Raw genomic sequence first — 52,194 nt, forward strand, 5'->3', positions numbered from 1 at the left:
CGGCCTGATCGGCGATTTCCGCGCGCCCGACATCATGAGGTTCGGGATCACGCCGCTCTACATTGGCGAGAGCGAGATCATGCGGGCAGCCGAGATCATCGAGGAGGTGATCGCGGGTGAGGTGTGGCGCCGGCCGGAGTATCAGGTCGTGAATGCGGTGACGTGAGGAGGAAATGTCTCCCCATGACACGGGAGAGACGCGAGAACGCTCTCCACGGGAGGGCCGACATCACAGCAGCCATGACCTCTGACGTCATTGCTTTGCCGCAGGAAGCCTTTCACGGTGAGACACCAACGAATTGGGAGAAGATCTGATGACGCCGCTCGAGAAAGTTAAAGCGATGAAGATGCCGTTCGCCGAGCTCAAAGGCGTCGAATTCGTCGAGGCCGAACAAGATCGGGTGGTGGCGCGGATGACGGTGCGGCCGGACCTCTGCACGCTGTATCACACCATCCACGGCGGCGCGGTGATGGCGTTCGCCGATTCGGTCGGGGCTGCCGCGACCGTCATCAACCTGCCGGAGGGCGCCAAGGGCACGACCACGCTGGAGAGCAAGACCAACTTCATCGGAGGCGCCAAGGAGGGCACCATCGTCATCGCCACCGCCACGCCTGTTCACCGGGGTCGCCGGACCCAGGTCTGGACCACCCGGTTGGAGACTGAGGACGGCAAGCTGGTTGCCTTGGTGACCCAGACACAGCTGGTCCTGTAAGATTACGGGGGCTTGATTTTGTTAACGAATTGGTCGCTCCCCGCGCTCGAAACTTGAGGCAGGTTCCCGCCTTGAAAAATTTGGTGCGACGCACAATATTGGGCGCCTAGGGATTCGAACGCCTCCTCGAGGGACACCAAGAGGAGTTTTGACGTGGTACTTGAAGACACCGCCCAGGCAACATCCGTTCCCGGCTATGTGCGGACCTTGAGCCAGCAGGAAGAGTTGCCGCTGTTGCGCGATCACCTGCTGCGGCTCGATGCCGAGAGCCGGCATGACCGTTTCAACGGTTTTCTCGACGACAGCTTCATCGAGCGTTACGCCGCCCGCTGCGCCGAGGACGGCACTGTGATCGTCGCCTACATCGTCGACGGCGTGGTCCGCGGCGCGGCCGAGCTGCATCCGCCGGAGGGGGATTCGCTGCCCGAAGTCGCCTTCAGCGTGGAAGCCTCAGCCCGCCGCCAGAATGTCGGCACCGTGCTGTTCAGCCGCCTGATCGCGGAAGCGCGCTGGAAGGGCTACAAGAGCCTACGCGTCACGACGGGTGCGGAGAACCATGCCATGCGGGCGCTCGCCAAGAAGTTCGGTGCGCATCTGCAGTTCCGCCATGGCGAGTCGACCGGCACGATCGATCTGACCAAGGCTCCCGAGGACGAGCTTGCCGATCTCGCCGCCGCGCCGTTCAAGGCCGGCCGCGCGCTTCTCAGCTTCAACTCGACCTGCTGGAAGCTGATCTCCAGCATGTACGGCAATCGTGCAGCGTGAGACTAAAGGCCTGAATCAAAAAGCGGACCGGCTCAGGCCGGTCCGCTTCTTTAATGAAGCGATGGGAATGAGCGCTTAGGTGCCGGTGCGCTTGTCGTTGCCGAAGCGGCGAACGACACGGCGTTCGACCACAACCGAGCGCTGCGCACCCTGTTCGCCGGCAATCACCCGCGTGGCGGTGATGCGACCGTTGGTGCGGGCCTGTTTCCTGACCTCGGCCTGAACGATCTCGATGGGCATCCCCATCAGAGCGGCAGCGATCTCCGCCTGTTGCTCCTGGTCGTCGGTGATGCCGACAGCGGCGAAGATCGCCTCATCCAGGGTCGGCGGGTCATGGCGGACGCGCCGCGTGCCGTACTTGGTATTCCAGTCTGCGCTCATAAGGGCCTCGTTTCGATGCCGGGATACCTAGTGCGATCAATGTTGCATTGCAATATGAAATCAATGTGGCATCTCAGCTATGCAACGGTTTGGCGTCATGGCGGTGACGAGACACCGGCATCGACCTCGATCCGCTGTTGGGGCCAACGTTTCAACGCGGCGAGTCCTGCCTGGGTCAGTCGATAGATTCCCCGGTCGGCTCGCTCGAACCAGCCATACACATTGTTAAGCAAGATCTTGCCGGCGTCGGGACAGCGCTCGCGCAAATCGCGCACGCGCCGCGGGCCTGCCGCGAGTTCTGACGCACAGGTCAGCGCCTGCTGCCGGTAGGCCGTCATGATCGGCGCGCGGGTGCTGCCGCCGAGCACGGGATCGCCCTGGCGGCGCTGATGTTCGGCAACGAGGCGCGAGCGGGTCTTCGGGTCGCGGCGCGGAGCTGCCGTCGGCGGCTTCACCAGCACCTCGACCTGGCCCTTGTCGGTTACCCCAAGCATACCGAAACCGAGGCGACGACAGAGATTGCGGTAACGCGCATCACTCTCGCGTCCCTTGCCGCGGATCGACATCTTTGCGGCGATCCAGATCTCGTCGCCCGCCGGCGCGCGATCGACCGCCTGCAGGATCAGTTCGAGATTGAACGCGAGCTTCAGCTCGCCAATCACCACCACTGGCGGATTGCCGGCGCTGAGGCCGACAAGATCGCAGCCGCGAATCTCGCCCTTCACGTCGAAGCCGAGGCCTTCGAGGAATCGTTTGACGGGGAGGTAGAGCGCGGTTTCCAAGGGAGTTTCCGATCGGAGAATCAGTTGCCGTCAGTCTAGCCCGGATCAGACTCCGGGCTGACCGGCATTTGCCTGGACGCCGTCAGGCCAGCTATATCCCCGCGTGGCGAACAGGGCGCTTGCAACTATGACGATCAGGAATGGGCTCTATCACATCCGGATCGCGTTTCTGGATAGTGTCCAGGGCGGCAATCAGGGTGTCATGGTGCTGCACGACGGCACCATGCGCGGTGGGGATTCGTTTTTCTTCGCCTATGGCAGCTACACGTCCGCCGACGGCAAATGGAAGGGCGAGCTGACCAACGAGGAGCATTCGCCCTCGTTCGACGAGCGCCCGGTGTGGGGCCGCAAGGTCGTGACCATCGGCTTCAGCGGCACCTATACCGACGAGACCGCTTACGGTGAGGGCATGGCGCTTGCCGGCAAGCAGAGCATCCGCTTCAAGGGCAATCTGCGGCTGCTGGTGCCGGATTGATCAGACCCGTCCGCTCACCGGAATGAGCGCGCCGGTGACGCCGCCTGCGGCGTCGCTGACGAGGAACAGGATCACCTCGGCGAGCTCCTGCGGCGTCACCCATTTGGTGAAATCCGCTTTCGGCATGTCGGCGCGGTTGGCCTTGGTGTCGATGGTCGACGGCAGCACCGCGTTGACGGTCACCTTGCCTTTCCATTCACTGGCCAGCGCCTCGGTCAGGCGATGCACGCCTGCCTTCGATGCCGCATAAGGCCCCATGCCGGCGCCGGCCTGAAGCGCGCCCATGGCGCCGATATTGACGATGCGGCCGGCGTTCGAGGCGGCAAGATGCGGCAGCGCCGCGCGCGAGGTGTTGAGCGCGGTCAGCAGGTTCAGCGCATGCATGCGTTGCCAGGTCGTGATGTCGCCATCGCCGACGGTCTCATAGGCAAAGCCGCCGGCGATGTTGACCAATGCGTCAAGTCGGCCGAAATGCCTGGCGGCAGCCTCGACGGCCGTCTTCGCCTGCGCCGCGTCGGACAGGTCCACGCCGCCGATCTCGATGCGTTCAGGCGTCGCCGGCATTTGCGAGGCCGCGTAATCGATGCCGGCGATCCGCGCGCCGCGCGATACCGCGATGTCGGCGACCACCTTGCCGAGCGCGCCGCGCGCACCGGTCACGATCAGAACCTTGCCTTGCATCATCGATCTCCCGGCGCGGGCGCCTCATGATTGAAGATAGCGCGCCTTCAGCGCGGTGCGCTCTGCTGTGCCGAGCTTGAGGCCCTCGCGCAAGTAGGTTTCGACATCACCATAGTCGCGACGGACGGCTTCGAATGCGGCATCGAGATAGGAGGCGTTGACCGAGCCGATCGCGTCGAGGACATCGGCCGGCAGATCGGAGACGCTCGAGACGTCGCGCCTGTAGTGACGGTTGGTCAGCAGATAATCCTCGGAAATGACGTCATCGGGCACGCCGAGCGCATGCAGGATCAGGGCGCTGGCAAAGCCGGTACGGTCCTTGCCGGCGGTGCAGTGGATCACGAGCGGGGCACGGTCTTCCAGCAGATGGCCGAACAGCGTGCGGAAGCTGTGCGTGTTGTGGCGGACATAGTTGCGATAGGACTCGCGCATGAGTTCGAGCGCGACCGGTCCGGTCAGCGCGCCCCTGGCGAGCTCGGCGCGCAGGGAAGCCACGACCGTCGGCTCGATCGGCAACGAATGCACGGTGATCTCGTTCACGACGCAGACGCCGGCCGTGCGCTCCTCGACGCCTCGGAAGTCGAACGCGCTTCTGACGCCGAGTGCGCGGACGATCTCGATGTCTTCTGCGGTGAGCTGGCCGAGATGGTTGGAGCGGAAGATGTGGCGCCAGCGCGTGGTGCGGCCGTCGCTTGTCGCGTAGCCGCCGAGGTCGCGAAAATTGCTGGCGCCTTGCAAGGCGAGGTGACGGGAAGGGGAGTGTGACATGGGCCCGGCCTGAATGATTGGGATCAGCTTTTGTTTTTATCCCGGCTGCGGATCATTGCAGACGACCTGTCCGATGCGGAATCAAAAAGGGTCGAAACATCGTTGTTTCGACCCTTCTTAGACTTCCGCCGGGCGTTTGTAGCACGCGACGGTCCTGGACCAGACCGGCATTAGCGTTCCCATTTGGGCTTTGCTTCGTCGACCGCGTCCTGGTGATACCAGCTATCGCTGCAGATCGACGCGTTCTCGGGAAGCGAAGCGTGATCGGCGGGAAGGCGGGTCTCGCTGTAGCGGCGCCCCGCGAGAGCCGCGCGGCCCCCGACAGGGAATTGGTAGATCGTCGCAGATCCGTGACTCAGACCATTGTTCATCATTGCGATTGCTCCTTGGTCGAAGCGCCTTGGCCTCCATGGTGCGCCCGACTCCTTCTGATGTGGTTACTGGAATCCCCATATCGGCCCCGCACTCCGAAAAGCAAAGTGCTGAAAAGGAGATCAGTTTCCGCCTAATTCTTGAGCAGATGGCTGTCTGCCCCCCCTAAGGCACCGTGTCGATGACCAACGTCTGTGCCATTGCAAAGGTTGCTGGGCATGTCCCGCCGCTTTGCGAAAGTTGCCGGACGTTGACGCATGTTTCATCGGCAACCTCCGGCAGGAGCCTGCCTGCTCCAGAATCGGGCGATTTCCGCGGGAATATTGCAGTGCAGCTTCACGCGAAGGTGCGCTCCTATGCCGCATGCGGCGGACCGCTTAGGCCGCTGTGGAAAACCCTACGCGCTGCGGCCTTTTGGCACGCAAAATGCTTATGGAGAGCCGGCCGATGATGGCCGGGTACAAACGTGCGGGGGGCTCTCAACCCCACCTTTCGCATCATCTACAGAGAGGCTCAATGACCAAGTACAAGCTCGAGTACATCTGGCTCGACGGATATACGCCGACTCCGAACTTGCGCGGCAAAACCCAGATCAAGGAATTTTCGTCGTTCCCGACGCTCGAGCAGCTTCCGCTCTGGGGTTTCGATGGCTCGTCCACCCAGCAGGCGGAAGGCCACAGCTCCGATTGCGTGCTGAAGCCGGTTGCCGTGTTCCCGGATGGCGCCCGTACCAACGGCGTGCTCGTGATGTGCGAAGTCATGATGCCCGACGGCAAGACCCCGCACCCCTCCAACAAGCGCGCCACCATCCTCGACGATGCCGGCGCCTGGTTCGGCTTCGAGCAGGAATATTTCTTCTATAAGAACGGCCGTCCGCTCGGCTTCCCCGAGTCCGGCTATCCGGCGCCGCAGGGCCCGTACTACACCGGCGTCGGCTATTCGAACGTCGGCGACGTCGCCCGCAAGATCGTCGAAGAGCATCTCGACCTCTGCCTTGCTGCCGGTATCAACCATGAAGGCATCAACGCGGAAGTCGCGAAGGGCCAGTGGGAATTCCAGATCTTCGGCAAGGGCTCCAAGAAAGCCGCCGACGAAATGTGGATGGCCCGCTATCTGATGCTGCGCCTGACCGAGAAGTACGGCATCGACATCGAGTTCCACTGCAAGCCGCTCGGTGACACCGACTGGAACGGCTCCGGCATGCACGCCAACTTCTCCACCGAGTACATGCGTACCGTCGGCGGCAAGGAGTATTTCGAGGCGCTGATGGCCGCCTTCGACAAGAACCTGATGGACCACATCGCCGTCTACGGCCCGGACAATGACAAGCGTCTGACCGGCAAGCACGAGACCGCGCCCTGGAACAAGTTCAGCTACGGCGTGGCTGATCGTGGTGCGTCGATCCGCGTTCCGCACTCCTTCGTCAACAATGGCTACAAGGGCTATCTGGAAGACCGCCGTCCGAACTCGCAGGGCGACCCATACCAGATCGCTTCGCAGATCCTGAAGACGATCGCGTCCGTGCCTGCCGACAAGAAGGCCGTCGCCTAAGGTCTCTCCGCCCGGACCGGAACACAGGCCCGGGTGGCTTTCAATCCGCCGGAGCTGGAAAGGCTCCGGCGGATTTTTGCTGTCCGATGAAACCGTTGTTGTCGGTCTGGCCGCTATGTCGGCGCGAAGCCTGTCCATCGCAGCCCAAACCGGGATAGAGTGCCTGCAAGATGCGCGCGAGCCGGGGGCACGGCTGGTGTTTGAAGGCTTCTACAAGGTGCGATTTCAGCTCGGCGACAGCGTCGGCCGGAGCGTGATGCATGCCGGCAATGGCAAGATGCTCGGCGGAAATTCGGCGTTCGCCCATATCGGCACCTATGAAAAGACCGCAGACGGCGTCGACATCGTCATCAAGACGGTCCGCCACAACCCCGATCCGAACTACCGCGCGATGGCCGGCACCGATGATGCGACGCTGATCGCGAAGGGTTTTGCTGACGGCGATCTCTACCGCTTCAAGGGCGAGTTGAAGGAGCTGCCCGGCGTGCCTTTCCAGTCGCTGATGACGCCGATCGCGGAGGAAGAGGTGCCGATCGCCGGCGGCGTCGGGGAAGGCAGCATCACCGACGGGCTTTACTCGGTCCACCTGCGCATGCTGGACGGCCTCGACGGCGGGCTGACCGGGGTCATGCTGCTCAACCGCGGCCGGATCCTTGGCGGCGACGCCTCCTTCTATTATCTCGGCAGCTACACCGCCGCGAACGGCCGCTGGAAGGGCCAGATCCTCAACCAGGAGCACACGCCCGCCAGGGACGATCCGGTGTTTGGCGGCCACGAGGTCGGTATCGGCTTCTCCGGCGCCTATGATGGCGAGGGCGCGGTGCTGGAAGCAACGGCCCTTGCGGGCAAGCGCAGCCTGCGCCTGACCGCCGTGCTCAAGCTGATGCAGCGCGCCTGATCGCTGCAGGGATATCGCCATGGAAAAGTTCGAAGGCTCTCGGCGCTCGGCCTGATGGGCGCGATGCGCAGCCTGTCCTCCGCATTCGAGATCGCCAGCGGCATTGCGGTCGACGCGGACGTCGCGCCGAGTCTGGCGCTGCTCGAGCGCCTGTCAGGGCTCGAGCCCTGAACCGGAACCTGCCGGGGCAGTCACCGTTGACATCGCAGCAATCAGGAGGCGCAAGCATGATCCGCAAACTCGCGTCAGGCGAATACCGGCTCTATTCGCGCAAGGTGAATCCCAAGACGGGCAAGCGCCGCAATCTCGGCACGTTCAAAAGCCGGGCGGCGGCCGAGAAGCACGAGCGCGACGTGCAGTATTTCAAGCGTCACTGACGCCGGCGTCGAGCCAGGTCATCGCGATCCAAACCGTTGTTTGGCGGCTTCGCTGACCGGCGTGTACAGTCCCACGAGCGTTCCTTCGGGATCACGAAGCTGAGCCGCGAGGTTTCCCCAAGGCATCAGCTTTGGCGCGTGCACCACCTCCACCTGATCTCTCAATCTCGCAAACTCGCTCTCCACGTCATCGACTTGGAATTCAATGATTGCGGTTCGATTGGCCGCAGGCTCCGCGCTGCCCGCCTGAAACAGCGCGACCGTCTCGACGCTACCGAAGGCGAGTGTTGCCGAAGGGGTGACTATTTCGGCGAACACAGGCGCCAGCCACTCCGCCGTTTTGCCGGTCACGTTCTCGTAAAAGCCGACAAGCGCCTTGATGTCAGCAGCAATCAGACGGGTCGAAGCAAGTTTCACGCGATCTCCCGGGGTTCCGTATGGCTATGCGAGGACCGCCTCGTAACTCCGCGCTGCTGACAGCGCCCTGTCAGCAGTCAGCATCGATGTAGCACGCACAGATTTCGTCGGCACGAGCGGCTCTGGCGCGGCAGCCTCAATCCTCCCAGACCAACTCTCCGCAAGATCGGCACTCGTACACGCGAATGAAGCGCGTCGTTTCAATGTTCCAGATCTTGTCAGCCAGGTCGAGCGGATGGCGGCATTTGGGGCAGCGATCCGTCACGGGCGGGGGCGATGCGGACGAGAGGGGTGAAGACATGGGTGCGGCTCTTTTCCCAGAGACGCGTAAGCTTCGCCGTCGTTCCAAAAAATTGGAATCTGCGACGCAAGACGGGGCAGCTCATGCCGAGCACATGCGCGCGGTCTGAGTCGTGACGCGAGCCACGAGGCAGCGCCATTGTTAGGAACGATCAGGGCTGCAGGACGGTTACGCGAATCTCTCAACCAAGGAGTACGCTCATGAAATCAGCCCTCGCTGTGGCAACAATGCTGGCCTTCCTCGGCTCGCCCGCGCTCGCGCAAACCACTGCTCCCGCCAACAGCTCGCAGATGGATGCAGCATCGAGCAAGAACGATCAGCGCAGCCCGGCGGATGCCGCGCAGAACAACAGTCAAACGCAGGATGCCGATGCAATTCAGAAAATCCGCCAGGATCTGCAGAAGGCCGGCTTCACTGATGTGAAGGTGGTTGCCCGGTCGTTCGTCGTGCAGGCCAAATCGAGCGACGGCAACCCGGTGCTCATGACAATCGGTCCGCACGGGATGTCGGTGTTTGAAGCCATGAGTGGACCAGGGAATTCAGGGACAGTCGGCATGGGGTCTGCTCCGGCGGGCACACCCGGATCCAATCCGTCTGCTTCGCCGAGCCAGAATAGCGGCTCCGCCAACACGCAGCAGGGCGGATCTCAACAGTAGCGAGGGCGGCCGGTGAGAGGGGAGCCGGGCTGCGTGCCGATCGTGCAGTCCGGCATTCCCAAAGCGCGGCTTCGCGTTCGCGTGGCTCATCGAGGAACGTCTCCACCTGTTCAAGACCATGATCGCGGCTCCGCCGGATCTGGGTGCGACGGGTTGAAGCGCGCATCACCTGAATGGTGGTTTCAAGAGCGCAGTTCGCAACGCAGCATGTCTGATGATCTGCCCAGGGTCTTTCGATCCCGCCAGCTTAGAATCGGCCGTTCGAAGTAATGGTAAAGCCCGGCGGCCAGGATCAGGCAAATGCTCGCATAGAGAACGGCTGACATGAGCGTCGCCACGGAGGCGTGCGGCTGCAGTCGCCAGAGCGAATGGATCACGATGATCACGGGAAGATTGATCAGATACAGCGAGTAGGACCATTTCGATAAGGCGGTCACGCTCGCCGTCCCGTATGGGAGCTGAATTCGACCGACGCCGGCGATGATGAGCAGGGCCACCGACAGCTGCAAGAGGTTGAACAGCACTGTTCTGGCGAAGAAGCTGTGATCCAGCTCCGCTTGGGGCTTCGCCAGAATGACGATCGAGAACCCAAGGACGAGCAGGCCCGCCATGAGAAGTGCCGGCTTGTGTGACGGCCTGATCCACTTGATCGCGATATAGGCGAACACGCCGGTCATGATGGCATCGAGCCTGAAGATCGCGACCTTCCTGATTCCAGTCTCCATCGTCGGCTCGAACAGGATGACGGCGCCGATCCGTGTCGCGAGAGAGATCAGGAAGACGAAGGCGCCCGCCGCGATGAAGGTTCTGATCGAGCGACCGTGCAGCTTGCCGAATGCCATCACGATCAGCGGGAAGAACAGATAGAACAGCTCCTCGATGGCGAGGCTCCAGGACTCCGGAAAGAATGCCGGAATGGGATGCGCGAAGTTTTGGAGGAACGCGAAGTAAGGAGCCAGCGGCGGCAGTCCCGAACGCTGGTAGATGAGGATGTTGAGGCCGAGGAACAGGTAGTAGCTCGGCAAGGTCCGTATCCAGCGGCGGACCCAAAAGGTCGGAAGCAGGCTGTGCCAGGACGCGCCCGACATGACCTGCTCGAACAGGATGCCGCCGACCAGGAATCCGGAGAGGACGAAGAAGATCTCGACGCCGAGCGTTGCCGTGACATTGGCAAAGACGCTCTCTTCGGGCTGCGCGAAGAACCAGCTTCCATGCGAGGCCAGCACGAGGCTGACCGCCAGCGCGCGCAAGAGATCGAGCCATTCATCGCGGCTGCCGGGTGGAACCGATCTATTCTCTTTCACGCGCGAACCTGCCAGAGACGCAAAACGCCCGGCATTCTCGGCCGCGACTGGTTACGATTGTCCTACGATGCAGGCGAGGCCGACCCGGTCACGGCTCGGGGCAGGCGGCTCCCGTCTTCACCCAGGCTTCCACCAGCGCGCCGGCCTGTTCTTGCGTCCCCGGTACGGGTGAGCGGCCGAAGCCAGGCTTCCACGCCCAGCCGACCAGCGTGTCCTTGCCGATGTGGTCGATCAGATCCTCCACCTTGCGGCCGCCGTTGCGGGCGGGGTCCCTGATCTGCTCACAGATCTCGCCGATCGTCTTGCCTTCCCAGGCCATCTCGCGGGGAGCGAGGTGCCATTCGGGATGGCCGGGAATGCGGCCGGGCTCGAAATTGGCCTTCTGGTGGCAGGTGTTGCAACGCATCGACGCCGAGCCATGGCCGTCGGCGCCGCGTGTCACCGGCGGCTGGTGGAGGCGGGGCGTGTCGCCCTGGTGCGGGCTGTCGCCGGCCGGATGGCAGTTGGTGCAGCGCGGATGCGTCAGCACCTTCCCGAGTTCGGTGAAGATCGCGGCCGAGCGCTGTTCGGTATCCGTGATGCCGGCAAAGCTTTCGGGCGAGGCGAGGGCGTGACTTGTGGTGTCCGACGCGGCGTAGCCTGCGCAGAAGCTGCTCGTCAGGGCGGCAACCACGACGGCGATCTTGACCCGTGCGTTGATCATTCCCGGCGGTCTCATTTGGTGGCGACGAGATAGCGGCCTGCATCGGCAAGGATCACATCGCGCACCGCCTCGTGATATTTGATGTAGCCGGTGCAGCGGCACAGATGCCCGTCGAGCGCATCCGCAATGGTCTGCTCCAGCGCTTCGCGGACGACAGGCGCGCGCGAAAGACGTTCGAGCAGCACCTGGCCCTCGCCAAGGAAGCCGGCGGTGCAATAGCCGCACTGGAAGGCGAAGTGATCGATGAAGGCCTGCTGCAGGGCCGAGAGCTGGCCGTCTTTGGCGTGGCCCTCGACGGTACGGATCGACTTGCCGTCGAAATTCACGGCCGGCGCGATGCAGGTCGGGCTTGTGTAGCTCGAGCCGTCCGGCTCGTCGACGATGATGGCGCAGCTCAGGCATTGCGCAGCGCCGCAGCCGAACTTGGTGCCGGTCATGCCGAGCATCTCGCGCAGGAAATCGTTCATCGAGAGATCGTCGCGGACGTCGATCGGGCCGTGTTTGTGGCCGTTGATGGTAAGGCTGAGGGTGGTCACGCCAACACTCCCTTCAAAAGGCTCGCAGTCACCGGCAGCGCGCGGAAACGATGACCCGTGGCGTCATGGATCGCGTTGATCAGCGCCGGCACGATCGGGATCATCACGACCTCCGCCATGCCCTTGGGGGCTTCGTCCGGGGTGAGCGGCTTCAGCATCTCGATCTCGAGATCGCGCAGCGGCAGGTCGGAGCCGCGTGCGACGAGATAGCGGCCGAGATTCCATTCGCCATTGCCAGGGCCGCCCTCGAAGGGCGGCAGCGATTCGAGTAACGCGTAGCCGACGCCCATGGCGAACCCGCCATGGGACTGGCCCATCACCACTTCAGGGACCAGGGCCGTGCCGCATTCGAATACGCTGTAGGCCTTGGCGATGCGGATCGTGCCCGTTGCGCGTTCGATCTCGACGCGGACCAGCGTGCCGCACATCGAGGTGTAGGCGGTGCCGATGCGGTTGTTGTCGGTCGGCGGAAATTTGACGCTCGAGCGGTTGATGCGTTCGAACTTGCCGTTGCCGCGGCGGATCGCGAGCGCGTCGATCTCGGCGCGGTATTGCTCGCCGAACAGGGGAAAGCGCGCGCGCGACCAGGCCCAGCGCGAAAAACTATGCGCGACCGCGCCGGTGACGAAGCCGCGCGCATGTGCGGTTGCGGCCAGTCTCGCCAGCGGCAGCGGCTCGTGGCCGGTCATGGTGAGCGCGCCGTTCTGCCAGCTCGCATGCGCCGATTGATTGGCGCGCGGGTCGGTCTTCGGAATGCGCCACAGCTCCAGCGCGGCGGGCCACAGCCCGAAGCGGAAGATCACGCGGGCAGCCTCGGATGACGAGTGCGTGCCGACATGGGCGCCGATCGAGGCCGAGGTGGCCGAGGAGATCGCCGGGACCCAGCGCGGATTGCGCTCCGCGGCATCCTGCGTCTTCTGGTCCATCGTGTAGGGGTCGCCTGACGTGACGAGGCCGAGCACGTCGTAGCTGTCGACGCGCGCGACCGAGACCTCGTCGGCGATGGCGCCGAGATGGCCCGCGACGCGGTTCGCGAGCGCCGTGCCGATGCCGTTGCCCATCTCGACATGGTCGCAGAAGATCGCGATTCTGCCGTCGGCGCCGAGCTCGACGCGCCCGAGCGAGCAATCTGCGCCTGAGCCGTAATCCTTGGTGACGCAGGCAACACCGGTCCCGACCAGCCGGTCGCCCGTGGTTTGCCTGAACTCGGCGCGCTGTTGCCAGATCGGGTGCTTCTCTAGCCTGTCGAGAATCTCAGGCGTGCGCACCGAGACGATGTAGGGATTGCCGGTCATGGTCCGGCCGTTCTGCTTCAGGGCATTGCGGCGGCGGAATTCGATAGGGTCGAGCTTGAGCTCGGAGGCCGCTTCATCGATCAGCGCTTCGAGCGCCGTCATGGTCTGCAGCGTGCCGTAGCCGCGCATCGAGCCGGCCGTGACGCCGCGCGAATGCAGCGCGGTCGTGGTGACGTCCACCTTGGGAATGTCGTAGATGCCGATTGCGCCTGTGGCGGCGACCACTGCAACGTTGGCGGAGAAGTTCTGCAGTCCGCCGCCATCCAGCACGTGATCGGCGGCGAAAGCCTTGATCAGGCCGGTTGTCCGGTCGACGCCGATGCGCGAACGCATTTTGATCGGGTGGCGTTTGATGCCGCCCTGGAATTGCTGGTAGCGGTCATGTGCGAGCCGCACCGGCTTGCCCGGGAAGCAGATCGCGGCGAGCGCGACATAGAGGATGAACGGCGTGTGGTCGCGGCCACCAAAGCCGCCGCCGACATGGGCGAACTGCGCGTTGATATGCGCGGGCTTGTAGGGCGCGTGCGCCTTGGCCAGCAGATGCGCAAGCGATTCCGCGGCTTCGTATGGCGACTGCACGCCGAGCACCAGCTCGAGATTGCCGCCCTCGCCTGCGTACCAGGCGAGGCCGCATTCCGGCTCCAGGAACATCGGATCGACCGATTGCGTCTCGAACTCTCGGTCGAGCACGAGCAGCGAGGCGTTGTCCGCTGCGAGCTCGGCGCGGATCTGATCGCCGAGCTTGGCCGCCTTGACGTAGTCCGCCGGCATCTCCCTCGCGAGCGGCGTCCACACCGGCAGCGCGGTGTTCTGCACCTTCTTCGGTGAGACCCAGCCGGCCTGGATCGGCGAATAGACGTCAGGCTTGTCGGGCGAGGGCCCTGCAACGCGGGTGAAGCGGTAGGAGCCGTAATCGGGCGCGATCACCGGTCCTGTTTCTTCGCCTGACTTGACGAAGGCGCCATCGCGCAGCACGAGGCGGGCCTGGTCGAAGGCGTCGAACCTTTCGAAGATCAGCAGCGCGACGGGCTGGCCCAGATAAAGCGGCGTCTTGCCGGGCGGGCAGAACAGATCGCCGGCATAGAACTCCGGCACCTCGGTGCCGATGCGGTCGAGATCCGCCGCCGTGACGACGACGGACGGCTTCAGCGCGCCGCCGAGGCGAGCGAGGTCCATGCCGGTATAGACGTGCGTGGCGTCATTGGCGCGCACCAGGATCGCGTGCGAGGTGGTTTGCGGCCAGCCCGGCATGTCGTTGGCCCGGAAGTCGGAGGCGTAGAGCTTTGCGCCCGTGACCTTTGCGATGCCATCGACGCGGCCGGCGCCCTTGGTTGCCGGATTGAAATTGCCGCGTCCGGGAAGCGTCTCGTGGGCCGCAAACGGCGCGCTTGCCGCCGCCGCGAGATGCGACATGCTGACCGAGATGCCGCCCGCCGATACCCACTTCACGAACTCGCGTCGCGAAGGCCGCATGATCTCATCCCTGTACGAGGTCTTCAGTGGCACGATGCTCACGGCATCGCAACCATAGGTGCGACCGACGCCGGCCCGCACCTATCATGATTCGTCACGCACGCATAGAAACGGGCAGGACGTTACTATCCGATGAACACGTCGCACGCTGCGCGTGCCCGGATTGAGAAGTCGCGTTTTTCCTGCTGATTTGCAGTCGAATCGAATAAGACGGTTCGCAACTCAACTGGAGCGCGAACGCATGCGGCAGGATCGGAACGACGGCTCAGCTGACGACACCGCACCGCTGCTGTCGCGACGGCAATTGATCGGCGCGGCCGGGGCCCTGTCGCTGATCGCAGGAACGGTCAGGGCCCAGCATGCAATGCACGAGCATGGGGTCGTATCCCACATCGCGGACATGTCGCCGACCATGGGCATGGTGCCGGAAGCGGAGGTTCCGGCGACGGATCAGGTGTTAGTGGAGCCCGAGGTCCGCAGGTCGGTGGGTGGCGTGCTGAGCACGACTCTGCGCTGCGCCTACGCCTATCGCCAGCTCGGCGGCGTCAGGCTCTATGTCAGGTCCTATGAGGGCGGCAGTCCCGGACCGACCTTGCGCATGAAGCCCGGCGAGACGCTGCGGATCAAGCTGATCAACGATCTGCCGCCGAACCGCGACGGCTTGCCTGCCGATATCAGCCATCCGCACCAGTTCAACAACACCAATTTCCATTTCCACGGCGCGCATGCGAGCCCGAGCGGGATCGCCGACAACGTCATGCGCTCGATGGCGCCGGGCCACAGCTACAACATCGAGATCGCGCTGCCGGCGGACCACACCAGCGGCACCTATTGGTATCATCCGCACCACCACGGCAGCGCCGACATCCAGATGTCGAGCGGCATGGTCGGCGCCCTCATCGTCGAGGGCGATTTCGCCGGCGTGCCTGAGATCACCTCCGCACGCGAGCGGCTGATGGTGCTGACCCAGGTCGTCTTTGACGCCAACGGCATGGTGGAGGACTTCGAGACGCTGTTCCCGGAGACGGCGACGCGCTTCCTCGCCATCAACGGCCAGCGCCGGCCCGTGATCGAGATGCGCCCCGGCGAGGTGCAGCGCTGGCGCATCCTCAATGCGGCCTATCAGGACGACATGCTGCTCGATCTCGAGAAGCACGATCTCCATGCGATCGCCTATGACGGCATCCAGCTGGGCGCGGTACAGCCTTTAAAGCAGCTCCTCATCGCGCCCGGCCAGCGCGCGGATATTCTGGTGAAGGCCGGCGCCCCAGGCACCTATGCCTTCAACGCGGCGCCCTATGACCAGGGCCATCCGTCACCGGTCGGGCCGCTGGCGCGGATCGTGGTGTCGGGCGCACCGACGGAGATGAAGCTGCCGGCTGCGCTGCCGGCGCCACCGCTTGCGGGCATCAAGGACAGCGAGATCACCAATCGCCGCAAGGTGGTGCTGTCTGCGACCGCGCCGGAAGCCGATGCCGCCGGCCACTGGCAGGAGTTCAGCTTCTTCATCGACGGCAAGAAGTTCGATCCCGGCAGGATCGATCATCGGGTCAAGTTGGGCGCGGTGGAGGAATGGACCATCGTCAACACGCATGAGCATGACGACCACGTCTTCCATATCCACACCAACCCGTTTCAGGTGGTCTCGGTCAACGGCAAGGCACTGGCGACGCCGGAATGGCGGGATTCCGTCATCGTGGAGCGCAAGGGCGGCGAGGTCGTGTTCCGTTCGCGCTTCCTCGATTTCACCGGCGTCTTCATGCTCCACTGCCACATGATGAACCACGAAGAGATGGGCATGATGCAGACGGTCGAGGTCTACAAGGCCTAAGCCACGGGCCGGATTGCAGGAATTTGGTGCTTTCGACGGCGAATCCGTACCCCGCCGGGCTTCCCCTGGGGGCCTGCATGGCCTATGACGCTGCAACGCAAAATTCCCCCCAAATGAGCCCATGATCCGCCTCGACAACGTCAGCAAGCAAGCCGGCCACCAGATCCTGTTCATCGAAGCTTCCGCCGCCCTCAACAAAGGTGAGAAGATCGGCCTCGTCGGCCCCAATGGCGCCGGGAAGACCACGCTGTTTCGGATGATCGCCGGTGAGGAACTGCCAGATGAGGGGCAGGTCTCGACCGACCGCGGCATCACCATCGGGTACTTCAACCAGGACGTCGGCGAGATGTCCGGCCGCAGTGCCGTGGCCGAGGTGATGAATGGCGCAGGTCCCGTCAGCGAGGTCGCGGCCGAGCTGCGCGAGCTCGAGGCCGCCATGGCCGACCCCGACAAGGCCGACCAGATGGACGAGATCATCGCCCGCTACGGCGAGGTGCAGCACGCCTTCGAGGAGCTCGACGGCTATGCGCTCGACGGCCGAGCGCGCGAGGCGCTGTCCGGCCTCGGCTTCAGCCAGGAGATGATGGACGGCGACGTCGGCAAGCTCTCCGGCGGCTGGAAGATGCGCGTGGCGCTGGCCCGCATTCTCCTGATGCGTCCCGACGTGATGCTGCTCGACGAGCCGAGCAACCATCTCGATCTTGAAAGCCTGATCTGGCTGGAGAAGTTTTTGCACGACTACGAAGGCACGCTCCTGATGACCTCGCATGACCGCGAGTTCATCAACCGCGTGATCTCGAAAGTGGTCGAGATCGACTCCGGTTCGCTCACCACCTACACCGGAAACTACGAATTCTACGAGCAGCAGCGTGCGCTGAACGAGAAGCAGCAGCAGGCGCAGTTCGAGCGCCAGCAGGCGATGCTTGCGAAGGAGATCAAGTTCATCGAGCGCTTCAAGGCGCGCGCCTCGCACGCCGCGCAGGTGCAGAGCCGGGTGAAGAAACTCGACAAGATCGAGCGGGTCGAGCCGCCGCGCCGCCGCCAGAGCATTGCCTTCGACTTCCCGCCGGCGCCGCGGTCAGGCGAGGACGTCGTTGCGCTCAAGAACGTTTACAAGGGTTATGGCAGCAAGCGGATTTATGACGGGCTGGATTTCATGATCCGCCGCAAGGAGCGCTGGTGCGTGATGGGCGTCAACGGCGCCGGCAAGTCGACGCTGCTCAAGCTCGTCGCGGGTGCAAGCGAGCCGGACGAGGGAACCGTGGCGCTCGGCGGCAGCGTCAAGATGGGCTATTTCGCACAGCACGCGATGGATCTGCTCGATGGCGAGCGCACCGTGTTCCAGTCGCTGGAAGACCAGTTTCCGACCGCGGGGCAGGGCTCCCTGCGCGCGCTGGCCGGCTGCTTCGGCTTCTCGGGCGACGACGTCGAGAAGCGCTGTCGCGTGCTCTCAGGCGGCGAGAAGGCGCGGCTGGTGATGGCGAAGATGCTGTTCGACCCGCCGAACTTCCTGGTGCTGGACGAGCCGACCAACCATCTCGACCTCGCCACCAAGGAAATGCTGATCACCGCATTGTCGGACTTCGAAGGTACCATGCTGTTCGTCTCGCATGATCGCCACTTCCTCGCGACCTTGTCGAACCGCGTGCTCGAGCTGACGCCCGAGGGCATCCACCAATACGGCGGCGGCTACACGGAATACGTCGCGCGCACCGGGCAGGAAGCGCCGGGGCTGCGGAGCTAGCATTTCGTACCGCACCTTGATGCTTCCATGCGCGGCGCGACCCTTCCGCAAAAGCGAGCGATGGCTCAGGTTCGATCGCTGGCTCAGGGACACCTCTCCCTTCGGGAGAGGTGTCCGGAGTTCGCGGATCACATCGATTGAACCGGCCTCATCGAGCCCAGCCGCTGCATCGCTTCGGATGCTCTAATAAGTGTAGAACATCCGCTGGATCTCCTTGCTGTCGCTCGTCTTGGTCAGCGCCAGCATCAGCAGGATCCGCGCTTTCTGAGGATTGAGCGTATCCGAGACGATGAAGTCGTGTTCGTCGTCCTTGGCTTCCCCATTGCGCGCGACGATGCCGTTGCCGACGCGGCTGCTGCGAACGATCGCGACACCTTTCTTGTGGGCCTCGTCGAGCGCCGGCTCGACCGCGGGCCGGGCAAGGCTGCCATCGCCCACGCCGGCATGCACGATCCCCTTTGCTCCCGCGGCGACAAAGGCGTCGACCGCGACCCGGTTCATGTTGGCGTAGCCGTAGACGATGTCGACCTGCGGCAGCGTATCGAGATTGGAGACGTCGAATTCCGAATCCACCGTGTTCCGGCGCGTGGACTGACGGTAGAAGTACGGCTTGTTGCCCTGCATGTAACCGAGAAAGCCGAGCTCCGGCGTGCGGAAGGTGTCTGCCGTCGATGTATTGGTCTTGGTCACCTCGCGCGCCGCGTTGATCTGGTCGTTGAGGGACACCAGCACGCCCTTGCCGACCGCCTCTTCACTGCCTGCGAGGATCACCGCATTGTAGAGGTTGATCGGTCCATCCGCGCTGATCGCGGTCGATGGTCGCATTGCGCCGACGACGACGACAGGTTTCCTGCTCTTGACCACGAGGTCCAGGAAATAGCTGGTTTCCTCGATCGTATCGGTGCCGTGGGTGATCACGATCCCATCGACGTCGTCCTGCGCGAGCAGCGTGTTCACGCGCTTTGCAAGCTTGAGCCAGTAGTCATTGTTCATGTTCTCGCTGGCGATCTGGAAGACCTGCTCGCCCTTGACGTTGGCCACCGTCTTCAGTTCGGGGACGGCGTTGAGGAGGGTGTCGATGCCAACAGTGGCTGCGGTGTAGCCGACGACGGTGGTGCTGCTTGCGCCGGTGCCGGCGATCGTGCCGCCGGTTGCCAGAACCATGACGTTGGGCAGACCGGGGCCCCTCGCGTGTGCGGCTTCGAGACTGATGAGCAGCGCGAACAGCACGCTCACGGTCGCCATGATCTGATTACGTACTCCAAATTGCCACATCTCGACCACCCTGTGCTAGAAGCCTCGTCGATGCGCCCCGGTTCGCTCAGCACTCCATGATCCGTCAGCGGAGGCTGTCTGTCTAGGGTTGTCATGCGCGCCCAGGTGGCGAAAGTCTTTTGTCTCTCCTGTTTGGGAAATCAGAACGAGAATGGCCGGGACAGGCCCGGCCGTGGCGTCGCTCGTTTGCTGGTCGCCCGCCAGAAAGGTCGCGAATGCGCAGGCGCTAGGCGCCCATCTCGCACTTCTTCATGAAGCTGTTCTTGGCGGCGCCGGCGAGCGGCTTGCCGTCGGAGCCGACGGCCTTGGGCGCACAGGCGTCCTCCTTGCACTTCTTCATGAACGAGGTCTTGGCGGCGCCGGCGAGCGCCTTGCCATCCTTGCCGACGGCCTTGCTCTCGCAAGTGTCGTCCGCCAGCGCCGAACCGGCTGCGAAGGTGGCAACGATCGCAGCCAGGAAAATCCGCTTCATCATGGGTGTCTCCCTAAAACCAAAAAATTGGCAGCGCCGATTGGAGCCCGGAATCGTGGCGCAATCAAGCAGGCGCACCCGGGTGCCGCTGCTTTTTTCAGCAATGCGATCAGGTCCCGCGCGCCAGCAACGTCCCGAAATCAGCGCGCGCGCGTTGCGCTTCGTCACGAGCGACGTCGGAAGCGTTGCCGAGCCCGAAATAGCCGTGGATCAGCCCGGCGCCCTCATGATGCTTGACCGGCACGCCGGCAGCTTCCAGCGCCTTTGCATAGGCCGCGCCTTCGTCACGCAGCGGGTCGAACCAGGCCGTGGTCACGACGGCAGGTGCGAGGCCTGCCAGCGTGGCAGCCCGCAGTGGCGAGACTCGCCAATCGCCGGCGTGACTTGGCTCAGCGAGATAGTGGCGGGCAAACCATTCCATGACCGCGCGGGAGAGGAAGTAGCCCTCGGCATTTTCCGCGCGTGACGGAAAGCCGGCGTTCTCGCGTGCATCCGCATAGAAGCCGACGACATCGGTCACGGGATAGACCAGCAGTTGCGCTGCGAGTTCGATGCCCGCGTCGCGGCAAGCGATCGCGGTCGCAGCGGCGAGGTTGCCGCCGGCACTGTCACCGGCAACGCCGAGACGCCGTGCGTCGCCGCCGAATTCCGCGACGCGGTCGAACACGTCGCTCGCCGCTGCGAAGGCGTCCTCGAAGGCGCCGGGAAAGCGCGTCTCCGGCGGGCGGCGATAGTCGACCGATACCACGACCGCGCCGGTCTCGATCGCCAGATTGCGCGCCTGCCGGTCATGGGTCTCGAGGTCGCCAGCGACCCAGCCGCCGCCGTGGAAGAACACCACGGTGGGAGCGGGCGCATTGCCAACGCGGTAGAGGCGCGCATTGACCGGACCGGCGCCGCCCTTCACCGTGATATCCTGCACGACATCGACGGGCGGGGGCGGCGCGCCGGCACGCGAGGCAGCGAGTGCGCGCAAGGAATCGCGAGCGCTCTGGGGCGTCATCGTCGCGGGATCGCGCAGCGGCAACGTCGGAATGATCTCTGCGATGACGGGATCGAGCGGGATTGCCATTGTCGGGTCCTCACGAGGTTCTTGGTCTTGCTTGGCCGGTAGCATAGATTTCGCGCGCCGCATCGGCAACCGGTCGCCCCGCTGCGCGCCGGAAGAAGGCAGGGAGGTTTCAAGGTGGAATTCGAAACGCTGGTCCAGTCGCGCCGCAGCGTGCGCGGTTTCAGGAACGAGCCGGTGCCGCGCGCCGTGGTCGAGGCCATCATCGAGAGTGCCAAGCGCGCACCATCGTCGATGAACACCCAGCCATGGCACGTCCATGTGCTCACCGGCGTGCCGCTCGAACAGGTGCGCCGCCGCAACATGGAAGAGATGGTTGGAGGCGCCAAGGTCAAGCGCGACATCGTCAGCCACGGCGAGTACCAGGGTGTTCACCGAACGCGCCAGGTCGACATCGCCAAGAAATTGTTCGGCGCGATGGGAATCGCGCGCGACGACAAGCCGATGCGGCAGGACTGGGTGCTGCGCGGCTTTCGCCAGTTCGACGCGCCGGTCTCGCTGGTGCTGACCTATGATCGCGTGCTCGATCCCGGCGCGGTCTGCCATTTCGATCTCGGCGCACTCTGCTATGGCATCGTGCTGGCGGCCTGGGACCGCGGTCTTGGCTCGGTGATCAACGGGCAGGGCATCATGCGCTCGGACATCGTGCGCGAGGTCGCAGGGATTCCCGAAGACGAGGTCATCATGACTTGCGTCGCGATGGGTTATCCCGACGACAACTTTGCCGCGAACGCCGTTCGTTCGGATCGCGAGAACAACGACGAGTTCGTGCGATATGTCGGCTTCGCCGACTGAAGCGGAGAGGCCGGAGGAGATATTCCCTCACGAAATTTTTCGTGCGGACTCGTTGCGGCCTCTTGCAATCTCCAGCGTGCAGGAGGAACAATACAGGGACTGAAAGGTTTGTTGCTGGCGCGAGGGAATTGACATGCGGCGGCTAGCTAGCCTGGTTCGATGGTTCTTCGGCCCGCCTGTGCGGGGCCCGATCGATGATGATCCCAGTCTTCCTTTTACTCCTGAAGAGTTCAGCAGGCTGGTCCGCAGTGGCCGGCGCGAGGATATGAAGCTGCTTGCCGAAGGACTGGCCTGCCGCTCGATTCCGCGCCGCATCAAATACCGGGCTACGCACTAAGCGGCTCCCGCGATCATTCCGTCCGCCGGCCTGGCCCGCGTTCATCGCGAGAGTGCGACCACTTTGAACACCTGCGGCTTCTCCAGCCTCCCGGTCACCCCGCAGAGAACCTGACACGCGTCCGCGCGCGGCATCATCGGCTTGTAATTCCGGTGCTCGATCCGCGCGGCGAAATATCCGGGATCGTGAGGATACGCACGACCTCGTGGATGCTCTCGACGGCCGGCGGACGGCACTTGCGACAGCTTATTGGAGATGAGCTGGCTCGACGATGCCTTCAACCGAATTGCCTATTTGCTCTGCGCGGCGGCTGCGTTCGCCGATTTCTTTCTGCGGTCCCCGTTGATGAAGTGCACGCCGGCCACGGTGCCGTCGATCCAGACCAGTTCGCAGCGCCGGTAGGCGAGCCCGGTCGACGACAGCACCATGAAAAATTCCTTGGCTTGCAGCACGTCGAGTGTACCCTCGACCTCGATCTTGGCGCCCGTTTGCGACACGTCGAGCAGGATGCAGCTGCGTCGCCAGGTGCCGTCCGAACCCATCAAATTGACGGGATGGCGGTGGTCCATTTTCACGCGAGCATCCTTGCGGCCATTTAATTTCATCGGCTATTCCCCGTTCTCGCGCCGCGATGCCCCGGATCGCTTTTGCCGGCGTTGGTTGTGATCTCTCCCCAGCGCACCGTCCACTGGCTGGTCGACAACAGAAGCGTTTCGAAGATGTGCTGCGCGCGTTCGCGCTGGGCGAAGGAGAGCCGCGCGCCGCTGCGGTTGCTCAGGATCGCAAGCGTGGTCGCCCAGTTCAGGCGCGAGGCGCGGCAGGCCATCACCAATCCCTCGCAATCCTCGTCAATCATGACCTGCTCAACGATCTCGATCGGAGCCCCTGAGAGCACCGACAAGGCGGTGAGCAGATTGGCGGTCTCGCCGCGGATTGCGAAACGGTTGACCGTAGAATCGTTGAGCTTGCCGACGCGGTTGAGCGCGACGATCTCGGGTCGTGCGCACGCATACTCCTCCGAGCCGGGCAGCTTCTGAAGCGCAGGCGCGGCGTCCTGCGCTGAGCGAACGGAGGATGCGGTGGGCCTGGCCGGCGCCGTCTTGCCTGGCGGGGCGCCGAGTAGCCTGCGCACGACCAGGTCGGGTGTGCCGGGTCGGAGCACCAGCGCTTTCGCAATCTCGCCGCCACGATCGGACCCGGCGATCAGTGCGGCATAGGCCGCATCGGAGAATTTTGTTCCGGGGTTCTTGATCAGCGCAAGGCAGATCGGGGCGCCGCGCTTGATCAGCGCCTCGGTCACGTCAGGCTCGATACAGTCGCGGGCTGCGATCGCGCTCTGCTGCCGCTCGCCGCAGGAGGCCGCAATCGCCGCCAGATCGGTCGCGGCGAGTGCCCGCGATTTGAGCAGGACGGGACACGCCACGTCCGGGTTGTCGTGCATGGCAAGACGCCGCAACGTTTCGGGTGGGGCCACTGCAAGCGCGGCAAGCGCCGCGCTGAGCTGGACCAGCGCGTCGGTCGCGACCCGCTCGATCAGGCGCAGCAAGACGCCGTCGGCCACGGCCGCGAGCAATTCCTGCGGTCGGTTCGGGTTCGCGGTGAGCAGGTTGATGATGCCAGCGAGAATGCGCGCGCATCGCTCCGGCGGGCACGCTGCGACCGCGTCTTCCAATTCGACAAGAATACCGGCAGGCGAATTTGCCAACATGGCAGGGCCTGAAATGAAATAAAATTTGACGATCCAATACCCGTCATTGCGCCCTACAGACGTTAATTTGGAATTTCGACATCGCGCTGCCGGGGTATCGTCGCACCGTCAGCCTCACTGAAACGATATCGAAATTCGGCAGGGCACCAGCGTTCGCTTGGTCGTTCGATCGAGCACTCGCCAACTGATGAGCGGGCGAGGACGATTCTTTCGGTCCTGGCAGGTGTTCGAAGGAGAACCAGTGCGGTGTTTGTGCCGGATGCGGGTCGCTTGGCGTCGCTGATTGCAGCTGATCGGATTCGCGATGGACGATCTCGACGTGCCAATTCGCTTGAACGGTGCGCAGCGAGATCGCTGCGTCACGTCATTCCCGGTAGCGGTGCGGCCTCCAACACCATCGAGGAGGTGCCCCCCGGGGAAGTGTCGCTGAAGCCGACGGCCATGGGGGAATCCGCGATCGGCGCGGTGGACGCGGCGATCGCCGACATCGTTCCGGTGCGCTGGACGCAGTGGCCCAATGACGGGCGGAACTGTCCGATTTTCTCGCGAAGTTACCGCCGCCAGTGCGGCGAGCCGCCGTCGCAGACGCTTGAATTCGAGCGAAAACGATAGCGCGGCAAATCGGTGGAGGCCCGCTCCGCCGTTTGTGCTAGCCTGCCGCCATGAGCAATCGCATTCTCGTCCTCTACGGGTCCTACCGTTCCGACCGCATGGGCATCCGCCTTGCGAATTTCGTCATCGATCGCCTGCGCCAGCGTGGCGAGGAGGTCGAGTTCATCGACGCCAAGGCGATCGGCCTGCCGATGCTCGACCGCATGTACAAGGAATACCCCAAGGGGGCGGCGCCCGAGGCGCTGGAGAAGCTGGCCGGCCAGCTCCGCGGCGCCGACGGCTTCGTCTTCGTCACCGGCGAATATAATTGGGGCATCCAGCCCGGCCTGAAGAACCTCACCGACCATTTTCTCGAAGAGTGGTTCTGGCGACCGGCTGCGATCGTGAGCTATTCCGCCGGCCGCCTGTCCGGCGCGCGCGCCTCGACGGCCTGGCACGGCACCCTGTCGGAGATGGGCATGGTGGTAGTCTCGAGCACCATCGGCGTGGGGCCAATCGCGCAGACGCTGTCGGCCGAGAGCGAGCCGATTGGCGAGGGCGGCAAGGCGCTGGAGCGCTCGTTCCCGCGCCTTGCCGACGATCTCACCTGGTGGATCGAAGCGGCGAAAGCGCAACGCGCGCGCAAGGCGCCGCCGTATTAGGCGCGTCGCTTTCCCCGGCGCTGTTGCCGTGATCGATCTGCTGGGTTAACCGTCGCCGTCATGGAAGCAGATCGGAATCCAGCGTTTCTGCCGCGACTTGAGGCCATGCGTGGGTATGCGGCTGTCTCGGTGCTCGGGTTCCACGCCTGCATGCAGTCCTGGGATATGATCGCCACCGGAATGGCGCCGGTCGTCGTCTTCTTCGTGCTGAGCGGTTTCCTGCTCGCGCGATCGCTGGATCGCGATCCTGATCCGGTCACTTTCGTGCGTCACCGGCTGTTCAGGCTGCTGCCGGCTGCAATCGCAACGGTGCTGTCGCTGACATTGGCCTATCAAAGTCTGGGTTTCTATACGGGCTTCCAGCCTTCTTTCGAGCCGCTCAACGTCATCCTCAACGCGCTCCTCATCAAGAGCGACATCAACGGCGTGATGTGGTCCCTCACGGTGGAGTGTGTCGCGGTTCCGTTGATCGTCGTATCCCACGCCGTGCTGAGGCGGCATGGAGCGACGCCGGTGTGGATCCTCGTCGGCATTCTCGTCGCAATCTCGTCCTGGGGCCCCTATGTCCACCTGCTCGGCGGATTCACCAATCTTGCCCCGCTTTATGCGTTCGTCGTCGGCCTGCTCCTGCAAGCGGGCGCGGTCACGCTGAGCAGGGCATCGCACTCGTCTCGGGCAGCGCTCGTCGCCACCGCCGCGCTCGTCGTGATGGTGATCGTCGCGGTTCGCAAGCAGACCGCGGTCACGATCGCGTTTGAAACGCTGTGCGCGTCCGTTCTGGTTTGTCTTGCGGCCTTCGGCCCCCGCAAGCTTGTTGTGCTGCGGCCCTTCGATGTCGACATCGCCCGGTTCTACGGGCAAATATCATACAGCTTCTATCTTTTGCACGTCATCGGACTTGGGATCGTGGGCCGTCTGCTGCCGTCCGACCAGCTGCCATTCTTCCGCGCTGCGTCCCTGTTCCTGGCAGCTCTGTTGATCACGACGCCCGCGGCCTGGCTGATGTGGCGGCTGGTCGAAATGCCCTTCATCACCCTCGGACGTAAACGCACGATGGCAAGGGCCGCCGCCTGAGATGCGGCCGGCTCTTGTTACGCAGCCCTGACTTCACCGAGGAAGCGGTCGAACTGGCCGGCGAGGTCGCGTGACTGCGTCGAGAGCTGCTCGGCGGCGCCCAACACTTCTTGCGCCGCTGCACCGGTGTCGTCGGCAGCGCGCTGCACGCCTGAAATGTTGGCATTAACCTCCTGAGTGCCGCGGGCGGCTTCCTGGACGCTGCGCGCGATCTCCTTGGTCGCCGAGCCCTGTTCCTCGATCGCGGCGGCAATTGCGCTGCCGATCTGGTCGATCTCGGCGATGACGTCGGCGACGTTGCGGATCGCAGTCACGGTCTCGTCGCTCGCGGCCTGGATCGCCGAAATCTGCTCGGAGATCTCGGTGGTGGCCTTGGCGGTCTGGCCGGCCAGCGATTTCACTTCGGAGGCGACCACGGCAAAGCCGCGGCCGGCGTCGCCGGCACGGGCGGCTTCGATGGTGGCGTTGAGCGCCAGCAGATTGGTCTGCTCGGCAATGCTCTGGATCAGCGTGACGACGTCGCCGATCTTCTGCGCGCCGTCGGCGAGGGCGCGCGCGGTGTCGCCGGTGCGGCGGGCGTTGTCGACGGCGCGGGCCGCGATCTCGGTCGATTGTGCGACCTGCCGGCCGATCTCGGCGATCGAGGAGGTCAGCTCTTCGGTCGCGCTCGCGACCGTCTGCACGTTGGTCGAGGTCTGCTCGGAGGCGGCGGCCACGACCGCGGCCTGGCTGTTGGTCTGGGCCGCCGTCGAGGTCATCGACTGCGCGGTGCTCTCCATGGTCGAGGACGCCTGCGACAGGCCGCCGACCAGCTCGGTAACCTTGGCCTCGAAAGCGCGAGTCAATTCGTCGAGCGCCTGGGCGCGGCGCATCTTGCCGTCGTTCTCGGCGTGCTTTTCGGCTGCGAGCCGCTCGGCACGGATCATGCCGTCCTTGAAGACCCGCACGGCTGCCGCCATCGCGCCGATCTCATCGGAGCGCTCGGCACCGGGGATCTCTTCGGTGACGTCGCCGTCGGCTAGCCGTGACATCCGCGTCGTCAGGCCGACGATCGGGGCGCAGACGCGGCGGCGGACCATGACGATGAGGCCGGCGCTGGCGATCAGCACGGCGAGCAGGCCGACCAGCGCGATCGCGAAGCTGGTGCGCGCGGCGGCAGACGCGCCGGCGAGGATCTGCTCGGCATTGTCGTAGAAGGCGTCGCGCACGCCGATGATCGCGCCGAGACCAACTTGCGATGCCGCGTAGTAGGTCCCGACGTCGTGTTCGTATTTGCCGTTCGCCGCACCTTCCTTGACGAGCTTCTGCTCGCGGCCGAAAGCCTCGACATAGTCCGAGTTCATCGTCTCGAGCGCGGAGGCGACATTGGCGGGCGTCGCCGGATTGCCGCGCAGCTCCTGCAGCGATATCACGAGCTGGTCGTTGCGCCCCTGTGAACGCGCGATGTCGAGCTTCTCGACCTCGGTCGCCACCTTCTTCGAGCCGACGAGATTCTTGTGCAGGCTGGCGTTGAGGCCGCCGATGTCGCGAAGCGTCATGGCGAGGTTGGCGTAGCTGGCCTGCCGGTAGGCGTCGCCGTTCAGGATTGCCATGCGGCGGACCTGCTCGTCGAGCAGCGCAGTGACGCCGCTATTGAGCACGGCGTTATCGGCGACGATCTTCCTGGCCGCGTCCTTGCGGGCATCGGCCGGTCCTGCGATCGCCTTGTCCACGGCCTCACGCAGCGCGGTGAACCTCGCATTCAGCGCATCGATCTTGCTGCCGGTGGCCGCGCCGTCGTCGAACGGGCCGGGCAGCTCCTTGCGCAGCACGTTCATCCTGTCGCGCGCGCCGTCGGTCTGCTTGCGCAGCTTGTCGTGCTCGGCAAGCAGTGCGGGGTCGATGGTCGCCGGCCCGTAGAGGATGTTGGTGGCGAAGCCGCGCTCGGGGTTGAGATAGCGCGGGATGTCGCTGACGGCGCGGACGATCGCGAGCCGGCCCTGCGCCTCGGTGATCCTTTCCATCGTCTGGTATTTCGTCACGGCAACATAGACGGCGAGGCCGCCGCCAACGGTCGAGAGCGAGACGATGGCGGTGGTCAGCAGCGTACCGATTTTCATGATCTGTCCGGCAATGGGCGCAGGTGGAGAAAGATATTCTCCAAGAAATAAGGGGGGCGTATTAATCGCCGGTTTACGCTGCGCCCCGGATAGCGGACGCAGCTAGGCATTTCGCTCGAGCCTATCGAGAATCCCGAGCGTTGCATCGTCGCGCTGGCCGGCGAAATATTTGGCGAGCGCCTCATCGAAAATGGGCTCGTCGGACACCGCGCCGAACAGCGTCATCGACGAACGGAATTTGGCATCGTCGGGTGCGCCGAGAATTGCGTTGATTGTTCGTCCCTCGACCGCGAGAACGAGGCGCGTGCAGTCGACGAGACGCGAGCCGAGCAGGGGGTGGGCAAGATAGCACTCGGCTTCCGCGCGCGAGCCGATAGCGTAGCGTTGGGACATGGCGCTGAACCCGAGGCCAGCGATCTGCGGGAAGATGAACCACATCCAGTGGCTTTGCTTCCGGCCCTGGGCCAGCTCCCCCTGCACGGCACGAAAAATCGGGTTTTGTGCCCTGACAAAGCGCTCAAGATCGAAAGGATCGGTCACTGGATACCTCCGGAGGATTTGCCGGCCGCGATTATGCCTAACTTTTGGCTCCCAATGTGGTAGCTGGTATAGAGTCTCCGGGCGGGGGTTGGGCCCCCCGGGGGTCGATTTGGGGATCTGATGGTTTCCGACCGCGCAAGCGCCGAGAGGCTGTTGTCGCGCCGCCGTGTTGGGCGAGCCGAGACAATATTGCTGTCGATGGCTGCCATCGCGCTGGCGCTCGGCGCCGCCGCGTGGGTCGCGGATATCGGCGATTCCACCCCGTTGGTCACAGCTGCCTTGCCGCCGGCCATTTCCCCGTCATTCGACGATCGTTTCGCGTCGCTGTCCGCCAACCCGCCCGCGCGCGAGCTCGGGCTGCGGACGATGGAGCGCTCCGCCCTGAATGCGGTCCAGCTCAAGCTGCGCGATGCCAAGGCGATGCTCGCCCAGAAGCTTCAGGGCGATGACTGGCGTTCGATACTGACCGAGAACGACCAGCAGCAGCAGCCTGCGACCGAAGAACCGGCCAGGCCTTCGCAACGCGCCGACGCAGTCCCGATGCCACGCTCGCGGCCCGTGCAGGCCGACTTCTCAGCCCAGATCGCCTCGAGCCAGGCCTATGCCGACACCAATCCCAGGGTCGATAACCGCAACTTCTTCGAAAAATTCACCGACAAGATCAAGCTGGCGTCGCTGACGCCAGATAGCGGCCTGTTCGGCAAGGCGCCGGATCTTGCCGCGCTCGGATACGATTCGCGGACGGCGGTCTATGACATCAAGGCCAAGGCGCTCTACTTGCCGAGCGGCGTGACGATCGAGGCCCATTCGGGCATGGGCGCACTGATGGACGATCCCGATCATGTCGACCAGCGCATGGTCGGCGCCACTCCGCCTGCGACCTACGATCTGAAGCCGCGCGAAAAACTATTCCACGGCGTTCGGGCGCTACGGATGACACCGACGGACGGTACCAGCGCGCTCGGTCGCGTCGGCCTGCTCACCCACACCTACATGCTCGGGCCGCGCGGCGATTCCAACGGCTGCGTCTCGATCAAGGACTATGATCGTTTCCTCAAGGCTTACGACAATGGCGAGTTCAATCGTCTGGTCGTGGTGCCGAGCCTGGGCCGATCAACGACCGCTTCGCAGCGCGCCAGCACCGATTCCTGATAGTTGATGCCTGACCCCTAGCCTGCTGCGGCGGGGCTGCCGTTTTCCCTTCGTTAAGCCGTTGTCGTCCAGAAGCAGCCCATGAGTGATCCAACAAGCTCCGAGACCCCGCTGCGCACGACGTTCAAGATCAAGCTGAACGGTGACACCCTGGCGATTGCGACCGTTGGCCAGGCCTATCAATTCCTTACCAACTTCAAGTCGGTCGAGTGGATGGAATTCCGCTCGCTGCATGACGATGCCGTCCATGCGCTGGAAGGCGCTGCCAGCAATGCCATGCTTGCGGTTCAGGCGACCAACGCGGTACGCGCGCTGTTCGTGAGCGCGAAGCTGCTCTAGGCGGGGCACCAACGACTCTCGATGACCGGTCGCCGCAATGCCGTCTCAGCCTTTTGGAAGTGGCTGCCGATGCGGATGAAGCCGGGATCGACGCAAGCAAAATCGGCAGGCCGCTGCCCCTTAAGGATGCGCCTGAGCGCGATGATCCGAACCACGTAACCCGGCGGAGAAATTAACCGGCCATTAACCATATCGGTCGCATCGTTAACCATTCAATAACGGGAAACGAGTCGGCCGCCATGGAGGCCCTAGCAAAACCTCAACGCCAGATGGTGCGCCTCCGCGGGCGCTCCTACGTGGCCTTCGTGTTCGTCCCGACCGTTCCGATCCAGGACTGGCTCCAGGAGATCGACGCCACCATTGCGCGCTCGCCGGGCTTCTTCGCCGGCCGGCCCGTGGTCATCGACCTGTCCTCGGTCGATCTCAGCCAGTCCGGCATCAATCATCTGCTGACCAGCCTCGGGGATCGCAACATTCGCGTTCTCGGTATCGAGGGGGTGGAGGAGGCGCGGCTGACGCCGTCGATGCCGCCACTGCTCTCGGGCGGGCGCAGTTGCGTGGTCGAGCAGACCGCGCCGAAGAAGTCGGAGGCGAAAGCCGAGACCAAGCCGACCTCGCTGCTGCTCGACAGCCCGGTGCGCTCCGGCCAGACCATCATCTTCCCTGAAGGCGACGTCACCATTCTCGGCTCGGTCGGGTCCGGTGCCGAGGTCGTCGCCGGCGGCTCCATCCACGTCTACGGCGCACTCCGCGGTCGCGCCATGGCAGGCGTGAACGGTCACGCGAGCGCGCGCATCTTTTGTCAGAAGATCGAAGCCGAACTGCTTGCAATCGATGGATTTTATCAGACTGCCGACGATATCGACGATGCCCTGCGTGGCCGGCCTGCGCAGGCCTGGCTCGAAGGCAGCACCATGCGAATTACTGCGCTGAACTGACCAGAAGGAGATATTTGAGATGGCCAAGGTACTGGTCGTAACATCAGGAAAGGGCGGCGTCGGTAAGACCACGACGACTGCCGCGCTGGGCGCTGCGCTGGCGCAACGCGGCGACAAGGTCGTCGTCGTCGATTTCGACGTCGGCTTGCGCAACCTCGACCTCGTGATGGGCGCCGAACGCCGCGTGGTGTTCGATCTCATCAACGTGGTGCAGGGCGTGGCCAAGCTGCCGCAGGCGCTGATCCGCGACAAGCGGCTGGAGAATTTGTGGCTGCTGCCGGCCTCGCAAACCCGCGACAAGGACGCGCTGACGGAAGAGGGCGTCGGCAAGGTCATCGCCGACCTGCGCAGCAGGTTCGACTGGGTGATCTGCGACAGCCCGGCGGGGATCGAGCGCGGCGCCTCCATGGCCATGCGCTTTGCGGACGAGGCCGTGATCGTCACCAATCCGGAAGTGTCCTCGGTGCGCGACTCCGACCGCATCATCGGCATGCTCGATTCCAAGACCGTGCGGGCCGAGAAGGGCGAGCGGGTCGCAAAGCACATTCTCATCACCCGCTACGATCCCTCGCGCGCCGCGCGCGGCGAGATGCTGACCATCGACGACATCCTGGAGATCCTCGCAACGCCCTTGCTCGGCATCATCCCCGAGAGCCAGGACGTGCTGAAGGCCTCCAATGTCGGCACGCCGGTGACGCTCTCGAACGCGGATGGCGCGCCCGCGCGGGCCTATATCGACGCGGCGCGGCGGCTGTGCGGCGACACCGTGCCGATGCAGGTGCCGACCGAGCGCAAGGGCTTCATGGATCGCCTGCTGCGACGGAGGGCTGCATGAGCATGGGTCTGCTCCGGCTTCTCCGCGGCACCAAGGCGTCCGCACCCGTTGCTCGCGAACGGTTGCAGATCCTGTTGGCCCATGAACGCGGCATGCGCGGCCAGCCCGATCTGCTCGGCGTGCTGCGTGAGGAAATTCTCGCCGTCGTGTCCAGGCACGTGACGCTGGATCCGACCAAGGTGATCGTGCGGCTCGAGCGCGGCGACGAGGTCTCGACGCTCGAGGTGGACATCGAGGTGCCCAACGATTTCGAGCGCAAGAAAGCGGCGGTCGCGTAGGGGCCACGGCCGAAGTTTTTGGGGTGGTGAAAAGGCGGTCCGCCGGGCATGGCGGGCCGCCTTCATCGTGTTGGGCGGTTCAAGAATCCGGGGGGCGATGTGATCGGCGAGGTGCGGAACGGGAGCTGCCATGAAATCGTTGTGAGATATCCGCGGGCCGGGGCTCCGCGGTTCCGCCAGACGGGAGAGCGCCCATGATGTCCGAGCTCCAGGTTCACACTGTCGCGCGGCAGATGCTGGAACAACATGGTTTTGCCGCGATCGCAAAGGCTGCCGAACAGGCGCAGGCCTGCGAAGGGCGCGGCGACGCCGATGAAGCCAAGGAATGGCGTCACATCGCGGACGCCATGAAGATCATGCGCGGACCGGCCCACAGTTAGGCGTGGTCGCCACCCGGTTTAGCGCTCGCCCTGATCGGCGCCTGGCGTAGCCGGCTTGTGCTGCGTCTGCGGCTGCGTGCGCTCGCCGGTCTCCTTGCAGGGGAGCTGCTCCCAGGAACCGTCGGCGGCCTGCTGGTAGGCGCTGCAGGACGAGGAGGCCGTCTTGTCCTCGCCCTTCTGGGCATTCTTCGCCAGCGCTGGCGCTGCCACCACGGCGCTCGCCGTGAGCGCGCCGGCGAAGACGAGATGAGTGATCCGCATGGGGTTCTCCCGTTTGAAAACGCCCCGCATGCTGGCCAGGAATGTGACGATTATGGGCCGGGACGGTAGTTCCGTCGCGGCGTGCTTAACGACGGGAAAAGTGCCTAGCCGCCCTTGCTGCGGATCAGGCCGGCGAGGCTGGTCTTCTGTTTCTCGCACCAATTGCCCATGCCGAGCCGGCGCTGGTCGAGATCGGTCATCTGGGTTGCCACGGCCACCTCGGCCATGAGGTCGTCGGGCTGCTTCTCGCCCATCTTGCCCCCGTGCATCCAGGCAATCGCCTTGCGCACCTGCTCGGTGGTGCCGTCGGGGAGCTGCATCTGTTGCGCCTTCTGCACCAGATCCTCGTAAGCGACGTCGGTATTCGGACATTCGACCTTGGCGGCGAAGGCCTGCAACACCATCGTCACATAGTTCGAGCGCGTGTGGTCATCAGCCGCCTGGGCGGGAGCTGCGATCAGCAACAGGCCTGCCATCAGCAAGGGGTATCGCATCCCGGGTCCTCCTCATTTTTTGGGGAGGCTAGCGTCCAGGGGTAGCTCTGCAATGGCTGCGGGGCCTGATGTCGCGGACGAACTGTTCGAGCCGTCGATGCGCGAAGCGCGTCCTACCGCCGCCAGGAAGGAACGGGATCGAGTGGCGTGCGATAGACCTCGTTGTGATCGCGGTCGGTGACCCGCACCGCGCAACCCGTCCGCTGCAGCTCAGGCTTCACCTGTGACAGCTCGCTGGCCAATTGCACCGCGCGATCGGAGGCGACCTCGATGTCTTCGAGAATGATCCCGCCCTGGTTCTTGAACTCTTCACCAACCACGAGATCGAAGGAATAGTAAGGCATTCGAATTCTCCGGTGTGACGACCGAGATTCTCAAATGAAGCCTTCCATGGAAGTCTTCGAAACATGCTGGATCATAACACTGAGTCGACATCTAGCCGATGAACATACCGCGTAATCTCTGCGTTTATGGCGCAGAAATCATGTGCACTGTTCGCATGCATTAAGATTTAATTAAATATATCGGCGTGATCATAGGGCATGGAATTGCAGCAGAACCGGGCTCCGGGAACCGGCAGCTGCAAGAGAAGGCCGGCGGCATAGATCCCGACGGCCTTTTCTCTTGGCGCAAGCAAACCCAGCACCGTAGTTGCACGGACTCACATCATCGCATCGAGTCGGACAGTTTGCGCTTTCTCATCGTGACGCGAGGCTCCCGGTGCAGCTCTAGTGCACCGGCATGGGCGGACGCACGACAGGTCCGTCATCATCGGCGACCGCTTGCGTCGTGATCGGCGGCGGCGTCGCATTGGCCTGTGATGGCGGCGGCGCTGAAGGCGCCACCGGCGCGGGCGCATAAGAGGGCATATAGGTGTGCGACACGACCGGCTTCGGCTTGCGAAGCGGTGGCGCCGCAGCCCGCGGCGGAATTCCAGGCACGCGCGCGGCTGGATTGGCCGGTGGTCGCGCCTCGGCCACCGGCTTTGGGGCCGCCTTCGCCATCTCGCGGGCCATCTGCTCCTGACCGGCCTTTAGTTCGGAGATGTTGGCCTTGAGCTGCTCGATCTGCTGCGCCATCGCGGCGATGTCGCGCGTCATCGCTTCAACTGATGGCGCGGTGTCGGGCTGGGTTGCTGCAGCTGCGGGCGCGGCGGCGACACTCTCTGCTGTGGGCGCCGGCGCAGACCGATCGGCAGGTCGATCCTGGGCGGCGGGCGGCGCGGGGTCCGCGGCTGCGACCGTTGCTGTCGGCGACCTCGCTGGCAGCAGCGATGCAAGGGACGGTGTCCACTCGGCGAGCAGCTGTTTCGCGGTATCGCCATGCCTCTCCCAGGCGATGGCAGCGGCCGCGCTGCCGCCTGCAAACAGGACCGTGAGCAACGCACCGCGCAACCATTTGCCGCCGGCCGATCGCCTCGCTCGGCCGTGACCGTCATACGCCGTCATGCGGACGGCTGTGTCGACCGAGGGCGCCGCCGCTTGTGGCTCCGGCGCGTGCGTCATCTTCGGCTCAAGATTGATTCTGGGCTCCGACGCGAACTTCGGATCTATCTTCATGTCTATCGTGGGCTCATGACGGGCCGTGAACTCAGGTGCAAGCGTCGGCCCAGCGCTGCTCGCGCGCGAGGCCAGCACCATGTCGGGCGAAATCTGCACGGCATCGTGTGGATCGTTGTCCTTGATCGTGTCCTTCACAATCTCATCGACAATTTCGCGGCTGTTCAACGTCGCGAGCATCGCAGCTCCTTTGACCCCTTGGTCGTTCGCATTGGCGCGAGCCGATCTGTTGTGTGAGCTCATCCCGAGCCCGTGGCGCCACGAGTCCAGCCGCGTTTGACCAAAGCAAGGCGAGGCGATGGAGACACTGGGGCCGTCTTCCGTTAGATGTGGTGATGGAACCAGCCGTGCCGAACACGGGTACGTGTTCCGCACCGCCTTGTTTTCAGCACGATTTGGGCAGCATCTCTGCAATTGCTGGGGGTTGCTATCCGCTATGGGGGCCGGCGGTGCCAAGATTCTCGATCGCTATTCCCGCTGTTGCCATGCTTGCGCTCGGTGGATGCATGCAGGCGACGCTGTCGCCGTCGACGGACGCGAGCATGACGCCGCGAGACCGGCAATTGCTGGCGAATGCGCCTTACGCCCAGGCGAACGTGCCCGAACAATATCTCCGTCACATCGTCGATTATCCGCGCAAGGAGTTGCCCGGGACGATCCTCGTCGATACCGATGCTCGCTATCTCTATTACGTTCTGCCCGACGGCAAGGCGATCCGCTACGGGGTCGCGGTCGGCGAGGAGGCGATGGCGTTCTCGGGCGTCGCGCGCGTCGGCCGCTTGGCAGAGTGGCCGGACTGGGTGCCAACCCCGGAAATCCAGGCGCGGCTCGGACCATATCCGGCGCGGGTTGCCGGTGGCCCCGCCAATCCGCTGGGCGCGCGTGGCATCTATCTCTATGTCGGCAACAAGGACACGCTCTATCGCATCCACGGCACCAACCAACCTGAATATATCGGCCAGGCGATTTCGTCCGGTTGCATCCGAATGCGCAACGAGGACGTGATCGACCTGTTCGATCGGGTGAAGCTGAACGCGACCGTCGTGGTGCTGCCACCACGACAAAGCGCGCAGATCGGGCCGGGCCTCAGCTGGCGCGGGTGAGCATGCGTGGCGGGGTGCCTGCTGGTAATTTTGCGCACAATTTTAGGCATTGTGTTGCCCGGGACGTAACGCTTCGCCTGTAGCGTGCAGCGAGCAAGGGGCTGCTCGCATGTATCTCGTCAAGACTTCGCCGCGCGCGCTGTTCGCTGCGCTGATTCCGCTGGCCATCGTCGAAGCCGTTCTGATGGTCTTCGCCATCGCGGGCGGCCAGGTCACCGATCCCGAAGGCGTGCCGGCGCCGGACGTGATCCTGATGTTCTATGGCGGCCGCATGGCCATCAACGCGGCTTTCCTGTTCGCCGGGCACATCGTGCTGCGGCAGTGGACGAAATCGAGCCGGTTCGCGTATGGGCTGATGGGCGGTGTCATGGCAGCAGCGAGTTACGGCATCGCGATCCGCAATCACATCCAGCTCGCTGCGCCCGGCGACGGCACGGTGGTCACGTTCGGCTTGCTGCCGACGATTGCGGGGATGATTGGCGGATTCCTCTATGGTCAGTTCGCCGGGCTCAGCCCGGTTGCGCGCGCAGCCGGCTCGTCTCCAGCGGCCAGGCCGGCAGAAACGCCGCTGCCGTTGGTCTTCGACGGGCCGGTCCGCGTGCGCACCTCGGTGGCGGGCATCGCGATCGCGGCGCTGATGCCGGCGGTGCTCGCGACGCTGCTGCCTTACACCTTGTTGCCGCTGTTGATGAACGGCTTTGCGGACAAGAGCACCGCGCACATTTTCGCGGCGGTGATCCCGGCGCAGACTTTCCTGGCGATGCTGGTGATCTCGGTCATTCCTGCAACCATCTTCATGCTTTGCTTACACCACGTCGCCCGCGCAATGGGGCGCCGTAGCGCGTGGGAATATGCGGCGATCGGGGGCGCTGCGGCGTTCGTCTGCGCGCTGCTGTTCGCGTTCATGGCGCCGCTCCTCGCGGTGCTGACGGTTCCGGCCGCATTCTGCGGCGCCGTCATGGGCGCGCTCTATCGCCGCTTCGCTGGCCTCGAGCCGGTGCCGCTGCCCGAACCCGTCATCGCAACCGATCCCGAAGCGCTGGTCGGCGCCGATCATCCGTCGCGGCACCAGCACGGCGTCATCCTCAGCAACTGAACACATGGAATGGACAGATGAAAAGCCTCGCAGCGCTTGGTGCGGGCGTGGTGATGGCGGCAATCGCCGCGCTCTGGTTTGCGACGGGGCCGGTGGTGGTGACGGCAGAAGTCAGGCCGCTGAAGGTGAATCCTGATTTGCCGGTGTTCAAGCCAGTTCCGTCAAGCTTGGACGGACGCGCGAGGTGAATGACACCTCAATCGATTCCGCGTCCCATGCCAGGCTCAAGAGTCCGCCGAGCGGCGATGGGCGCGCGCCATTCGCGTCCTAATTGTCGGGCTGCGCGATCCGCCATTGCAGCGTCGTGGCGTTGCCGTTGGCATCGCCCGGCGCCTTGTCGGCCGACGAGGTGTAGAGCGGACGATAGCGATACGCCCACATCTTGCTGCCGTCGTCGCGGTTGATCACGGTGAAGTCGCCGATGGCTTTGGCTTCGGCTGTGGCGGCGAGCGGCACCCAGCTTTCGGTGCACTTGCCGTTGCAGGTCGACGTCTTGCCGGTGGTGTCACGCTCGTAATAATAAAGCGTCATCCCGCGGGGATCGACGAGCTTGGGACCCTGCTTGGTCAGGACCACCTTCGCCGGTGCCGTCGTGGCCTCCGGTTTCGGCGCAGGAGCGGCTTCGCCGCCGCCATGCCCATTCGCGAGCGCATGGCCGGCAGACAGCGCGATGATTGTGGCCGCAATGACGAACCTGAACATCTCCAACTCCAAGCCGGAAAAGTTAATCGGTGTTAAGCGCAGAATTGAGGACGACCGTAACAGCTGAAGGTTAGTTCCTGGTTTCGCAGCGCTGCGACAAATACGTACAAAAATACGGGGTACGGCCTTCTATTTGATGCATTGCCTCGATGCGAACCGGCATCCAGTTCGCCCGAAATCGACTTACATCTCGCGCAACGGCGCGCGGCTGAGCTCGTTGCACGCGGCGATGGCCTTTTGCAAGAGCCGCATCAGCTCTTCGGCTTCCTTGTCGCTGAGGCCGCGCAGCATGATCTGCTGGGCGGATTCGACGGCCGGTGTGATCCTGCGCAGCGTGCGGCGGCCCTCGTCAGTGATCTCGAGCTCGCGGGCGCGTCGGTCGCGGCGCGAAGCGCGGCGCTCAACGAGGCCTTTTTGCACCAGGCGATCCACCACGCCGGTGATGGTGGTACGGTCAAAGGCGATCAATCCTGCGAGCGTGACCTGGTCCAGCCCTGGATTGGCCTTGATGGTCGCGAGCGCCGCGTACTGCACCGGCGTGAGGTCGAAGCCGGCCTGGCCAACCTCGGCCAGGAATACGGCGACGGCGATCTGTTGGAATCGGCGCGCCAGATGTCCCGGCATGTCGTTGTTGTCTTTCACCAAAATCTCCTTGGGGCAGGGGCGGTGCACGAACCTTGACAAGTATGCTGATAATCAGTATACTGACTAATGTCCAACGAGACGTCAACGGGAAACGAGACGACAACGGGAGAGGTGCCGATGCAATTCCATCTCAATGGATTCCAGCCGGGCGACCCTGAGATCGCCGATCCCGCAGAGCGCGTTCAAGGCGCGGGCGCTGCGGGGGCAGTGCCTGACGAGGTTGACGTTCTCATCGTCGGCTGCGGGCCTGCGGGCCTGACGCTCGCGGCTCAGCTCGCGCAATTCGGCGACATCAAGACCTGCATCGTCGAGCAGAAGCCTGGCCGGCTCTCGGTCGGCCAGGCCGATGGCATCGCCTGCCGAACCATGGAGATGTTTCATGCCTACGGCTTCAGCGAGCGCGTCCTGAAGGAAGCCTATTGGGTGAACGAGACGACGTTCTGGAAGCCGGACGAACGGGCGCCGGACAAGATCGTTCGCAGCGGCCGGGTGCAGGACGTCGAGGACGGGCTGTCGGAATTCCCGCACGTCATCCTCAACCAGGCGCGCATCCATGACGGCTTTCTCGACGTGATGCGCAAATCGCCCGCAAAGCTCGAGCCCTATTACGGGAGGCGTCTGCTGGATCTAGAGGTCGATCCGGCCGCCGGGCCAGCCGATCATGCGGTGACCGTCCGGCTCGAACGCGCCGATGAGGGCAAGATCGAGACCGTCAAGGCGCGCTACGTCGTCGGTTGCGACGGCGCGCGCAGTACGGTGCGCAAGTCGATCGGCCGCGAGCTGCATGGCGATTCCGCCAACCACGCCTGGGGCGTGATGGACGTGCTGGCGGTGACCGACTTTCCTGATATCCGCTTCAAGGCGCTGATCCAGTCGGCCAGGGACGGCAGCCTGCTCATCATTCCGCGCGAAGGCGGCTACATGGTTCGGCTCTATGTCGAGCTGGCAAAACTCGACGTCGGTGAGCGCGTCGCCAACCGCAACATCACCGCCGATGACGTGATAGCAAAAGCGCAGCGGATCCTGAGGCCGCATACGCTCGATGTGAAGGAGATCGCCTGGTGGTCGGTCTACGAAATCGGCCAGCGCCTGACCGACAAGTTCGACGATGTGCCGGAAGCCGAGATCGCGACGCGCCACCCGCGCATTTTCATCGCCGGCGATGCCTGCCATACCCACAGCCCCAAGGCAGGGCAGGGAATGAACGTCTCGATGCAGGACGCCTTCAATCTCGGCTGGAAGCTCGCCGCCGTTCTCCGCAAGCAGTGTGCGCCGGGCCTGCTGCATTCCTATTCGGCCGAGCGGCAGGCCGTGGCGAAGGAACTGATCGATTTCGATCGCGAATGGGCGGGGATTCTCGCTTCGGCAGCGAAAACGGGTGGCGCTGATGCCGCCAAGACCCAGGATTACTTCGTCAGGCACGGCCGCTACACCGCGGGCACGGCGACGCAGTACACTCCGTCGATCCTCACGGGCGCGGGATCGCATCAGCATCTCGCGCGTGGCCTCGCCGTCGGCAAGCGATTTCATTCGGCGCCCGTCATTCGGCTTGGCGATGCCAAGCCTGTCCATCTTGGCCACGTGGGGAAGGCCGATGGCCGCTTCCGCATTTATGCGTTTGCCGGTGCGGAAGATCCGACAGCGGCTGGCTCCGCCATTCGCTCGCTGTGCAATTTCCTCCTCGAAGCCAAGGGTTCACCGCTGAAACGATATACGCCTGAAGGTGCCGACATCGATTCCGTGATCGATCTGCGTGCGGTGTTTCAACAGGACCATCGCGAGCTTGCGATCGAGGCGATGCCAGCCCTGCTGTTGCCGCGCAAAGGTCGGTACGGCTTGCTCGACTACGAAAAAATGTTCTGTCCGGACCTCAAGGGCGGTCATGACGTCTTCACGATGCGGGGCATCGACCGGAAGACGGGCTGCTTGGTCGTTGTGCGGCCGGATCAATACGTCGCGCAGGTGTTGCCGTTCGACGATTTTGCTGCGCTCGCAGCATATTTTGACGGCTTCATGCTGCAGGTCAGCTGACACTTTGCCGTGCCGATGAATGGCGGATGAATATTGAACTGCGCACGCCGCGCATCTCAATCTTTCGGCTGATCCGGCGCTTGCGCACGGAACGCTTTATTCCGCTTGCGCGTTCCGCCTCTCAGAGGAGGACTTCGCCATGAGATTGAGAACCGCTTTAGTTGCCGCATTGCTGCTCGCGCCGACCGCCGCAATGGCCGCGCCTGGTATCGTCACCGTCTCGACCGGCCTGCGCGCCGGCCCGGGTGCGGGCTTTCCCCTGGTCGATCGCGTCCCCGAGGGCGCCCGCGTCAACATTCATGGCTGCCTGCGTGGTGATGCCTGGTGCGACGTGAGCTTCTCCGACGATCGCGGCTGGGTATCGTCGCAATATCTCGAATATCTCTACCGCAATCACTACGTCTACCTGCCCGACTATGCCGACGAGATCGACGTGCCCGTCGTTCCCTTCGTGCTGAGTTCGTACTGGTCGAGCTACTACGAGGGCCGCCCCTGGTATCGGCGCCACGCCTACTGGAATAACTACTGGAACTCGCATGAGCGCTTCGCGACGCGGATGACGATCGATCCGAACGCCGCTCGTATCGGGCGTGCGGCGACGCGTGACGCGGCGGTCGCGCTGGGCCGCGAAGGCGTCCACGGCAACGGCAACGTCAACGGCGCCGCGATCTCGGGGCGTGATGCCGCGACGGTACGGCGTGACGCAGCCATCACGAAGCGCGACGCTGCAGCGACGGCCGACCGGGCCAGCGCCGGACGCAGCGAGCACCTTGCGCATGAGCGAACGGCCGTGCAGGGACGCAATCCCCGTGATGCGCAGGCGCGTATGATGCACGAGCCGACCGCTGCCCGGGCCGCAGTGCGTGCGCAGCCGATGGCGCGTGCACATGAAGCGCCGCACATGTCGGCTGCGCCGGCGGCCCGGCCCGCGATGTCGCATATGGCTCAGCCGAATGTCAGTCATGGTGCGCCGATGAGTGCCCATGCGCAGATGCCGGCACCGCATGCGGCTGCACCTGCCGCGCCGCATCCCGGCGGCGGTGGTGGCGCTCCGCACATCAACGCCGCCCCGCATGGTGGAGGCGGCGGTCACGAGAAGCACTAGCATTCCTGAAAAGCCCGGCCTTCGTGCCGGGCTTTTTGCTGGCCCGGGTTCCGTGCGCGTACAATTTAAGAAAGTTCTTCGCGGGCAGATTTCAAGGATCGTAACATGTATACTCAAAGGTGTAAGCATCCACTCGGGGCAGCGGGGCTACGGGAGGATGAGATGAGACAGAGCCAGGCGGACTCGCGCCGCCAAAATGTCGCGAAGCGCTCGATGACCAGAGAGGTCAAGCAACTGGCCGGCCTGATCGCCGGCTTGCGTAAATCCCTCGACGGCATCCACAAGGAGCGGGCGAGCACCAAGCTTTCCGGCGCCGAGATGGGGCTGCTCGACGAGCGCCGCAATAATTTATTGCTTACCATTGCTGCCCTGGACGACCGTCTGTCCGCAGTGCAGGGATTGATTGACCTCGGCCGCCCACACCCCATCCGCGTTCACTGACGGATCGCGGGCATTATCGGCTTCGTCGCGGCGGCGACGGACCGGGCTCGGCTGGCTGCGCTGCGCGGCATAGCGCATAGCAGGCAGATTGACCTCTCTCGCTCGACGGAACCTTGCAGGTGCACAATGCTGCCGTTGATGGCACCAAATTGCCACTCTCCCGGCGAATTGCCGCCAAAGCCCGCTGCCACCACAGGAGGGGCGCAGGGCAGCGCAAGGGGATGCGATTTGGCCTACAAGATGGTCGCAGAACGCGACAATGAGAAGTACAGTTTTGCCCGCGAGAGCCGGTTGCTCATCGTGGCGAAGGCGAAGGTTTGGGCGAGCGAAGGATGGCGGGTCGTCATCACCGATCAAGACGGCAAGGCCTACGCGCCCGCGGAATTCGATCAGTTGCTGGCTGCGTGATCGCAGGACGGCTTAGGGGACGACATTGAAACCGCTATTTCGACCGGGGCGCGAGGTCATCGCGCCTCTGGTGATTCTCGGGGCCATGGCGGCAGCGAGCGTCGTGCTGTCGGTGCCGCTTGCCTCAGCGCAAAATCTCGACGCGGGCAAATCGCCTGAAAAGCTCTTCGCCGACGGTTGCATGGCCTGCCATCGCAGCCCGCGAGGGCTTGCGAAGGGGCGCTACAGCCTGACGCTGTCCTGGTTCCTCCAGGACCATTACTCGGCCGGCCCCGACACGGCCAAGGCACTCGCAGCCTATCTGGTGTCGGTCGATACGCCAGCTCCCGCGGCTGCGGCGAAGCCCGGCACAAAGTCGTCCCGATCCAAGCCGCATCCGCCCAAACCTGTGCAGGGGCAATAGCCAGGGATCCGGACCTGGTTAGGCGCGCCAATAGGTCCGTTCGATCAGGCGGTCGTGCACGGCGCGCAAATCGGCGTTGATCCGCGCTTGTCCGGTCGTGACGAAGGACAGCCAGGCGCCATCGGCGGCGAGACGCACGATCTGAAGCTCTGGCGCAGCGTCCGTGGCGCGATGCCGCCTCAGGCGTGCTTTCATCCAGTCCTTCCAGAGCCGCCGTAGCGACGGATCGGTGACGAGCACCATGCTCAGCGTCGCCCATGATGTGGCGAAGCCGAAGGCTTTTCCGGTGAACACCACGTTCAATGCGCCGTCGTCTGCGAGAACAGGTTGATGACGACGACTCCCGAGACGATCAGGGCGATGCCGACGAAGGCCGCGGCATCCAGCATCTGACGGAACATCACGAAGGCGACGGCGGCTGTCAGGATAATGCCGACCCCGCCCCAGATCGCATAGGCGATGCTCAAGGGAATCACCCGGATCGCCACCGACAGTGCGTAGAACGAGGCGACATAGAACAGCACCATCGCCAGCGTCGGCCAGGGCCGTGTGAACTGCGCGGATTGCTGCAGCAAGGCGGACGCCGTCACCTCGAACAGGATGGCGAGGGCAAGCGCTGCATAGGAGGTGAGGGCGGACGTCATGGCGGTCTCGACAGTGGGTGCGAAAGATACCGCTCGGTAGGAGGTTGAGCACGCGCGACACGGCTTTCGTCGGGAGAAGGTATTGCGTGCGAGTGACGAGCCTGCGACAGGTCGGAACCTGTGGTGCGATGAGGGTGCGAACGCCGAGCCACCGCGCGATGAATCACGCGATGGCGCCGAGTGTCACAGAGCTTTCGATGCGGTCCTAATTGATCCGCACGGAAAGTTCGACGTCCTCTGCGAAGGGCGTGGACATGTAGCCGCTGTCAGATGCGCGCACGCGCGCCAGATAGTCCGGGCTGAAGTCGGCGTTGTCGGCGACGATGATCGCGCCGGGGTTCAGGCGGTCTTCGACAAGATCGAGGATCTCAGGGTAGAGCGCCTTGGCGCCATCGAGCAACACGAGATCGATCCGTTCGGGCAGATCGGCGCTCAATGTCTTCAGCGCATCGCCTTCGCGGATCTCGACGAGATCGATCAGCCCGCCGGCCGAGAGGTTCTCGCGCGCCCGCGCCGCCTTGGACGGTTCGAACTCGCTGGTGATGAGCCGGCCGCCGCCATTGTCGCGCAAGCCTGCGGCCAAATGCAGCGTCGACATGCCGAACGAGGTGCCGAACTCGACGATCGCCCTCGCTCGGGAGCTGCGCGCCAGCATGTAGAGCAGCTGAGCGGTCTCGCGCGAGACCGCCAGCGGTGCGTCCTTCAGACGTGCGTAGAGGTCGCGGTAATCGGTCTTGCTTCGCATCATCCTTGCGCGGTCGACGTCGCTCAAATCGGCGAACGCGGCTTGCGCTGCGCCCTCTGCGGCTTCGGCCTGGCTGAACAGGCGATCGAGCAGCGGCGCAAGCGATGTGATCGTTGGGGTGGCCATTGGGTGTCTCCAGAGTTGGTGGCGCAGCGGGTGCTTGCGTACGAACTGAAATACGATTAATTCGTCGCATTTCCTATTCGCATTCCCCAGGGCGTCCGATGGCCGACCGTCGAAGTCGTTCGGTTTCCTCACGAAAACAGCCGCAGCAGGCCCGCTCCAATGAGCTGGTGGCGGCCATTCTGGATGCCGCTATTCAGGTCCTGGCAAAGGAGGGCGCGCAGCGTTTCACCACTGCGCGCGTGGCTGAGCGGGCCGGGGTGAGCGTTGGCTCGCTCTACCAATATTTTCCGAACAAGGCGGCCATCCTGTTTCGTCTGCAAAGCGACGAGTGGCGGAGCACGAGCGAGCTCCTGCGCGGCATTCTCGCTGACCGTACGAAGCCGCCACCGGAGCGACTCCGCGCGCTGGTCCACGCCTTCATACGCTCCGAATGCGACGAGGCTGCGATCCGTGGTGCGCTCAGCGATGCCGCACCGCTTTATCGTGATGCACCCGAGGCGCAGGAGGCGCGCGCAGCGGGCGAGGGCGTGGTTGCGGTCTTCATGCGGGAGGCGCTGCCAAAAGCCATGGAGGCGACACGCGAACTCGCCGGGGAGCTGATCAAGAGGACGCTGGGCGAGGTCGGAAAGCGGTTCTCCGAGACGCCACGCAGCGAGGCGGACATCAGGCGTTACGCCGACGGGATGGCCGACATGTTCTGCGCCTATCTCGATGAGCTTGCGCGACGCGAACGTCATTCCTGACATCCGCGTTTGCTGCCCAATAGCGTTGGGGCAGGCCGAGCTCTACGCTTGCGCCGGGGCGCGATTGCTTTTAGGGACCTCTGCATGCTCGTCATCTCCATTCAAAGCCAGGTGGTCCACGGCCATGTCGGTAACAGCGCTGCGGCCTACGCCATGCAGGCGGAGGGCGTGAACGTCGCCGCCGTACCAACGACGCTGCTGTCGAACCACCCGCGTTATCCGACCCTGCGCGGGCGCGTGCTCGATGCCGAGCTGGTCGCCGATCTGCTGAGGGGTGTCGAGGAGCGGGACCTCGTCGATGAGGCCGCGGTGCTTGTCACCGGCTATGTCGGCTCGCCCGACAATGCTGTCGTCGTCGCCGACTTCGTCGAACGCGCGCTGTCGCGAAACGCGAAGCTCGTCTATCTCTGCGACCCCGTCATCGGGGATGACGGCCGCGTCTATGTCGCCGACGGCATTTTGGACGTGCTGCGGCATCGCCTGTTGCCTTCAGCGCATTTGGTCACGCCGAACCAGTTCGAGCTGGAGTTGCTCTCTGGCGCCAAGATCGCCGACACGGATGCCTTGCGGACGGCAGCTGCTGCGCTTGCGGGACACCGCCGGATCGACGTTGTCGCCACCGGCTGCACACTCCTCGACACTCCGGCAGGACAGGTGGAGACGATTTTGTGCGCCGACGGGCAATTGTCGCGTTTTGCGACCCCGCGCGTGCCGATCAGCCCCTATGGCACCGGTGATCTCCTCACCGGCCTGATTGCGGCGCACCTCGCCAAGGGCATGGCGATCGAGGCGTCGGTGCGGCTCGCGGTCGAGACGATCTTCGCTGTGCTCCTTCGCACCCAGCAGTCGGGATCGGCCGAGATGCGTCTCGTGCCGTTGCCGACGTCAGGTCCATAAGACCAGGATCACGTCGTGCGTTTCCTTCCGGCTGACTGTGCCGACTTCTGCGATTTTGCCGCGCTCTTCTGCTCGCGTGCGGCCTGGGCCTTCGGCGGCTTGGCGCTCGCCACAGTTCGCGCTTTTTTCGATTTGGTATTGGCGGCTTCCTTGCGGTCGGTCGCAACGCCGCGCTTGGAGATGTATTCCGCACCGTCGATCGGACCCACATGCGGCGGATCGCGACCGAGATAGGGCCGGCCGATGCCGAGCGCCTTGGCGTTGGCATCGACCCATTTCCACAACACTTCCGTTGAGGCCCAGCGTTGCGCGCGGTTGTTGCCCTGGGTGCTGACGATGTCGGCCGCCATGCCGTGGCCATAACCGCCGCGGAGACTGCCGCCGTGATAGGAGCGGTTGGAGGCCGCCTTCAGGCCGCTTGCAATCTCCTGGCGGTAGTCGTCGCGAAACGCGCTGGTGATGCCCGGCGACAGGCCGGCGGCTTCCGCTGCGAGCAGCATGTGAAACAGCTTCTGCTTGAAGCTCTTGTCCATGCCGCCGATCACGTAGTCCATCAGCGGCATATTGGCGTGTGCGGCCGCCTTCGGATCTTTCCAGGAAAAATCCTCGTCGACGAGTTTCGTGAAGCTGCGCATCACCGTGACCGTCCTGCCCTTGCGCCTGATGGTGACGGCGCGGCGGTCTTCGACCTTGATCGAATCTTCCTTTGGCGTGCGCTGATAGAGCGCCCAGAGATAGCGGTCGATGCAGGCATCCATGGCGAAGCATTCGTCGAGCACGGCCACGGTATCTGCGGGCGGCGGCTTGCTTTCGGCCACAGGCCCGCTTGCGATCGCGGCGGGCGACAGCGCGTCTTGCGGCACGACGTCGCCGGGATCGGCGGAGGCGAGGTTGATGGGCGGGGCCTGGGCAGGTTCAGCCGCGGCTTCGCTTGCGACGGGCACAGGTTCAGCGGCTTCGCTGGTGACAGCAGGCGCAGGTTCGGGCGCGATCTGAGGGGGCGTTGGGCCCGCCGGCACGATGTCGGTAGGATCGGCCGAGGCGATCTGGACGGTGGGGGCGGGCGCTTCGGGCGGTGAGGCTTCAACTGTCGCCACAACCGGCGTCGTGGCCGCTGCGGCCGCGATATCGGCGGTCAGCGCGATGCCATCGTCGATCGTCGCAGCGCGCGGGATATCGGCGAGCTCAAGGCGGCTGAGATCTTTGGCGCGGGAAACGGCGGCTGCATCGGCGCCGCCATTCTCGATCAGCGCAGGGGCATAGGCGGAGAACGAGAGCGCCAGCCAGCCGACCATCACGGCCGAGGGGCACGAGACCGCCACAAGAAGAGACCGCCGATCATTCATGATCCCCGCCTCCAAAGTTCGCCAACGAACCCGATTGCACAGCCAAGTACGCGGCGGGTCAATTGTTCGGTGGACGACGTGGCGGTGCAATGGTGCAAATGCCCCAAAACCGGGTTTTTCAAGCCGGTGTTGCTGGAATGCAACTACTGGTTCCCGCTCCAATGGGGGGCAACGTCGGCGCGGCAGCGGGCAATCGCGCTGGCGACCATTGAAATCATCGATGCGCTCGGCACCAAGCTTGTCGCGAAGCTGCAATCACTTGCCAGTGCGTTGGATTACACACCACCAGTGTCGCGCATCGATGCGCGGGATGAGAATGGTCAGCAAGAAAACCCGCGGTCACGCGCGACTTGTTACCGGCGTTCGCAACGAGTGTGATCTCTTTAATAGTTGTTTTGCAGATCGCGGCGCTTGATGCGGGCGCCGCATATTGGCGGCCAAGAAATCTTTTTCATAATGGAGTTCGTCATGCCTGTTGCGCAAAAAGCTGTTGTCGCCGCCACGTCGCTGCGTGAGTTCGTCATCCGTCACCTCGCGCTGTTTGCAGCCGCCGCGCTGTTCGTATTCGTGCTGAGCCTGACCTATGGGCTCGATCTCAGCCCCGGCTTCTTCTGAGCGTCGCGGCCGGCCTCAGCCGCCGGCCCGCGTCGCTCGCCTCACGCCTTCTTCACGAATTCCGACTTCAGGTTCATCGCGCCGATGCCGTCGATCTTGCAGGCGATGTTGTGGCCGTCCGTCGCGTCCTGCAGGCGGATGTTGCGGACCTTGGTCCCGCCTTTCACGACCGACGAGGAGCCCTTGACCTTGAGGTCCTTCATCACGATGACGCTGTCGCCATCGCTGAGCACATTGCCATGGGCGTCGCGCACGCCGGCATCCGCGGGCGCCTCCGCGGTGCTGCCGGCCGTGGAGCTCCATTCATGGCCGCACTCCGGGCAGATCCAGAGATCGCGGTCCTGATAGGCGTGCTCCGACTGGCAGGCGGGGCATTTGGTGGCGTCGCTCATGATGGGTCGTGTCTCGCAGCTGTCCTTGCGCTGCGCACCGTAGGGGCGAAGCCGCGCAATGCAAGGAAAACCAGGGCTATTACGCGTCCATGAACCGTGCCGTGCCCGATACCAGGATCGAGCTACCCTTGGCGGCGCCGATCGTGGCACCGATCAGCGAGCGCGCGCCCATGTCTTCGCCCTGGACGATGTCGATGGCGCCGCCATGCGGCCAGCCGATGTCGCGCAAATAGCCTGCGAACGCGGCGGCGGCCGCACCCGTGGCGGGATCCTCGACCACCCCGCCGGCGGCAAAGGCATTGCGCACATGGAACAGGCGCGGTGTCTCCAGCGTCACCAGGGCGATGGTGACGAGGCCCGCTTGCTGCATCAGCGCGCGGCCGCGATCGAAATCATAGCTCATGCGCGCGAGCGCGTCGCGCGATTTCAGCGCCAGCATGACATGATCGGCCCCGCCGTGAATTCTCGCGGGCGGGAGGCGGGGATCGAGATCGGAGGCCGCATAGCCGAACAGGTCGAGCAACGCATCCTGCAAGCCGGCATCGAGCGGCGCGCTGCGCGTCGGCGGCGATTGCAGCGCGGCCGCGATGGTGTCGCGGTCGCGCCGTCCCGATACGGAAATGACCGCATCGTTCAGATGCAGCCCAAAGCTGCGATCGCCGTAGCGGTGCGCCAGAGCCGCACCGAGCGCGATGGTGGCGTGGCCGCAGAACGGCACCTCCATGGCCGGCGAAAAATAACGCACGCGCCAGGCCTCGCCTGCGGGCGCGGCAAAGGCGGTCTCGGAAAAGCCGACCTCAGCCGCGATCGCCTGCATCGCCGACGCATCGGGCAAGGCGTCGCCGATCCAGACGCCGGCGGGATTGCCGCCGATGTTGCCGTCGGAGAAGGCGGCGATGCGGAGAACTGTCATGAGGTCATCCTGATGTAGCGGCGGCTTCGTAGGGCGGCAGAGCGCAAGCGAAACCGATCGTTCGGCGGGCTGTTGATGGGTTTCGCGTGCACTCAACCTATCCTACAACAGCGCGGATCGTCCGAGGAAGTTGAAGCTGAATTTGCTTGCCTTGCCGGGCGTCCTCCCGCACTCTTTCCCGCGAAGGAGATCAACGCATGAAGATCATGACTGTCGCCTGTGCGCTTGGAACCGCCCTGGTGCTGCTGGGGTCATCAGGTGCTGATGCGAGGGCGCGGAGGGCTGTCGTCGTTCACGCTCCACAGGAACGGCTCGTCGTCACGGCGCCCGTGCTGAGGCCGACGCCGTGGGACTACAACGTCGTTCCGCGCTATCGTTATCGCCCCGAAGACGATCGCGTCGATCCTTACGGCCCGCCGCTGGTGCCGTCCTATATTCGTTACGAGGGATGGCGCTGGCCCTATTGGTGGTAGCGAGCGCTCAGCCGCACAAGGCGACATGGCAAGAAAGCCATCAAGAAAGCTGAAGACCTACCGGACCTCGCTCGGCTTCTACGACCAGGCGGTCGCCGCACCTTCGATGAAGGCGGCGCTGGACGCCTGGGGCGCCAAGTCCAACCTGTTTCATCAGGGCATCGCCAAGGAGACCGACGACCCCGACATCGTCGCCGCGACCATGGCGGCCCCCGGTGTCGTGCTCAGGCGGGCGGTAGGATCGGACGGCCCGTTCAGCGAGCACGCCGCATTGCCGACCGATCTCGCCGGCGACGAGGACAAGCCGAAATCCAGGTATAAAGTTAAGTCTAAATCCAAGTCTAAATCAAAGAAGCGCCCGATCAAGAGTCCGGCCAGGGATGCGGCGAAGTCCGGGACCGGCGATCGACAGGCGCGAGCGGCCGCTGCGGCGTTTGCCAGGGAAGAGCAGCGACGCGAAAGCGCGCGCCGCAAGGAAGAGTCCGCCCGCGCCAAGGCGCGCGCGCGCCGGGACAAGGCGCTCGCTTCCGCGCAGGCGGCGCTGGACCAAGCAAGGCAGGACCACCAGGCCCGGGCGGAGGCGATCGAGGCCGAGCGCGCTGCGCTGGATGAACGGGCCGCGGCGGAACACGGCCGTTGGGACAAGCAGCGGATCAAGCTCGAGCAGGCGGTTCGTCGCGCGCGCGAGTAGGCGCGCGGTTTGAGCGCTCCTGTCCTTTCGTCGTAGCTTCCCGCGACCTCCGGGATGTTGCCAAACGCGGGGCGATGGCGAACATTGCTTGCCGATCTCGACTGGGCATTTGTCCAGCCCCGATCGAAACGATCCAAATGGGGGGAGCTGGCAATGAAACGTTTGAGCTTGCGAATTTTCGTCCTTGCCGTTGCCACGTTGGTTGTTGCCGCGGTCCATCCCGCATCCGCGCAGATCGTGGCTCTCGGCCACAGCGCCGTTCACGGCAACGTCTCGGAGTCCGAGATGTGGCCGGCCGTGTTGGAGGGATTGCTGCGCGCGAGAGGCTCCCAGGTTCACGTCACCAATGCCGGCGTCTGGGGCGAGACCACCGATGCGACGCTGGCGCGTACGCCGAGTGCCGTCCCCGATGGGACCAGGCTCGTCCTCCTCTGCGACAACCCGGCCAATGACGTCAGGCACAATATGAGCCCGGTCAGGGCCATGCAGAACATCGCCGCCATCAAGAGCCAGTTGAAGGCACGGGGCATCCGGGTCATCGACGTCTGGGGGACCTACATGTCGATCTGGCGGCAGCCGGGCAACGTCGGCCCCGACGGCCGTCATCTGAGCGTCGAGGGCAACAAGAAGATGGCCGCGGCGGTGGTGGGGTTGGTGAGATAGGCCTTCGCGGAGACGGCGCGCCTTAGCCCTTTCGGATCAGCCGCCAGCGGCCCGGCGTGGCACCAACGGCCGCCGCGAAAGATCTCGTGAAGTGGCTCTGATCGGCGAAGCCGCATTTGATCGCGATTTCGGTCAGGGAGAGCGTCGAGTTGAGCAGTAGGGCCTTGCTTTCCTCGATGCGTTGATTCATCAGCCATCGGTGCGGCGGTGCCCCAACGCTAATTCTGAACGCGCGAGCAAAGTGGGCTGCTGACAAGCCGCATTCGCCGGCGATCTGGGCCAAAGAGATTTCGCCACCCAGATTCGTGCGGATGAGTGCCTTCGCGGTCCGAAGCTGCCATGGCGCCAAGCCGCTGCGGAAAGAGCGCTTGCCGGGTCTGCTGATCGCATATTTGCGCAGGAAATGAGTATTGAGAGCCATCGAAATATAACCGACGAACAGCTCGTTTGCCTCTTGAGGTCTCTGCAATGCCGGCAGCAGGCAGCGCCCCAAATGTGCCACCACGGGATCGGAAATATTCGTGCCGGCTACGACGTCATATTGCAGGCGCCCAAGCTCAAGCTCGGCCCCCAGCTTACTCAGTCCATTGTGCGGCACATGGAGGTACAGGAAGTCGAATGGATCATGAAAGTGAATGATCGTTTCGCATCGTAGATCGTAGATGGTCGTCTCGTCTTTCAAGGCGCCCTTGCGTATGTGCCGGCCGTCGACCCATATCTCGCCTCTCTGATGCTGTAGCCGAATGCAAAGCCCAAAGGCCTCGTCGGGGGTGGATGGCAATGTCGGCTCACCGACCGGCCCGGAATACGTTATCCAGACGGCGGCAAACGCGGCTTTCTCGAACGATCTGACAGTTCCCGAGTTCGGCTGCCGGAGCATGGGAAATAGCTTCGCAAAGCGATCTCCATAGCGGCTGGCATTGGTCACGCTCCGCTCCCGATGCGCCTACAGAGCCGATTGGTACAATCTGCGACCGGCCATGCCGCCGCAGCATTTCCTCGCAGGCGCGATTTGTTCAACCTTGGTTCAAGATGTTCAAGCGCAACCGGGCCGATCCGCTTAGAATTCGGCAATACGCCGATTACCTCGGCAGCATTGATGTATTTCAAAGTAATTAAATTGTAGGCGCC

General features: G+C 64.1%; 65 protein-coding genes and 1 pseudogene (1 of these 66 running past the window's edge). 36 read left to right on the top strand and 30 right to left on the bottom strand.

Translation table 11 applies throughout. The features are described from left to right. The 3 genes from kynU to ACVIIW_RS25710 form a co-directional block, all read left to right on the top strand. Window positions 1–166 carry the end of a kynureninase gene (kynU, locus tag ACVIIW_RS25700; protein WP_456703294.1) on the top strand. Its footprint begins 1,037 nt before the window's first position, so the window shows 166 of its 1,203 coding nt (coding positions 1,038–1,203); its start codon lies off the left edge, out of view; its stop codon occupies window positions 164–166. Between the two features lie 148 nt (window positions 167–314). Continuing rightward, window positions 315–713, top strand: coding sequence for a PaaI family thioesterase (locus ACVIIW_RS25705; RefSeq protein WP_456703295.1), 399 nt, complete (start codon window positions 315–317; stop codon window positions 711–713). 153 nt (window positions 714–866) lie between these two features. Next, the gene (locus ACVIIW_RS25710; protein WP_456703296.1) at window positions 867–1,478 is read left to right on the top strand and encodes an N-acetyltransferase family protein; all 612 of its coding nucleotides are present in this window, start codon (window positions 867–869) and stop codon (window positions 1,476–1,478) included. Between the two features lie 75 nt (window positions 1,479–1,553). On the opposite strand, the gene ACVIIW_RS25715 is transcribed toward ACVIIW_RS25710, so the two are convergent. Together ACVIIW_RS25715 and ACVIIW_RS25720 are read right to left on the bottom strand one after the other, a co-directional pair. Further along, the gene (locus tag ACVIIW_RS25715) at window positions 1,554–1,859 is read right to left on the bottom strand and encodes a hypothetical protein (protein WP_456703297.1); all 306 of its coding nucleotides are present in this window, start codon (window positions 1,857–1,859) and stop codon (window positions 1,554–1,556) included. A 95-nt stretch (window positions 1,860–1,954) separates the two neighbouring features. Next, window positions 1,955–2,641, bottom strand: a complete 687-nt coding sequence (locus ACVIIW_RS25720; protein ID WP_456703298.1) for a DUF2161 domain-containing phosphodiesterase — start codon at window positions 2,639–2,641, stop codon at window positions 1,955–1,957. Between the two features lie 127 nt (window positions 2,642–2,768). On the opposite strand from ACVIIW_RS25720, the gene ACVIIW_RS25725 reads away from it, so the two are divergent. Next, a complete protein-coding gene (locus ACVIIW_RS25725) occupies window positions 2,769–3,116 on the top strand; it encodes a hypothetical protein (RefSeq protein ID WP_456703299.1) in 348 nt (115 codons plus the stop codon). Here ACVIIW_RS25725 and ACVIIW_RS25730 read toward each other — a convergent pair whose 3' ends face one another. From ACVIIW_RS25730 to ACVIIW_RS25740, 3 genes are all read right to left on the bottom strand, one after another. Next, window positions 3,117–3,797: an SDR family oxidoreductase gene (locus ACVIIW_RS25730; RefSeq protein WP_456703300.1), complete on the bottom strand. Its 681-nt coding sequence runs from the start codon at window positions 3,795–3,797 to the stop codon at window positions 3,117–3,119. It lies immediately after the preceding gene. Between the two features lie 24 nt (window positions 3,798–3,821). Beyond that, a complete protein-coding gene (locus ACVIIW_RS25735) occupies window positions 3,822–4,565 on the bottom strand; it encodes a tyrosine-protein phosphatase (RefSeq protein ID WP_456703301.1) in 744 nt (247 codons plus the stop codon). A gap of 170 nt (window positions 4,566–4,735) precedes the next feature. Next, window positions 4,736–4,939 carry a DUF2735 domain-containing protein gene (locus ACVIIW_RS25740; protein WP_456703302.1) on the bottom strand — a complete coding sequence of 68 codons (204 nt, stop codon included), beginning with the start codon at window positions 4,937–4,939 and terminating at the stop codon, window positions 4,736–4,738. Window positions 4,940–5,453: 514 nt separating this feature from the next. Here ACVIIW_RS25740 and ACVIIW_RS25745 point away from each other — a divergent pair. From ACVIIW_RS25745 to ACVIIW_RS25760, 4 genes and pseudogenes are all read left to right on the top strand, one after another. Next, complete coding sequence (locus ACVIIW_RS25745; protein WP_456703303.1) at window positions 5,454–6,488, top strand: glutamine synthetase beta-grasp domain-containing protein; 1,035 nt, start codon at window positions 5,454–5,456, stop codon at window positions 6,486–6,488. A 196-nt stretch (window positions 6,489–6,684) separates the two neighbouring features. Continuing rightward, window positions 6,685–7,386, top strand: coding sequence for a GrlR family regulatory protein (locus ACVIIW_RS25750; RefSeq protein WP_456705267.1), 702 nt, complete (start codon window positions 6,685–6,687; stop codon window positions 7,384–7,386). Window positions 7,387–7,440: 54 nt separating this feature from the next. After that, window positions 7,441–7,539, top strand: a pseudogene (locus tag ACVIIW_RS25755) (ABC transporter substrate-binding protein); the annotation flags it as partial. A gap of 74 nt (window positions 7,540–7,613) precedes the next feature. Beyond that, the gene (locus tag ACVIIW_RS25760; RefSeq protein ID WP_084292415.1) at window positions 7,614–7,763 is read left to right on the top strand and encodes a hypothetical protein; all 150 of its coding nucleotides are present in this window, start codon (window positions 7,614–7,616) and stop codon (window positions 7,761–7,763) included. Window positions 7,764–7,781: 18 nt separating this feature from the next. Here the strand turns inward: ACVIIW_RS25760 and ACVIIW_RS25765 are convergent, their stop codons facing one another. Next, window positions 7,782–8,180, bottom strand: a complete 399-nt coding sequence (locus tag ACVIIW_RS25765) for a VOC family protein (RefSeq protein WP_456703304.1) — start codon at window positions 8,178–8,180, stop codon at window positions 7,782–7,784. 501 nt (window positions 8,181–8,681) lie between these two features. On the opposite strand from ACVIIW_RS25765, the gene ACVIIW_RS25770 reads away from it, so the two are divergent. Next, the gene (locus ACVIIW_RS25770; protein WP_456703305.1) at window positions 8,682–9,137 is read left to right on the top strand and encodes a hypothetical protein; all 456 of its coding nucleotides are present in this window, start codon (window positions 8,682–8,684) and stop codon (window positions 9,135–9,137) included. A 182-nt stretch (window positions 9,138–9,319) separates the two neighbouring features. On the opposite strand, the gene ACVIIW_RS25775 is transcribed toward ACVIIW_RS25770, so the two are convergent. The 4 genes from ACVIIW_RS25775 to ACVIIW_RS25790 all read right to left on the bottom strand — a co-directional run bounded on the left by ACVIIW_RS25775 (window position 9,320) and on the right by ACVIIW_RS25790 (window position 14,448). After that, entirely contained in the window at window positions 9,320–10,441 is a 1,122-nt protein-coding gene (locus tag ACVIIW_RS25775) for an acyltransferase family protein (protein WP_456703306.1), read from the bottom strand. Between the two features lie 88 nt (window positions 10,442–10,529). Continuing rightward, the gene (locus ACVIIW_RS25780) at window positions 10,530–11,144 is read right to left on the bottom strand and encodes an Isoquinoline 1-oxidoreductase subunit (RefSeq protein WP_456703307.1); all 615 of its coding nucleotides are present in this window, start codon (window positions 11,142–11,144) and stop codon (window positions 10,530–10,532) included. Between the two features lie 11 nt (window positions 11,145–11,155). Beyond that, window positions 11,156–11,680, bottom strand: a complete 525-nt coding sequence (locus ACVIIW_RS25785) for a (2Fe-2S)-binding protein (protein WP_456703308.1) — start codon at window positions 11,678–11,680, stop codon at window positions 11,156–11,158. After that, entirely contained in the window at window positions 11,677–14,448 is a 2,772-nt protein-coding gene (locus tag ACVIIW_RS25790; protein WP_456703309.1) for a xanthine dehydrogenase family protein molybdopterin-binding subunit, read from the bottom strand. Before ACVIIW_RS25790 ends, ACVIIW_RS25785 begins: the two co-directional genes overlap by 4 nt. Before the next feature lie 241 nt (window positions 14,449–14,689). Here ACVIIW_RS25790 and ACVIIW_RS25795 point away from each other — a divergent pair, with 241 nt between their 5' ends. Both ACVIIW_RS25795 and ACVIIW_RS25800 read left to right on the top strand, forming a co-directional pair. Continuing rightward, window positions 14,690–16,279 (top strand): multicopper oxidase family protein, encoded by a 1,590-nt coding sequence (locus ACVIIW_RS25795; RefSeq protein WP_456703310.1) that lies wholly within the window; start codon window positions 14,690–14,692, stop codon window positions 16,277–16,279. Between the two features lie 121 nt (window positions 16,280–16,400). Continuing rightward, on the top strand, window positions 16,401–18,023 hold the full coding sequence (locus ACVIIW_RS25800) for an ABC-F family ATP-binding cassette domain-containing protein (RefSeq protein ID WP_456703311.1): 1,623 nt from the start codon (window positions 16,401–16,403) through the stop codon (window positions 18,021–18,023). A gap of 183 nt (window positions 18,024–18,206) precedes the next feature. On the opposite strand, the gene ACVIIW_RS25805 is transcribed toward ACVIIW_RS25800, so the two are convergent. The 3 genes from ACVIIW_RS25805 to ACVIIW_RS25815 form a co-directional block, all read right to left on the bottom strand. Beyond that, window positions 18,207–19,268: a type II asparaginase gene (locus ACVIIW_RS25805; protein WP_456703312.1), complete on the bottom strand. Its 1,062-nt coding sequence runs from the start codon at window positions 19,266–19,268 to the stop codon at window positions 18,207–18,209. Window positions 19,269–19,524: 256 nt separating this feature from the next. After that, window positions 19,525–19,773, bottom strand: coding sequence for a hypothetical protein (locus ACVIIW_RS25810; protein ID WP_148753029.1), 249 nt, complete (start codon window positions 19,771–19,773; stop codon window positions 19,525–19,527). Between the two features lie 106 nt (window positions 19,774–19,879). Beyond that, window positions 19,880–20,842: an alpha/beta hydrolase gene (locus tag ACVIIW_RS25815; protein WP_456703313.1), complete on the bottom strand. Its 963-nt coding sequence runs from the start codon at window positions 20,840–20,842 to the stop codon at window positions 19,880–19,882. 114 nt (window positions 20,843–20,956) lie between these two features. Here ACVIIW_RS25815 and ACVIIW_RS25820 point away from each other — a divergent pair, with 114 nt between their 5' ends. Continuing rightward, on the top strand, window positions 20,957–21,634 hold the full coding sequence (locus tag ACVIIW_RS25820) for a nitroreductase (protein ID WP_456703314.1): 678 nt from the start codon (window positions 20,957–20,959) through the stop codon (window positions 21,632–21,634). Window positions 21,635–22,261: 627 nt separating this feature from the next. On the opposite strand, the gene ACVIIW_RS25825 is transcribed toward ACVIIW_RS25820, so the two are convergent. Further along, window positions 22,262–22,576, bottom strand: coding sequence for a PilZ domain-containing protein (locus ACVIIW_RS25825; protein ID WP_456703315.1), 315 nt, complete (start codon window positions 22,574–22,576; stop codon window positions 22,262–22,264). Continuing rightward, on the bottom strand, window positions 22,573–23,679 hold the full coding sequence (locus ACVIIW_RS25830; RefSeq protein WP_456703316.1) for a DUF2336 domain-containing protein: 1,107 nt from the start codon (window positions 23,677–23,679) through the stop codon (window positions 22,573–22,575). Before ACVIIW_RS25830 ends, ACVIIW_RS25825 begins: the two co-directional genes overlap by 4 nt. A 270-nt stretch (window positions 23,680–23,949) precedes the next feature. On the opposite strand from ACVIIW_RS25830, the gene ACVIIW_RS25835 reads away from it, so the two are divergent. The 3 genes from ACVIIW_RS25835 (at window position 23,950) to ACVIIW_RS25845 (ending at window position 26,006) form a co-directional block, all read left to right on the top strand. Continuing rightward, complete coding sequence (locus ACVIIW_RS25835; protein ID WP_456703317.1) at window positions 23,950–24,291, top strand: hypothetical protein; 342 nt, start codon at window positions 23,950–23,952, stop codon at window positions 24,289–24,291. 50 nt (window positions 24,292–24,341) lie between these two features. After that, on the top strand, window positions 24,342–24,932 hold the full coding sequence (locus ACVIIW_RS25840) for an NADPH-dependent FMN reductase (protein ID WP_456703318.1): 591 nt from the start codon (window positions 24,342–24,344) through the stop codon (window positions 24,930–24,932). Between the two features lie 105 nt (window positions 24,933–25,037). Further along, window positions 25,038–26,006 carry an acyltransferase family protein gene (locus ACVIIW_RS25845; RefSeq protein ID WP_456703319.1) on the top strand — a complete coding sequence of 323 codons (969 nt, stop codon included), beginning with the start codon at window positions 25,038–25,040 and terminating at the stop codon, window positions 26,004–26,006. 17 nt (window positions 26,007–26,023) lie between these two features. Here ACVIIW_RS25845 and ACVIIW_RS25850 read toward each other — a convergent pair whose 3' ends face one another. Beyond that, window positions 26,024–28,105, bottom strand: coding sequence for a methyl-accepting chemotaxis protein (locus tag ACVIIW_RS25850; RefSeq protein ID WP_456703320.1), 2,082 nt, complete (start codon window positions 28,103–28,105; stop codon window positions 26,024–26,026). Between the two features lie 102 nt (window positions 28,106–28,207). Further along, window positions 28,208–28,645, bottom strand: coding sequence for a DUF1810 domain-containing protein (locus tag ACVIIW_RS25855; protein WP_456703321.1), 438 nt, complete (start codon window positions 28,643–28,645; stop codon window positions 28,208–28,210). Between the two features lie 189 nt (window positions 28,646–28,834). On the opposite strand from ACVIIW_RS25855, the gene ACVIIW_RS25860 reads away from it, so the two are divergent. From ACVIIW_RS25860 to ACVIIW_RS25885, 6 genes are all read left to right on the top strand, one after another. Continuing rightward, a complete protein-coding gene (locus ACVIIW_RS25860) occupies window positions 28,835–29,797 on the top strand; it encodes a DUF2778 domain-containing protein (protein WP_456705268.1) in 963 nt (320 codons plus the stop codon). An 81-nt stretch (window positions 29,798–29,878) separates the two neighbouring features. Further along, window positions 29,879–30,136, top strand: a complete 258-nt coding sequence (locus ACVIIW_RS25865) for a hypothetical protein (RefSeq protein ID WP_456703322.1) — start codon at window positions 29,879–29,881, stop codon at window positions 30,134–30,136. Between the two features lie 239 nt (window positions 30,137–30,375). After that, window positions 30,376–31,074, top strand: a complete 699-nt coding sequence (gene minC, locus ACVIIW_RS25870) for a septum site-determining protein MinC (RefSeq protein WP_456703323.1) — start codon at window positions 30,376–30,378, stop codon at window positions 31,072–31,074. Between the two features lie 19 nt (window positions 31,075–31,093). After that, window positions 31,094–31,909 (top strand): septum site-determining protein MinD, encoded by an 816-nt coding sequence (gene minD, locus ACVIIW_RS25875; protein WP_092229016.1) that lies wholly within the window; start codon window positions 31,094–31,096, stop codon window positions 31,907–31,909. Continuing rightward, complete coding sequence (gene minE / locus ACVIIW_RS25880; RefSeq protein WP_456703324.1) at window positions 31,906–32,187, top strand: cell division topological specificity factor MinE; 282 nt, start codon at window positions 31,906–31,908, stop codon at window positions 32,185–32,187. Before minD ends, minE begins: the two co-directional genes overlap by 4 nt. 194 nt (window positions 32,188–32,381) lie before the next feature. Further along, the gene (locus tag ACVIIW_RS25885) at window positions 32,382–32,567 is read left to right on the top strand and encodes a hypothetical protein (protein WP_456703325.1); all 186 of its coding nucleotides are present in this window, start codon (window positions 32,382–32,384) and stop codon (window positions 32,565–32,567) included. 18 nt (window positions 32,568–32,585) lie between these two features. Here ACVIIW_RS25885 and ACVIIW_RS25890 read toward each other — a convergent pair whose 3' ends face one another. The 4 genes from ACVIIW_RS25890 to ACVIIW_RS25905 all read right to left on the bottom strand — a co-directional run bounded on the left by ACVIIW_RS25890 (window position 32,586) and on the right by ACVIIW_RS25905 (window position 35,061). Next, window positions 32,586–32,828: a hypothetical protein gene (locus ACVIIW_RS25890; RefSeq protein ID WP_456703326.1), complete on the bottom strand. Its 243-nt coding sequence runs from the start codon at window positions 32,826–32,828 to the stop codon at window positions 32,586–32,588. Window positions 32,829–32,932: 104 nt separating this feature from the next. Further along, window positions 32,933–33,322: a hypothetical protein gene (locus ACVIIW_RS25895; RefSeq protein WP_456703327.1), complete on the bottom strand. Its 390-nt coding sequence runs from the start codon at window positions 33,320–33,322 to the stop codon at window positions 32,933–32,935. 113 nt (window positions 33,323–33,435) lie between these two features. Continuing rightward, the gene (locus tag ACVIIW_RS25900) at window positions 33,436–33,666 is read right to left on the bottom strand and encodes a DUF6894 family protein (RefSeq protein ID WP_456703328.1); all 231 of its coding nucleotides are present in this window, start codon (window positions 33,664–33,666) and stop codon (window positions 33,436–33,438) included. Between the two features lie 384 nt (window positions 33,667–34,050). After that, window positions 34,051–35,061 carry a hypothetical protein gene (locus ACVIIW_RS25905; RefSeq protein WP_456703329.1) on the bottom strand — a complete coding sequence of 337 codons (1,011 nt, stop codon included), beginning with the start codon at window positions 35,059–35,061 and terminating at the stop codon, window positions 34,051–34,053. Between the two features lie 305 nt (window positions 35,062–35,366). Between ACVIIW_RS25905 and ACVIIW_RS25910 the strand changes: the two genes are divergently transcribed. From ACVIIW_RS25910 to ACVIIW_RS25920, 3 genes are all read left to right on the top strand, one after another. Then, on the top strand, window positions 35,367–35,984 hold the full coding sequence (locus ACVIIW_RS25910; protein ID WP_456705269.1) for a L,D-transpeptidase: 618 nt from the start codon (window positions 35,367–35,369) through the stop codon (window positions 35,982–35,984). Between the two features lie 109 nt (window positions 35,985–36,093). After that, the gene (locus ACVIIW_RS25915) at window positions 36,094–37,080 is read left to right on the top strand and encodes a hypothetical protein (protein WP_456703330.1); all 987 of its coding nucleotides are present in this window, start codon (window positions 36,094–36,096) and stop codon (window positions 37,078–37,080) included. A gap of 17 nt (window positions 37,081–37,097) precedes the next feature. Continuing rightward, window positions 37,098–37,268, top strand: a complete 171-nt coding sequence (locus ACVIIW_RS25920) for a hypothetical protein (RefSeq protein ID WP_456703331.1) — start codon at window positions 37,098–37,100, stop codon at window positions 37,266–37,268. Between the two features lie 79 nt (window positions 37,269–37,347). Here ACVIIW_RS25920 and ACVIIW_RS25925 read toward each other — a convergent pair whose 3' ends face one another. Both ACVIIW_RS25925 and ACVIIW_RS25930 read right to left on the bottom strand, forming a co-directional pair. After that, window positions 37,348–37,782: a COG4315 family predicted lipoprotein gene (locus ACVIIW_RS25925; protein WP_456703332.1), complete on the bottom strand. Its 435-nt coding sequence runs from the start codon at window positions 37,780–37,782 to the stop codon at window positions 37,348–37,350. A gap of 183 nt (window positions 37,783–37,965) precedes the next feature. Continuing rightward, entirely contained in the window at window positions 37,966–38,424 is a 459-nt protein-coding gene (locus ACVIIW_RS25930; protein WP_456703333.1) for a MarR family winged helix-turn-helix transcriptional regulator, read from the bottom strand. Window positions 38,425–38,544: 120 nt separating this feature from the next. Here ACVIIW_RS25930 and ACVIIW_RS25935 point away from each other — a divergent pair, with 120 nt between their 5' ends. The 5 genes from ACVIIW_RS25935 to ACVIIW_RS25955 all read left to right on the top strand — a co-directional run bounded on the left by ACVIIW_RS25935 (window position 38,545) and on the right by ACVIIW_RS25955 (window position 42,815). Next, window positions 38,545–40,458, top strand: a complete 1,914-nt coding sequence (locus ACVIIW_RS25935) for an FAD-binding monooxygenase (protein ID WP_456703334.1) — start codon at window positions 38,545–38,547, stop codon at window positions 40,456–40,458. A 139-nt stretch (window positions 40,459–40,597) separates the two neighbouring features. After that, window positions 40,598–41,563 (top strand): SH3 domain-containing protein, encoded by a 966-nt coding sequence (locus ACVIIW_RS25940; protein ID WP_456703335.1) that lies wholly within the window; start codon window positions 40,598–40,600, stop codon window positions 41,561–41,563. A 162-nt stretch (window positions 41,564–41,725) separates the two neighbouring features. Beyond that, window positions 41,726–42,004 carry a hypothetical protein gene (locus ACVIIW_RS25945; RefSeq protein ID WP_456703336.1) on the top strand — a complete coding sequence of 93 codons (279 nt, stop codon included), beginning with the start codon at window positions 41,726–41,728 and terminating at the stop codon, window positions 42,002–42,004. 126 nt (window positions 42,005–42,130) lie between these two features. Beyond that, window positions 42,131–42,412, top strand: coding sequence for a hypothetical protein (locus ACVIIW_RS25950; protein ID WP_456703337.1), 282 nt, complete (start codon window positions 42,131–42,133; stop codon window positions 42,410–42,412). Between the two features lie 85 nt (window positions 42,413–42,497). Then, window positions 42,498–42,815: a hypothetical protein gene (locus tag ACVIIW_RS25955; protein ID WP_456705270.1), complete on the top strand. Its 318-nt coding sequence runs from the start codon at window positions 42,498–42,500 to the stop codon at window positions 42,813–42,815. A gap of 18 nt (window positions 42,816–42,833) precedes the next feature. On the opposite strand, the gene ACVIIW_RS25960 is transcribed toward ACVIIW_RS25955, so the two are convergent. The 3 genes from ACVIIW_RS25960 to ACVIIW_RS25970 all read right to left on the bottom strand — a co-directional run bounded on the left by ACVIIW_RS25960 (window position 42,834) and on the right by ACVIIW_RS25970 (window position 44,330). After that, entirely contained in the window at window positions 42,834–43,112 is a 279-nt protein-coding gene (locus tag ACVIIW_RS25960) for a hypothetical protein (protein WP_456705271.1), read from the bottom strand. A 2-nt stretch (window positions 43,113–43,114) separates the two neighbouring features. Continuing rightward, window positions 43,115–43,459, bottom strand: coding sequence for a DMT family transporter (locus ACVIIW_RS25965; protein WP_456703338.1), 345 nt, complete (start codon window positions 43,457–43,459; stop codon window positions 43,115–43,117). A gap of 205 nt (window positions 43,460–43,664) precedes the next feature. Further along, a complete protein-coding gene (locus ACVIIW_RS25970; protein ID WP_456703339.1) occupies window positions 43,665–44,330 on the bottom strand; it encodes an O-methyltransferase in 666 nt (221 codons plus the stop codon). A 98-nt stretch (window positions 44,331–44,428) separates the two neighbouring features. Between ACVIIW_RS25970 and ACVIIW_RS25975 the strand changes: the two genes are divergently transcribed. Next, window positions 44,429–45,073 carry a TetR family transcriptional regulator gene (locus ACVIIW_RS25975; protein WP_456703340.1) on the top strand — a complete coding sequence of 215 codons (645 nt, stop codon included), beginning with the start codon at window positions 44,429–44,431 and terminating at the stop codon, window positions 45,071–45,073. Between the two features lie 84 nt (window positions 45,074–45,157). Beyond that, a complete protein-coding gene (gene pdxY, locus ACVIIW_RS25980; protein ID WP_456703341.1) occupies window positions 45,158–45,970 on the top strand; it encodes a pyridoxal kinase in 813 nt (270 codons plus the stop codon). 8 nt (window positions 45,971–45,978) lie between these two features. Here the strand turns inward: pdxY and ACVIIW_RS25985 are convergent, their stop codons facing one another. After that, on the bottom strand, window positions 45,979–47,316 hold the full coding sequence (locus tag ACVIIW_RS25985; protein ID WP_456703342.1) for a hypothetical protein: 1,338 nt from the start codon (window positions 47,314–47,316) through the stop codon (window positions 45,979–45,981). A gap of 69 nt (window positions 47,317–47,385) precedes the next feature. Between ACVIIW_RS25985 and ACVIIW_RS25990 the strand changes: the two genes are divergently transcribed. Together ACVIIW_RS25990 and ACVIIW_RS25995 are read left to right on the top strand one after the other, a co-directional pair. Then, on the top strand, window positions 47,386–47,694 hold the full coding sequence (locus ACVIIW_RS25990) for a hypothetical protein (protein WP_456703343.1): 309 nt from the start codon (window positions 47,386–47,388) through the stop codon (window positions 47,692–47,694). A gap of 90 nt (window positions 47,695–47,784) precedes the next feature. Beyond that, window positions 47,785–47,931, top strand: a complete 147-nt coding sequence (locus tag ACVIIW_RS25995) for a hypothetical protein (protein ID WP_456703344.1) — start codon at window positions 47,785–47,787, stop codon at window positions 47,929–47,931. A 41-nt stretch (window positions 47,932–47,972) separates the two neighbouring features. On the opposite strand, the gene ACVIIW_RS26000 is transcribed toward ACVIIW_RS25995, so the two are convergent. Then, window positions 47,973–48,323: a zinc ribbon domain-containing protein YjdM gene (locus tag ACVIIW_RS26000; protein WP_456703345.1), complete on the bottom strand. Its 351-nt coding sequence runs from the start codon at window positions 48,321–48,323 to the stop codon at window positions 47,973–47,975. Between the two features lie 79 nt (window positions 48,324–48,402). Further along, entirely contained in the window at window positions 48,403–49,236 is an 834-nt protein-coding gene (locus ACVIIW_RS26005) for a PhzF family phenazine biosynthesis protein (RefSeq protein ID WP_456703346.1), read from the bottom strand. 197 nt (window positions 49,237–49,433) lie between these two features. Between ACVIIW_RS26005 and ACVIIW_RS26010 the strand changes: the two genes are divergently transcribed. From ACVIIW_RS26010 to ACVIIW_RS26020, 3 genes are all read left to right on the top strand, one after another. Then, window positions 49,434–49,709 carry a hypothetical protein gene (locus tag ACVIIW_RS26010; RefSeq protein ID WP_456703347.1) on the top strand — a complete coding sequence of 92 codons (276 nt, stop codon included), beginning with the start codon at window positions 49,434–49,436 and terminating at the stop codon, window positions 49,707–49,709. Window positions 49,710–49,734: 25 nt separating this feature from the next. Then, a complete protein-coding gene (locus ACVIIW_RS26015) occupies window positions 49,735–50,400 on the top strand; it encodes a cell envelope biogenesis protein TolA (RefSeq protein WP_456703348.1) in 666 nt (221 codons plus the stop codon). Window positions 50,401–50,553: 153 nt separating this feature from the next. Continuing rightward, on the top strand, window positions 50,554–51,063 hold the full coding sequence (locus ACVIIW_RS26020; protein WP_456703349.1) for a GDSL-type esterase/lipase family protein: 510 nt from the start codon (window positions 50,554–50,556) through the stop codon (window positions 51,061–51,063). A 22-nt stretch (window positions 51,064–51,085) separates the two neighbouring features. On the opposite strand, the gene ACVIIW_RS26025 is transcribed toward ACVIIW_RS26020, so the two are convergent. Continuing rightward, the gene (locus ACVIIW_RS26025) at window positions 51,086–51,991 is read right to left on the bottom strand and encodes a helix-turn-helix domain-containing protein (protein ID WP_456703350.1); all 906 of its coding nucleotides are present in this window, start codon (window positions 51,989–51,991) and stop codon (window positions 51,086–51,088) included. Window positions 51,992–52,194 lie beyond the last annotated feature (203 nt).

The sequence above is a fragment of the Bradyrhizobium sp. USDA 4449 genome (assembly GCF_054056275.1).

Coding starts and splice junctions, on each gene's coding strand:
- ACVIIW_RS25705 (WP_456703295.1), top strand. CDS start 315: ATGACGCCGCTCGAGAAAGTTAAAGCGATGAAGATGCCGTTCGCCGAG.
- ACVIIW_RS25715 (WP_456703297.1), bottom strand. CDS start 1,859: ATGAGCGCAGACTGGAATACCAAGTACGGCACGCGGCGCGTCCGCCAT.
- ACVIIW_RS25725 (WP_456703299.1), top strand. CDS start 2,769: ATGACGATCAGGAATGGGCTCTATCACATCCGGATCGCGTTTCTGGAT.
- ACVIIW_RS25730 (WP_456703300.1), bottom strand. CDS start 3,797: ATGCAAGGCAAGGTTCTGATCGTGACCGGTGCGCGCGGCGCGCTCGGC.
- ACVIIW_RS25735 (WP_456703301.1), bottom strand. CDS start 4,565: ATGTCACACTCCCCTTCCCGTCACCTCGCCTTGCAAGGCGCCAGCAAT.
- ACVIIW_RS25740 (WP_456703302.1), bottom strand. CDS start 4,939: ATGATGAACAATGGTCTGAGTCACGGATCTGCGACGATCTACCAATTC.
- ACVIIW_RS25745 (WP_456703303.1), top strand. CDS start 5,454: ATGACCAAGTACAAGCTCGAGTACATCTGGCTCGACGGATATACGCCG.
- ACVIIW_RS25760 (WP_084292415.1), top strand. CDS start 7,614: ATGATCCGCAAACTCGCGTCAGGCGAATACCGGCTCTATTCGCGCAAG.
- ACVIIW_RS25770 (WP_456703305.1), top strand. CDS start 8,682: ATGAAATCAGCCCTCGCTGTGGCAACAATGCTGGCCTTCCTCGGCTCG.
- ACVIIW_RS25780 (WP_456703307.1), bottom strand. CDS start 11,144: ATGATCAACGCACGGGTCAAGATCGCCGTCGTGGTTGCCGCCCTGACG.
- ACVIIW_RS25790 (WP_456703309.1), bottom strand. CDS start 14,448: ATGCGGCCTTCGCGACGCGAGTTCGTGAAGTGGGTATCGGCGGGCGGC.
- ACVIIW_RS25795 (WP_456703310.1), top strand. CDS start 14,690: ATGCGGCAGGATCGGAACGACGGCTCAGCTGACGACACCGCACCGCTG.
- ACVIIW_RS25800 (WP_456703311.1), top strand. CDS start 16,401: ATGATCCGCCTCGACAACGTCAGCAAGCAAGCCGGCCACCAGATCCTG.
- ACVIIW_RS25805 (WP_456703312.1), bottom strand. CDS start 19,268: ATGGCGACCGTGAGCGTGCTGTTCGCGCTGCTCATCAGTCTCGAAGCC.
- ACVIIW_RS25810 (WP_148753029.1), bottom strand. CDS start 19,773: ATGATGAAGCGGATTTTCCTGGCTGCGATCGTTGCCACCTTCGCAGCC.
- ACVIIW_RS25815 (WP_456703313.1), bottom strand. CDS start 20,842: ATGGCAATCCCGCTCGATCCCGTCATCGCAGAGATCATTCCGACGTTG.
- ACVIIW_RS25825 (WP_456703315.1), bottom strand. CDS start 22,576: ATGAAATTAAATGGCCGCAAGGATGCTCGCGTGAAAATGGACCACCGC.
- ACVIIW_RS25830 (WP_456703316.1), bottom strand. CDS start 23,679: ATGTTGGCAAATTCGCCTGCCGGTATTCTTGTCGAATTGGAAGACGCG.
- ACVIIW_RS25840 (WP_456703318.1), top strand. CDS start 24,342: ATGAGCAATCGCATTCTCGTCCTCTACGGGTCCTACCGTTCCGACCGC.
- ACVIIW_RS25845 (WP_456703319.1), top strand. CDS start 25,038: ATGCGTGGGTATGCGGCTGTCTCGGTGCTCGGGTTCCACGCCTGCATG.
- ACVIIW_RS25850 (WP_456703320.1), bottom strand. CDS start 28,105: ATGAAAATCGGTACGCTGCTGACCACCGCCATCGTCTCGCTCTCGACC.
- ACVIIW_RS25865 (WP_456703322.1), top strand. CDS start 29,879: ATGAGTGATCCAACAAGCTCCGAGACCCCGCTGCGCACGACGTTCAAG.
- minC (WP_456703323.1), top strand. CDS start 30,376: ATGGAGGCCCTAGCAAAACCTCAACGCCAGATGGTGCGCCTCCGCGGG.
- minD (WP_092229016.1), top strand. CDS start 31,094: ATGGCCAAGGTACTGGTCGTAACATCAGGAAAGGGCGGCGTCGGTAAG.
- minE (WP_456703324.1), top strand. CDS start 31,906: ATGAGCATGGGTCTGCTCCGGCTTCTCCGCGGCACCAAGGCGTCCGCA.
- ACVIIW_RS25885 (WP_456703325.1), top strand. CDS start 32,382: ATGATGTCCGAGCTCCAGGTTCACACTGTCGCGCGGCAGATGCTGGAA.
- ACVIIW_RS25890 (WP_456703326.1), bottom strand. CDS start 32,828: ATGCGGATCACTCATCTCGTCTTCGCCGGCGCGCTCACGGCGAGCGCC.
- ACVIIW_RS25895 (WP_456703327.1), bottom strand. CDS start 33,322: ATGCGATACCCCTTGCTGATGGCAGGCCTGTTGCTGATCGCAGCTCCC.
- ACVIIW_RS25900 (WP_456703328.1), bottom strand. CDS start 33,666: ATGCCTTACTATTCCTTCGATCTCGTGGTTGGTGAAGAGTTCAAGAAC.
- ACVIIW_RS25905 (WP_456703329.1), bottom strand. CDS start 35,061: ATGCTCGCGACGTTGAACAGCCGCGAAATTGTCGATGAGATTGTGAAG.
- ACVIIW_RS25910 (WP_456705269.1), top strand. CDS start 35,367: ATGCTTGCGCTCGGTGGATGCATGCAGGCGACGCTGTCGCCGTCGACG.
- ACVIIW_RS25915 (WP_456703330.1), top strand. CDS start 36,094: ATGTATCTCGTCAAGACTTCGCCGCGCGCGCTGTTCGCTGCGCTGATT.
- ACVIIW_RS25920 (WP_456703331.1), top strand. CDS start 37,098: ATGAAAAGCCTCGCAGCGCTTGGTGCGGGCGTGGTGATGGCGGCAATC.
- ACVIIW_RS25925 (WP_456703332.1), bottom strand. CDS start 37,782: ATGTTCAGGTTCGTCATTGCGGCCACAATCATCGCGCTGTCTGCCGGC.
- ACVIIW_RS25935 (WP_456703334.1), top strand. CDS start 38,545: ATGCAATTCCATCTCAATGGATTCCAGCCGGGCGACCCTGAGATCGCC.
- ACVIIW_RS25940 (WP_456703335.1), top strand. CDS start 40,598: ATGAGATTGAGAACCGCTTTAGTTGCCGCATTGCTGCTCGCGCCGACC.
- ACVIIW_RS25945 (WP_456703336.1), top strand. CDS start 41,726: ATGAGACAGAGCCAGGCGGACTCGCGCCGCCAAAATGTCGCGAAGCGC.
- ACVIIW_RS25950 (WP_456703337.1), top strand. CDS start 42,131: ATGCTGCCGTTGATGGCACCAAATTGCCACTCTCCCGGCGAATTGCCG.
- ACVIIW_RS25955 (WP_456705270.1), top strand. CDS start 42,498: ATGGCGGCAGCGAGCGTCGTGCTGTCGGTGCCGCTTGCCTCAGCGCAA.
- ACVIIW_RS25965 (WP_456703338.1), bottom strand. CDS start 43,459: ATGACGTCCGCCCTCACCTCCTATGCAGCGCTTGCCCTCGCCATCCTG.
- ACVIIW_RS25970 (WP_456703339.1), bottom strand. CDS start 44,330: ATGGCCACCCCAACGATCACATCGCTTGCGCCGCTGCTCGATCGCCTG.
- ACVIIW_RS25975 (WP_456703340.1), top strand. CDS start 44,429: ATGGCCGACCGTCGAAGTCGTTCGGTTTCCTCACGAAAACAGCCGCAG.
- pdxY (WP_456703341.1), top strand. CDS start 45,158: ATGCTCGTCATCTCCATTCAAAGCCAGGTGGTCCACGGCCATGTCGGT.
- ACVIIW_RS25985 (WP_456703342.1), bottom strand. CDS start 47,316: ATGAATGATCGGCGGTCTCTTCTTGTGGCGGTCTCGTGCCCCTCGGCC.
- ACVIIW_RS25995 (WP_456703344.1), top strand. CDS start 47,785: ATGCCTGTTGCGCAAAAAGCTGTTGTCGCCGCCACGTCGCTGCGTGAG.
- ACVIIW_RS26000 (WP_456703345.1), bottom strand. CDS start 48,323: ATGAGCGACGCCACCAAATGCCCCGCCTGCCAGTCGGAGCACGCCTAT.
- ACVIIW_RS26005 (WP_456703346.1), bottom strand. CDS start 49,236: ATGACAGTTCTCCGCATCGCCGCCTTCTCCGACGGCAACATCGGCGGC.
- ACVIIW_RS26010 (WP_456703347.1), top strand. CDS start 49,434: ATGAAGATCATGACTGTCGCCTGTGCGCTTGGAACCGCCCTGGTGCTG.
- ACVIIW_RS26015 (WP_456703348.1), top strand. CDS start 49,735: ATGGCAAGAAAGCCATCAAGAAAGCTGAAGACCTACCGGACCTCGCTC.
- ACVIIW_RS26020 (WP_456703349.1), top strand. CDS start 50,554: ATGAAACGTTTGAGCTTGCGAATTTTCGTCCTTGCCGTTGCCACGTTG.